Source organism: Frigoribacterium sp. R86507 (assembly GCF_044597695.1).
Taxonomy (GTDB): Bacteria; Actinomycetota; Actinomycetes; order Actinomycetales; family Microbacteriaceae; genus Frigoribacterium.
The window spans coordinates 169541-226930 of sequence record NZ_CP139002.1; the positions used below are offsets into that span (position 1 = coordinate 169541).

52 protein-coding genes (1 of these 52 running past the window's edge) are annotated in these 57390 nt (G+C 72.8%); 21 read left to right on the forward strand and 31 right to left on the reverse strand.

Annotation, left to right across the window (positions count from 1 at the left end; all coding sequences use genetic code 11):
• Nucleotides 1-85: 85 nt before the first annotated feature.
• Nucleotides 86-520, forward strand: a complete 435-nt coding sequence (locus tag SJY14_RS00805; protein WP_396599498.1) for a hypothetical protein — start codon at nt 86-88, stop codon at nt 518-520.
• Nucleotides 521-628: 108 nt separating this feature from the next.
• Nucleotides 629-1150: a hypothetical protein gene (locus SJY14_RS00810; protein WP_396599499.1), complete on the forward strand. Its 522-nt coding sequence runs from the start codon at nt 629-631 to the stop codon at nt 1148-1150.
• 459 nt (nt 1151-1609) lie between these two features.
• Here the strand turns inward: SJY14_RS00810 and SJY14_RS00815 are convergent, their stop codons facing one another.
• The 7 genes from SJY14_RS00815 to SJY14_RS00845 all read right to left on the reverse strand — a co-directional run bounded on the left by SJY14_RS00815 (nt 1610) and on the right by SJY14_RS00845 (nt 8753).
• A complete protein-coding gene (locus SJY14_RS00815; protein ID WP_396599500.1) occupies nt 1610-1882 on the reverse strand; it encodes a hypothetical protein in 273 nt (90 codons plus the stop codon).
• A 1522-nt stretch (nt 1883-3404) separates the two neighbouring features.
• Nucleotides 3405-3968: a recombinase family protein gene (locus SJY14_RS00820; RefSeq protein ID WP_396599501.1), complete on the reverse strand. Its 564-nt coding sequence runs from the start codon at nt 3966-3968 to the stop codon at nt 3405-3407.
• A gap of 299 nt (nt 3969-4267) precedes the next feature.
• The gene (locus SJY14_RS00825) at nt 4268-4792 is read right to left on the reverse strand and encodes a signal peptidase I (RefSeq protein ID WP_396599502.1); all 525 of its coding nucleotides are present in this window, start codon (nt 4790-4792) and stop codon (nt 4268-4270) included.
• 155 nt (nt 4793-4947) lie between these two features.
• The gene (locus SJY14_RS00830; RefSeq protein ID WP_396599503.1) at nt 4948-6216 is read right to left on the reverse strand and encodes a hypothetical protein; all 1269 of its coding nucleotides are present in this window, start codon (nt 6214-6216) and stop codon (nt 4948-4950) included.
• A 2-nt stretch (nt 6217-6218) separates the two neighbouring features.
• Nucleotides 6219-6782, reverse strand: coding sequence for a hypothetical protein (locus SJY14_RS00835; protein WP_396599504.1), 564 nt, complete (start codon nt 6780-6782; stop codon nt 6219-6221).
• Entirely contained in the window at nt 6782-7348 is a 567-nt protein-coding gene (locus SJY14_RS00840; protein ID WP_396599505.1) for an alternate-type signal peptide domain-containing protein, read from the reverse strand. Before SJY14_RS00840 ends, SJY14_RS00835 begins: the two co-directional genes overlap by 1 nt.
• Nucleotides 7349-7709: 361 nt before the next feature.
• Nucleotides 7710-8753: an NAD(P)-dependent alcohol dehydrogenase gene (locus SJY14_RS00845; RefSeq protein ID WP_396599506.1), complete on the reverse strand. Its 1044-nt coding sequence runs from the start codon at nt 8751-8753 to the stop codon at nt 7710-7712.
• A gap of 189 nt (nt 8754-8942) precedes the next feature.
• On the opposite strand from SJY14_RS00845, the gene SJY14_RS00850 reads away from it, so the two are divergent.
• On the forward strand, nt 8943-9629 hold the full coding sequence (locus SJY14_RS00850) for a hypothetical protein (RefSeq protein WP_396599507.1): 687 nt from the start codon (nt 8943-8945) through the stop codon (nt 9627-9629).
• Nucleotides 9630-9845: 216 nt separating this feature from the next.
• Complete coding sequence (locus SJY14_RS00855; protein ID WP_396599508.1) at nt 9846-10976, forward strand: adenosine deaminase; 1131 nt, start codon at nt 9846-9848, stop codon at nt 10974-10976.
• Between the two features lie 69 nt (nt 10977-11045).
• Here the strand turns inward: SJY14_RS00855 and SJY14_RS00860 are convergent, their stop codons facing one another.
• The gene (locus SJY14_RS00860; RefSeq protein WP_396599509.1) at nt 11046-11885 is read right to left on the reverse strand and encodes a M23 family metallopeptidase; all 840 of its coding nucleotides are present in this window, start codon (nt 11883-11885) and stop codon (nt 11046-11048) included.
• A gap of 858 nt (nt 11886-12743) precedes the next feature.
• Between SJY14_RS00860 and SJY14_RS00865 the strand changes: the two genes are divergently transcribed.
• A complete protein-coding gene (locus tag SJY14_RS00865; RefSeq protein ID WP_043596920.1) occupies nt 12744-13130 on the forward strand; it encodes a PLD nuclease N-terminal domain-containing protein in 387 nt (128 codons plus the stop codon).
• Between the two features lie 309 nt (nt 13131-13439).
• Here SJY14_RS00865 and SJY14_RS00870 read toward each other — a convergent pair whose 3' ends face one another.
• The 4 genes from SJY14_RS00870 to SJY14_RS00885 form a co-directional block, all read right to left on the reverse strand.
• On the reverse strand, nt 13440-15131 hold the full coding sequence (locus SJY14_RS00870; protein WP_396599510.1) for a glycoside hydrolase family 13 protein: 1692 nt from the start codon (nt 15129-15131) through the stop codon (nt 13440-13442).
• 73 nt (nt 15132-15204) lie between these two features.
• Entirely contained in the window at nt 15205-16131 is a 927-nt protein-coding gene (locus SJY14_RS00875; protein ID WP_054145132.1) for a carbohydrate ABC transporter permease, read from the reverse strand.
• Nucleotides 16131-17069: a carbohydrate ABC transporter permease gene (locus SJY14_RS00880; RefSeq protein WP_396599511.1), complete on the reverse strand. Its 939-nt coding sequence runs from the start codon at nt 17067-17069 to the stop codon at nt 16131-16133. Before SJY14_RS00880 ends, SJY14_RS00875 begins: the two co-directional genes overlap by 1 nt.
• Before the next feature lie 107 nt (nt 17070-17176).
• Nucleotides 17177-18463, reverse strand: a complete 1287-nt coding sequence (locus SJY14_RS00885; RefSeq protein ID WP_200925347.1) for an ABC transporter substrate-binding protein — start codon at nt 18461-18463, stop codon at nt 17177-17179.
• Between the two features lie 161 nt (nt 18464-18624).
• On the opposite strand from SJY14_RS00885, the gene SJY14_RS00890 reads away from it, so the two are divergent.
• Nucleotides 18625-19968, forward strand: a complete 1344-nt coding sequence (locus SJY14_RS00890) for an ROK family protein (RefSeq protein WP_396599512.1) — start codon at nt 18625-18627, stop codon at nt 19966-19968.
• A 233-nt stretch (nt 19969-20201) separates the two neighbouring features.
• Nucleotides 20202-20858 (forward strand): hypothetical protein, encoded by a 657-nt coding sequence (locus SJY14_RS00895; protein WP_143048750.1) that lies wholly within the window; start codon nt 20202-20204, stop codon nt 20856-20858.
• Between the two features lie 35 nt (nt 20859-20893).
• Here the strand turns inward: SJY14_RS00895 and SJY14_RS00900 are convergent, their stop codons facing one another.
• The gene (locus tag SJY14_RS00900) at nt 20894-21502 is read right to left on the reverse strand and encodes a TetR/AcrR family transcriptional regulator (protein WP_071257643.1); all 609 of its coding nucleotides are present in this window, start codon (nt 21500-21502) and stop codon (nt 20894-20896) included.
• 78 nt (nt 21503-21580) lie between these two features.
• Between SJY14_RS00900 and SJY14_RS00905 the strand changes: the two genes are divergently transcribed.
• Nucleotides 21581-22378: an SDR family NAD(P)-dependent oxidoreductase gene (locus SJY14_RS00905; protein ID WP_396599513.1), complete on the forward strand. Its 798-nt coding sequence runs from the start codon at nt 21581-21583 to the stop codon at nt 22376-22378.
• 138 nt (nt 22379-22516) lie between these two features.
• Here the strand turns inward: SJY14_RS00905 and SJY14_RS00910 are convergent, their stop codons facing one another.
• Both SJY14_RS00910 and SJY14_RS00915 read right to left on the reverse strand, forming a co-directional pair.
• Nucleotides 22517-23959, reverse strand: coding sequence for a nucleotide disphospho-sugar-binding domain-containing protein (locus SJY14_RS00910; protein WP_396599514.1), 1443 nt, complete (start codon nt 23957-23959; stop codon nt 22517-22519).
• Nucleotides 23956-26241 (reverse strand): glycosyltransferase, encoded by a 2286-nt coding sequence (locus SJY14_RS00915; RefSeq protein WP_396599515.1) that lies wholly within the window; start codon nt 26239-26241, stop codon nt 23956-23958. The genes SJY14_RS00910 and SJY14_RS00915 overlap by 4 nt, the downstream gene beginning before the upstream one ends.
• Nucleotides 26242-26459: 218 nt before the next feature.
• On the opposite strand from SJY14_RS00915, the gene SJY14_RS00920 reads away from it, so the two are divergent.
• Complete coding sequence (locus SJY14_RS00920; protein ID WP_396599516.1) at nt 26460-27770, forward strand: polysaccharide pyruvyl transferase family protein; 1311 nt, start codon at nt 26460-26462, stop codon at nt 27768-27770.
• Nucleotides 27771-28071: 301 nt separating this feature from the next.
• On the opposite strand, the gene SJY14_RS00925 is transcribed toward SJY14_RS00920, so the two are convergent.
• The 4 genes from SJY14_RS00925 to SJY14_RS00940 form a co-directional block, all read right to left on the reverse strand.
• Nucleotides 28072-29031, reverse strand: coding sequence for a helix-turn-helix transcriptional regulator (locus SJY14_RS00925; RefSeq protein WP_071257633.1), 960 nt, complete (start codon nt 29029-29031; stop codon nt 28072-28074).
• Between the two features lie 85 nt (nt 29032-29116).
• Complete coding sequence (locus SJY14_RS00930) at nt 29117-29575, reverse strand: hypothetical protein (protein WP_396599517.1); 459 nt, start codon at nt 29573-29575, stop codon at nt 29117-29119.
• A gap of 166 nt (nt 29576-29741) precedes the next feature.
• On the reverse strand, nt 29742-30296 hold the full coding sequence (locus SJY14_RS00935) for a TetR/AcrR family transcriptional regulator (protein WP_071257627.1): 555 nt from the start codon (nt 30294-30296) through the stop codon (nt 29742-29744).
• 2 nt (nt 30297-30298) lie between these two features.
• A complete protein-coding gene (locus tag SJY14_RS00940) occupies nt 30299-30883 on the reverse strand; it encodes a sugar O-acetyltransferase (RefSeq protein ID WP_396599518.1) in 585 nt (194 codons plus the stop codon).
• Between the two features lie 46 nt (nt 30884-30929).
• Here SJY14_RS00940 and SJY14_RS00945 point away from each other — a divergent pair, with 46 nt between their 5' ends.
• Together SJY14_RS00945 and SJY14_RS00950 are read left to right on the forward strand one after the other, a co-directional pair.
• On the forward strand, nt 30930-32147 hold the full coding sequence (locus SJY14_RS00945) for an MFS transporter (RefSeq protein WP_396599519.1): 1218 nt from the start codon (nt 30930-30932) through the stop codon (nt 32145-32147).
• A 16-nt stretch (nt 32148-32163) separates the two neighbouring features.
• Nucleotides 32164-33504 (forward strand): MFS transporter, encoded by a 1341-nt coding sequence (locus SJY14_RS00950; protein WP_071257620.1) that lies wholly within the window; start codon nt 32164-32166, stop codon nt 33502-33504.
• Between the two features lie 81 nt (nt 33505-33585).
• Here the strand turns inward: SJY14_RS00950 and SJY14_RS00955 are convergent, their stop codons facing one another.
• Together SJY14_RS00955 and SJY14_RS00960 are read right to left on the reverse strand one after the other, a co-directional pair.
• A complete protein-coding gene (locus tag SJY14_RS00955; protein WP_071257617.1) occupies nt 33586-33897 on the reverse strand; it encodes an AzlD domain-containing protein in 312 nt (103 codons plus the stop codon).
• A complete protein-coding gene (locus SJY14_RS00960) occupies nt 33894-34598 on the reverse strand; it encodes an AzlC family ABC transporter permease (RefSeq protein WP_396600236.1) in 705 nt (234 codons plus the stop codon). The genes SJY14_RS00955 and SJY14_RS00960 overlap by 4 nt, the downstream gene beginning before the upstream one ends.
• Nucleotides 34599-35288: 690 nt before the next feature.
• On the opposite strand from SJY14_RS00960, the gene SJY14_RS00965 reads away from it, so the two are divergent.
• Together SJY14_RS00965 and SJY14_RS00970 are read left to right on the forward strand one after the other, a co-directional pair.
• On the forward strand, nt 35289-35849 hold the full coding sequence (locus tag SJY14_RS00965) for a BLUF domain-containing protein (protein ID WP_396599520.1): 561 nt from the start codon (nt 35289-35291) through the stop codon (nt 35847-35849).
• 90 nt (nt 35850-35939) lie between these two features.
• The gene (locus SJY14_RS00970) at nt 35940-38282 is read left to right on the forward strand and encodes an alpha-galactosidase (RefSeq protein WP_396599521.1); all 2343 of its coding nucleotides are present in this window, start codon (nt 35940-35942) and stop codon (nt 38280-38282) included.
• A gap of 278 nt (nt 38283-38560) precedes the next feature.
• On the opposite strand, the gene SJY14_RS00975 is transcribed toward SJY14_RS00970, so the two are convergent.
• Nucleotides 38561-39862 carry an ROK family protein gene (locus SJY14_RS00975; protein WP_396599522.1) on the reverse strand — a complete coding sequence of 434 codons (1302 nt, stop codon included), beginning with the start codon at nt 39860-39862 and terminating at the stop codon, nt 38561-38563.
• 257 nt (nt 39863-40119) lie between these two features.
• Between SJY14_RS00975 and SJY14_RS00980 the strand changes: the two genes are divergently transcribed.
• Nucleotides 40120-40356 carry a hypothetical protein gene (locus SJY14_RS00980; RefSeq protein ID WP_143048697.1) on the forward strand — a complete coding sequence of 79 codons (237 nt, stop codon included), beginning with the start codon at nt 40120-40122 and terminating at the stop codon, nt 40354-40356.
• Between the two features lie 164 nt (nt 40357-40520).
• On the opposite strand, the gene SJY14_RS00985 is transcribed toward SJY14_RS00980, so the two are convergent.
• The 3 genes from SJY14_RS00985 to SJY14_RS00995 all read right to left on the reverse strand — a co-directional run bounded on the left by SJY14_RS00985 (nt 40521) and on the right by SJY14_RS00995 (nt 44037).
• Nucleotides 40521-40793, reverse strand: a complete 273-nt coding sequence (locus SJY14_RS00985) for a zinc-ribbon domain-containing protein (protein WP_396599523.1) — start codon at nt 40791-40793, stop codon at nt 40521-40523.
• A 557-nt stretch (nt 40794-41350) separates the two neighbouring features.
• Nucleotides 41351-43729, reverse strand: a complete 2379-nt coding sequence (locus tag SJY14_RS00990) for a heavy metal translocating P-type ATPase (RefSeq protein WP_396600237.1) — start codon at nt 43727-43729, stop codon at nt 41351-41353.
• Nucleotides 43730-43809: 80 nt separating this feature from the next.
• Nucleotides 43810-44037: a heavy-metal-associated domain-containing protein gene (locus SJY14_RS00995; RefSeq protein WP_054145925.1), complete on the reverse strand. Its 228-nt coding sequence runs from the start codon at nt 44035-44037 to the stop codon at nt 43810-43812.
• Between the two features lie 173 nt (nt 44038-44210).
• On the opposite strand from SJY14_RS00995, the gene SJY14_RS01000 reads away from it, so the two are divergent.
• Complete coding sequence (locus tag SJY14_RS01000; RefSeq protein ID WP_396599524.1) at nt 44211-45047, forward strand: alpha/beta fold hydrolase; 837 nt, start codon at nt 44211-44213, stop codon at nt 45045-45047.
• A 225-nt stretch (nt 45048-45272) separates the two neighbouring features.
• Nucleotides 45273-45977 carry a hypothetical protein gene (locus SJY14_RS01005; protein ID WP_396599525.1) on the forward strand — a complete coding sequence of 235 codons (705 nt, stop codon included), beginning with the start codon at nt 45273-45275 and terminating at the stop codon, nt 45975-45977.
• A gap of 270 nt (nt 45978-46247) precedes the next feature.
• Here the strand turns inward: SJY14_RS01005 and SJY14_RS01010 are convergent, their stop codons facing one another.
• The gene (locus SJY14_RS01010) at nt 46248-46628 is read right to left on the reverse strand and encodes a hypothetical protein (RefSeq protein ID WP_396599526.1); all 381 of its coding nucleotides are present in this window, start codon (nt 46626-46628) and stop codon (nt 46248-46250) included.
• Between the two features lie 135 nt (nt 46629-46763).
• On the opposite strand from SJY14_RS01010, the gene SJY14_RS01015 reads away from it, so the two are divergent.
• From SJY14_RS01015 to SJY14_RS01025, 3 genes are all read left to right on the forward strand, one after another.
• Nucleotides 46764-48941, forward strand: coding sequence for a serine hydrolase domain-containing protein (locus SJY14_RS01015; protein WP_396599527.1), 2178 nt, complete (start codon nt 46764-46766; stop codon nt 48939-48941).
• A gap of 92 nt (nt 48942-49033) precedes the next feature.
• Nucleotides 49034-50533, forward strand: a complete 1500-nt coding sequence (locus tag SJY14_RS01020) for a histidine kinase (RefSeq protein ID WP_396599528.1) — start codon at nt 49034-49036, stop codon at nt 50531-50533.
• The gene (locus SJY14_RS01025) at nt 50530-51252 is read left to right on the forward strand and encodes a response regulator transcription factor (protein ID WP_071255835.1); all 723 of its coding nucleotides are present in this window, start codon (nt 50530-50532) and stop codon (nt 51250-51252) included. The genes SJY14_RS01020 and SJY14_RS01025 overlap by 4 nt, the downstream gene beginning before the upstream one ends.
• Before the next feature lie 122 nt (nt 51253-51374).
• Here the strand turns inward: SJY14_RS01025 and SJY14_RS01030 are convergent, their stop codons facing one another.
• Entirely contained in the window at nt 51375-51686 is a 312-nt protein-coding gene (locus SJY14_RS01030; RefSeq protein WP_396599529.1) for a hypothetical protein, read from the reverse strand.
• Between the two features lie 208 nt (nt 51687-51894).
• On the opposite strand from SJY14_RS01030, the gene SJY14_RS01035 reads away from it, so the two are divergent.
• Together SJY14_RS01035 and rlmC are read left to right on the forward strand one after the other, a co-directional pair.
• The gene (locus tag SJY14_RS01035) at nt 51895-52620 is read left to right on the forward strand and encodes a TSUP family transporter (RefSeq protein ID WP_396599530.1); all 726 of its coding nucleotides are present in this window, start codon (nt 51895-51897) and stop codon (nt 52618-52620) included.
• A 61-nt stretch (nt 52621-52681) separates the two neighbouring features.
• Nucleotides 52682-53890, forward strand: a complete 1209-nt coding sequence (rlmC, locus tag SJY14_RS01040; RefSeq protein ID WP_396599531.1) for a 23S rRNA (uracil(747)-C(5))-methyltransferase RlmC — start codon at nt 52682-52684, stop codon at nt 53888-53890.
• A gap of 217 nt (nt 53891-54107) precedes the next feature.
• Here rlmC and SJY14_RS01045 read toward each other — a convergent pair whose 3' ends face one another.
• From SJY14_RS01045 to SJY14_RS01060, 4 genes are all read right to left on the reverse strand, one after another.
• Complete coding sequence (locus SJY14_RS01045; protein WP_396599532.1) at nt 54108-54929, reverse strand: hypothetical protein; 822 nt, start codon at nt 54927-54929, stop codon at nt 54108-54110.
• A 185-nt stretch (nt 54930-55114) separates the two neighbouring features.
• Nucleotides 55115-56467: an alpha-amylase family glycosyl hydrolase gene (locus SJY14_RS01050; protein ID WP_396599533.1), complete on the reverse strand. Its 1353-nt coding sequence runs from the start codon at nt 56465-56467 to the stop codon at nt 55115-55117.
• Nucleotides 56468-56523: 56 nt separating this feature from the next.
• Complete coding sequence (locus tag SJY14_RS01055; RefSeq protein ID WP_054145935.1) at nt 56524-56883, reverse strand: hypothetical protein; 360 nt, start codon at nt 56881-56883, stop codon at nt 56524-56526.
• Between the two features lie 155 nt (nt 56884-57038).
• Nucleotides 57039-57390 carry the end of an iron-siderophore ABC transporter substrate-binding protein gene (locus tag SJY14_RS01060; protein ID WP_396599534.1) on the reverse strand. 644 nt of this gene lie beyond the right edge of the window, so 352 of the gene's 996 nt are visible here — the last part of the coding sequence; its start codon lies off the right edge, out of view; it ends in the stop codon at nt 57039-57041.

The window sequence follows — 57390 nt, forward strand, 5'->3', positions numbered from 1 at the left end:
CGTGATCTTCCGCAGACGGCAACTGCAGCCGGGAAGCTCGCCCGCGTCAGGTGATGCAGGGCCGGTCATCGCGCGAAGTGCGGCCGTGCCACGTTTCGAGACATGGCCTGACGCCGGTATCGGCGGACGCATCAGGCGGGGAGACTACAAGGGTTGCTGGGTCATAGCGGAGTGCGACCAGGTCCCGTTTCTTCCGCCGTTCGAGTATCACCTAATGCTGCCGGCCAACGAGCTCCGCAAAGAAGACGGTTCCTTTCTCCTCGTCTCTGGATGCGAGGACGAACTGCATCCAGACGGCGGCGGTCTCATCGACCTCCTCACCGACGAGCTGGACGTGGCCTGGAGCACTGAACGCGCTGACTACCTCGCTGCCCTCGACGCCTGGTCCGAAGACCTCGAGCATCGCATCGACGAGGAGAGGGAGCAGCAGGGCCTCCGACCCTTCGACTGGGCCGCCCGCGAGGCGTCACACAGACAGGGCCGCTGGTGGCAGGGCTGGCTGAGCTCCCGACGACCGTAAGCTCGGCCCTATAAGCGATCCTCTACTGGGACTCCTAATTGCGGCCTTCTGCATCGAGGTGGAATCTGGCGTGCTGCAACCGGGAACGTAGCCGTGAGAAGGTGACGCATGAGCTCCGAGGAAGAGGCCAACGCCCCGGACTTCTCGGAACAGGCACGGGCGATGCAGGAACTACTGCCGTACCTGCACGACATCGTCGGCGACACCGCAGAGATCACGACCGAGGACTACTGGGGATCCGAGCCCGACGGCAGCGTGGACCACGACCAGGCACCGTCCATCCGCTCCGCCTACATCAGGCCCCACAACGCAGCAGCCCTGCCCATGGACGTTAGTTGTGAACAATGGATCGTCATCGAGCTAGGCCGGATCGGCGGTCGATGGGAACTCGGCTATGACAGCGGCGACCTTGCCCTCGCCAAGGCGCTCCTCGGTGCTGCTGCCGCCGGCAACGTCATCGAGACCACAGCACTTGGGCGGTCCAAGGTCGACGTGACGTTGACTGACGGGACCATCGTCACCGAGACCGGCTACGACGGTTGCCTGACGATCCTCATCCCACTTCCCGGGTGGAAGACGTGGGGGCGAACGACACGGTACGAGCCGTACCGCACGAACGCGTCCGAATAGCGAACGCCCGCATCAGGATCCCCTACCGGGCACCTGATTCAGGGACGAGCACCTCTAAGGAGCCGGATGACGCCCACCCCGATTGCACCGGCGCCGCTTATCCACAGAAGTCCGACAAGTGCCCAGCCCGGGAGTCCTACCCGGCCCATCGGCTCACCGAGGTCGTGACTCGTGAACCTCATGAAGAGGCCGATGCCGATGAAGAAAACGCCCAAGCAGATGGCGATGATCGCTTCCTCATACGGCGTCGCCTGCGGAGCCTTTGACACGCGTCCTCCTCGTTCGTGAGCCAGAGCCTAACCGGGCTCGTTTCCAGACGCGCGACTCCGAGGGGTGACGTGGGAACTGTAGATCGTCATAGAGCAGGCCTTGGACCGACTCTCACTCCGAGTCAGTAAGCGATCCCCTACCGGGCGCGATTACTGCGCCGGCAAGAACGGAACATCTAAACCTTCATCGTCAGGACTTGTCCGCCTTGCGCGCCTTCTTGGCCAAACGATCCCGTTCCCTGAGGAGCGAGTCGACGGTACCCGTGTCGAGAACGTCGATGAATGGGTTGACCTGCCCCGTCCGCTCCTCGACCACGGCGGTGTACGCCGCCGAGGCCGTGCGGAGCTCGACGGCGGCCCGTGCCACTTTCTTCGGCGGCACCGGCTTCAGGGCGGACAGCTGCGCGTGCTTCTCGATCGCCTGGATGAGGTCCTTCGCGACTGTGTCGATCTTCTTCGTCATGCGTTCTTGATACCCCCGCCACGTGAACAGGACAAGCACAGTGGCACTGGAACAATCCGCCGCCTGATAGCCAACTTTTATTGGGATGCGTGTACGACGACAGACACATGCGTATCTCCGTGAACGAGGACGGAGCCCGACCTGCCTTCGGCCCCCGCACCGTCGACCGCTGCCGGACAGATCACTCGGACGATGTACGGGCCGTTACGCACCTCGCCAAACGACCACTGCCCGTCGGTGCGCGAGAGCACACCGAACTCACGACCATGGAAAGTCGGACCCTCAGGTGCAACAGAACAAGACGGGACCGCTGCTCCTTGCTCGTCGACGACGGTGCCGGTCAGCTGACCACCACCGGTGGTCAGAACGATGCCGATGGTCACGAGCGAGGCCGCGAGCACGCCGGCGCCCGTTGCGATCGCGTGCCGTCTCCATTGCCTCATGAGTTCAGCCTAGGAGCGGCAATCCGAGTCGCATTGGCGGATCCCCTATCGGGCGCTTCAACAGGTGCTTCCGACGGGGATGCACCTTGATAGCTGCGTGGCACCCCGTCCGTCCGTTCCCGCCTATCTCGCACTTGCCGCCAGCGGCGGCCAAGAGGCTCATTTGGCATGAGCACCACGACATCTGTTCAGTTCGTAGCTCTTGTCTCTGCGTGTGGCAGAGTCATACGGTGCTTCATGTCTACGTCGATGAAAGCGCGCGAGATGACAACGGTCTCTGCGTGGTCGCCGCTGTCGTCTTAGACGATGACCAGGCGGCAGCAGCCCGAACTGAGCTCGCGACAATATTGCCCCCAGGGGCCAGGCGCTTGCATTGGAACTCCGACAGCCCGGTGGTCCGGAACCAGGTGTCACAAGTCATTCAGCGACAAGCCGATCACGTTTCCGCGTACGTGTCCTACTACGACTCAAACAAGAGGATGAACGACGCACGAGAGCGCTGCTTGACACACCTGATTGCGGACGTTGGCGGAGTGCCGTTCAAGACAGTCACCCTTGACCAACGCTCGCCCCACCAAGACACCCGAGACCGTGTTCTCTGGTCACAGCAATGCGTGCGCCTTAGGCTGCCCAATCCGCCGACACTTAGTCACGCCGGGTCGTTATCAGAGCCTCTACTCTGGCTAGCCGACGCGGCGGCGGGGGCAGTTGGCGAGCATCTCGCTCATAAGGATCCGACGTACGTTCGAGTGTTCGCGAGCACGCTTCGAATTGTCTAGGCACTTAAAGGCGTCAAGCCAGGTCCCCGTCGTCCGGCGGGAGGCCTGGCTTGCTTCTGCAACCTTGGGGGTTGCGGCACCCATAACGATAGACACCATCTTCGGCACGTGCAAGCTTGCACCAGCATTTCTCAGGGACAACAGGCGCCAGCCCCGAAATATCATTGACCGATTAGGCGTGGGCCGGTAGGCTCAGCGGGACCTCGTAGAGGCTGCGTCAGCAGCGCTGAGCCTACCGGCCCAGTAAGAAAATCCCTGATCAGAGGCACTTTTCTTCTAGCTCTAGCCAGTATTCCACAGCTACTCAGCGCGTTGGATGGATCTGTAAACCGTCGATCTCGCCACACCAAAGAGCTCGGCGATCTCGCTCGTGGTGTGGGCGCCCGTGCGGTGCAGCTGCACCAGGTGCTTCTCCTGCGAGGGAGTCAGCTTGGGCTTGCGGCCGCGGAGCTTGCCGGCAGCCTTCGCAATCGCCATGCCCTCTCGGGTGCGGGCACGGATCAGGTCGGCCTCGAACTCAGCCACCATCCCGAGGACGTTGAACAGGAGCCGGCCGACGGGGTCCGTGGGGTCGTAGACCGCTCCCCCGAGGTTCAGTGCGACGCCCTTTTTCGTCAGCTCGTCCGCGATGTCGGTCGCATCCCGAAGGGAGCGGGCGAGGCGGTCGAGCTTTGTAACGACCAGGACGTCGCCGGCCCGGCACGCGGCAAGCGCTTCACGGAGACCGGGCCGGGCTCGAGTCGTGCCTGACAAGCCGTGGTCAACATGGACGTGTTGATCATCAACACCCAGTGCTGCAAGACCGTCACGTTGCGCTGCGACGTCTTGCCCCGAGGTCGAGACGCGGGCGTATCCGATGAGCATCCGACAACTGTAGCGTTTAGACCCCCCTCACCGGGCATTTTTGCGGGACAGGCAAACGCGAATCCGCAGGCCAGGCGCCACTTGGCCTCGAACGACCGAGACGCGCTCGAGCAGGTGTCCCGATGAACGACCGCCTTCCGGGCGGGAACGACGCGGGGCTCGGGGATCGCGAGGTGCCCGGTGTCGGGAGCAGCGCCTCCTGCAGTTGTGACACCGGGAGCACGAAGGCCACCGACCCGAAGGCCGCGTCCCCGACGGCATCCCCGATCCCGCGTCGAGGGCGGCTAGCCCGCACGGGCCTAAGGCGCCGTCGGCTCGCCGGCTCGACCGCGGCGGCGGCGGAGCAGGCCGCGGCCGGTGAGGAACGCCGCGTAGCCGAGCAGGCCCACGCCCACGGCCGGCACGAGCCACGCGCGGGCTCCCGCCGAGACACCCGTGTTGAGGCGTCCCAGCCACGGCACCGAGTACCAGACCTCGCCCATGACCTGCCCCTCGACCACGGCGTCGCGGTCGGGCTCGGTATTGGCGTCACCCTTCAGCGTGAAGGTGCGCCCCTCGGCGCCGACCGTGATGCCCACCACACGGTGCGAGATGACCCCGGGCACGCCCGAGCGGATCTGGTAGGTGACGACGTCGCCGACCCGGATGTCGGCCGGGTCGACCGGACGCACCACGACGAGCGTGCCGGGCGGCAGCCCGGGCTCCATCGACCCGGTCAGGATCGTCAGGGGCACACCGCCCACCAACCGCGGCACGATGACGGCGAGCAGCCCGACGGCGACGACGGCGATCAGCACGACCACCGCGACGGCCTGCGCGAGCATGGACCCGAGGCCCCGTCCCTGCCGATCCGTCCTGCCACGCGATCGGGACGGTGATCCCGACCGTGACCGCAGCGACGCCCGCACCGGCGAACGAGACCCCGACGACGCCCGCGACCCCGACCGATAGCGCGACCCCGACGGCGGTGCAGCGTGCGTCACGACGACGCCCCCAGCGTGAACAGCTGAGCCTCGGACGTCGTGCACGCCGACACCTGCATCTGCGTCGTGACGCCCGACCCCGTGCTGGTCAGGCACATCGAGTTGCGGTCGCGGAACTGGAAGTGACCCGACCCGGGGACGACCGGCACGGCGGTCCACCGCTGGGCGCTGATCGCGTTGTCGCTGCGCAGCACGGAGCGGTGGTCGCTCGCGCTGTCCCAGTAGAGCCCGGGAACCACGGGCGACGTGATCTTGAGGTACTGCCCCTCGGCGACGAACTGCCACAGCTGCGTCGTGGTGCCCCGGCAGCCGCTCGACCACAGCGGCGAGCCGCTGGTCGAGCCCCCGACCGTGACGCATCGGTCCGACGCCAGGTCCCTGACGACGTAGAGCGAGCTGTTGTCGAGCCAGCTGGTGGAGTGCCTCACCGCGGGAGACGCCGGGGAGGTGCGGGCGGGGTTCGACGCGTCGAGCGCGCGGATCTCGTAGGCGTAGTACCGATAGACCCCGAGCCCGGTGTCGGTGAAGCTGCGCGTCGACGAGGGCACGGTGCCGACGAGCACGCCCTCGCGGTAGACGCCGTAACGCGACACCGCGGACGAGTCCGCCGGTGCGGCCCACGTCAGCGAGATGCTCGTGTCCGTCTCGGAGGTCTTGGTGGGAGCCCCGGGGGTGAGGGTGTCGGCGACGGTCTGCACGGACGTCGCCGTGGTGGCGCTGCTCCACGCACCGAGCCGGGCGGTGAGCGCGGCCGTGATCGTCACCGACCCGCCCGCCGCGTCGAACCGGTCGGCCTGGGTGAGGGACGTCTGGACGCACCAGGACGAGGAGGCGCCGGCCGGCAGGGTCCCGGAGGGCGCGTCGATCGTCGCCCACGTCCCCGACGAGACGCCGCCGGGTCGGGTGCCGCAGCGACCCGAGGTCGCAGGCCAGACGGCGACACGGGTCGTCGAGTCGAGGCCGACGCCGCTCGCAGCGGTGAGCCCGAGACTCCACGGTGCGGGCACCGTGCCGGTGTTGGCGACGGTGACGGTGGCCGTGTGCGAGAGGGCGGACGACGAGTACGTCGCCGCCAGCGCGTCGACGCCGGTCAGCGCGACGGCCAGACGTCCCGTCGAGGTCGTCGCCGAGGCGGTCTGCACGGGAGCCGTCCACGTGGCCTCGGCCGGCACGGCGACCGCCGTCAGGAGTGCCGCGACGGCGACGACGGCGCCCCACAGGGGGAGGCGACGCGACCGACGGCGGGAGTTGGCTCTGGTAGGCACGATCAGACCTGCGTTCCGGTGAGTCGCAAGGTGAGGCCGAGGTCGCCGAGGCCCTGCGAGGTGCTCCGGCCGTCGTCACCCATCGCGACGGAGACGCAGAGCGTGCGGGACTCCCCCGCGGTGAGGACGACGCTCGTCGGCGCCGCCACGGCCGGGGTCGGGTCCGACGCGGTGCCCGACCAGACGGGGACGGCACCTCCCGCGCGGCAGTCGGTCGCCGAGGACGCCGTGCCGAGCCCGAGCACGAGGGCGGGCACGGACCGGGTGTCGGCCTGGGCGCTCGTCACCGTCGCCGCGGCCACGCCGAGCGTGAGGGCGACCGTGCCGGTGTTCGTCGCGGTGACGGGACCGCTCAGGGTGAGGCCGGGGTAGAGCGGGTCGGTCGGCAGGGCGAGCGCGCCGAGCGTCAGCGACGCCGACCCCGACGTCACGACGACCGGTCCGTCCGACGTGCTCGCCGAGTCGCTTAGCCGGGCGGAGGAACCGCCGACCTCGCCGAGCGACACGACGGCCACCACGACGGTCGCGACGACCCCCACGACGAGCCACGTGCCGCGGGCACCCACTAGATCTGGGTGAGGGTCACGGCGACGGCCCCGAGGTCGACCGAGCCGAGCTGGGTGGCGTTCTCGAAACCGACGGTCGTGCTCTTCGGGAACTCGATCGTGACCGCGACGGTGACGTCCTCCTCGAGGCCGTCCCGACCGGTGACCGTCACGGCGGTGGGGGTCGTCGTGATGCCGTCACCCGTGGCGGTGAGCTGCGCGGTCGACGAGAGGTAGTCGGCGAGCGCGACGTCCGACGCCGAGCTCGAGCTGGGCTCGATCGACGAGGGGTCGAGGCTGAAGCTGGCGTTCAGGCCGTCTCCGTGGGCGGTGACGGTCATGTCGCGCGAGTAGACGACCACGTCGCCCGGCACGATCGGGTAGCCGGCGATCGATTCCTGCGGTGCGCCTCCGTTGACGCTCCAGGTCGCGGCCCGGGCGCTCGGTTCGACCTCGAGTCCACCCGAGACGATGGTGCCGCCGGCCGTCTCGGCGCTGGTGTTCCAGAGCGCGAACGTGCCCGCGCCTCCGAGGAGGAGGGTGACGCCGGCGGCGGTGGCGATGGTGCCCTTGACGATGGTCTTCATGACGCGGTCCTTCCGGGCGACCCGTGGGTCGTCGGCTGGTGTCCCGGCTCCTGGGCGCGAGGGCCGTCGACCCCGGCACGCATGCAAGGGGACGACCGTCGGGAGGAGGCACTTGAGATGCCGCGAGAGGCGGCACAGGCAGGGGACGGTATCTGCATGCAGGGCCGGTGGAGCCACCGGGATGTCTGCTTGTCTAAACCATCTCACCCTTCTCGCCTCCACGGGGGAATGCGGCGAAAGGGCAGGTCGATTGCCAGTTTGGCCCCTCCAGCGGGGCGTCGCATCGACGGGGTGCGTGTACCGGGGACCGCAGGAGGCGCGGTGCCGGAAGTCCGACACCGCGCCTCCTGGGGGTGGGTCGCTACGGGACGATGACGGCCCGGCCGCGGACGGTGCCCGCGGCGAGCGCCTCGTAGGCCTTCGGGCCGTCGTCGAGCGAGTAGCGCTGCGTGGCGACCTCGACCTGACCGGCACGGGCGAGGTCGAGGACCTCGATCAGCTCGCTGCGGCTGCCCCAGTAGGGGATGCGCACGGCGACGTCGTAACCGACCGTGCCGAAGCCGAGCTCGACGGTGCCGCCACCGATGCCGACGATGGTCACGTCGGCGTCCGCCGCGGCGACCGCGACCGCCGTGGCCATGGTCGGCTTCGCCCCGACGAAGTCGAAGACGGCCTGGACGCCGAGTCCGCCGGTGATCTGGCGGATCGCGTCGGCGGCGTGCTCGTCGCTGATCACCGTGTGGTGCGCACCGACGTGCTTCGCCAGTTCGAGCTTCTCGTCGGTCACGTCGAGCGCGATGATCTGCGCACCCGAGAGCGCCCGCAGGATCTGGATGCCGACGTGCCCGAGGCCTCCGGTGCCGATGACGACGGCGTAGGTGCCGGCGCCGAGCTTCGGCAGCGAGGTCTTGATCGCGTGGTACGGCGTGAGGCCGGCGTCGGTGAGCGACACGTTCTCGACCGGGTCGAGGTCGCCGAGCGGCACGAGGTGGCGGGGGTCGTCGACGATCATGTACTCGGCCATCGACCCGGGGGCGCCGAGTCCGGGAGGCTTGATGCCCTCGGCGGCGGCGTTGACGCAGTAGTTCTCCTTGCCCTGGGCGCACTGGTGGCAGCGGCCACAGCCCCACGGGCCGTAGACGGCGACGGCGTCACCGACCTGCAGGTGCTCGACCCCCTCGCCGAGCTCGGCCACGACGCCGGCTCCCTCGTGCCCGAGCGTGAGCGGCAGCGGATAGCCCTGTGCCGTGTAGTCCTCCTCGCTGAGGCTCATGACGTACTCGTCGGAGTGGCAGACGCCCGCCGCCGTGACCTTGAGCAGCACCTGCCCGGGGCCGGGCGACGGCTTCTCGATCTCGACGACTTCGGGGTGCTGACCGACCTGGGTGTACTGGAGTGCCTTCATGGCCGCAGGCTACGCCCGGGGGCTGGACGGTGGGCGACAGGTGTCGCCTGGCTGCCGTGGGCCCGCGCGTGGGGCGACGGTGGCGGTGGGCGGCGGCGGGCGGCGGCGAGACGGCGGCGGGACCGCGGCGAGCAGCGGTGACGGCGGCGAGCGGCGGCGGTGACGGCGGGCGGCCCTACGATCGACGGCATGGCACACCTGCACCGGGCCGGAATGAGCCCCTCCAAGATCGACCTGCTCGACGCCTGGGTGCCCACCCAGCCGTGGTTCGAGGGCCCGCCCCGGTCCGAGGGCACCGACGACGAGGGCCTGCGCAGCGTCGCCGCCTTCCGCTTCGACGACCCGGCGGGCGAGGTCGGTGTCGAGACGATCATCGTCGCGACGGCCGACGGCGTGCAGCTGCAGGTGCCCCTCACCTACCGCGACGCTCCCCTGGCCGGAGCGGAGGCGCACCTCGTCGGAACGACGGAGCACTCGGTGCTCGGCACGCGCTGGGTCTACGACGGCGCGGCCGACCCGGTCTGGGCCGCGGCCCTCGCGACCGCCGTGCTGACCGGCGGCACGCAGGCCGAGGCCTGGTTCGAGGTCGACGGCGAGCGGCAGGTCCGCGAGCCGAACTCGACCGTCGTCGGCAGCGGCAGCCCGGGCACCCCCGTGCCCGACGTCGACCGTCTCACCGTCGACCAGGTCGAGGGTCGGACGGTCGTCACCGGCGCGGCGGTCCGCATCGTCGTCGCCCGCGTGCTCGGTCGGCACGACGCCGGCGCCCTCGCCTCGACCGGCGGCCACACCGGCGACCACGGCGTCGAGGTGCTCACCGGCACGTGGACCGGGCACGACCAGCCCGAGACGCTCGCCGTCGTGCTCACGGCGTAGCGACCTGCAGGAGGCGCGGGGCGCGGTCGTCGCGCCCCGCGCCTCCTCGACGTCCGAGCAGGAGGCGCGGGTGGCGTCCTCGAGGAGCCTGCCCGCGCCTCCTCGTGTCGTCACCGAGCCTCGTCGTCTCGTCCCCAGGCGCTCGCCGGGTGACGGGACGGTGAACGATCGTGCACGGAGCTTCGTCGGGAGGCACGCTGCCGCTACGGTGGCCCGATGACGGCGATCGACACCTCCCCGACGACCGCGGCCCCCGCGCCCGGCACGCCCCTCTGGGGCACGACCCTGACGAGCAGCGACCTCTCGGGCTCGCCCCTCTCGGGTCCGCCCCTCTCGGCCACCGTGCTCGCGACGCCGCCGACGGCCGAGCTGCACCTGCACGTCGAGGGCACGCTCGAACCCGAGCTCGTCTTCGCCCTCGCCGACCGCAACGACGTCGACCTGCCGTTCGCCTCGGTCGACGAGCTGCGTGCCGCGTACTCGTTCGGCTCGCTGCAGGAGTTCCTCGACCTGTACTACGCGTGCACGGCCGTGCTGCAGACCGCCCAGGACTTCCGCGACCTCGCCTGGGCCTACCTCGAACGCGCCCACGCCCAGGGGCTGCGCCACGTCGAGATGTTCTTCGACCCCCAGGCGCACACCTCGCGCGACGTCGACGTCGACGAGGTGATCGACGGTCTCACGCAGGCGCTCGACGAGGCCCGCGAGCGGTTCGGCATCACGGGCGGGCTCATCCTCTGCTTCCTGCGACACCTGCCGGTGGGCGACGCGGCCGCGACGCTCGAGTCCGTCGCGCACCGCGCCTCCGACCTGATCGGGGTGGGGCTCGACTCGTCCGAGGTGGGGTTCCCGCCGGCCGCGTTCGCCCGCGTCTTTGACCGCGCCCGCGCGCTCGGGCTGCACGTCGTCGCCCACGCCGGCGAAGAGGGGCCGCCGTCGTACGTCACCGACGCCCTCGACCTGCTGCACGTCGAACGCGTCGACCACGGGGTGCGCAGCCTCGAGGACGACGCCCTCGTCGCACGACTGGTCGCCGACCGGGTGCCGCTCACGGTCTGCCCGCTGTCGAACCTGCGGCTCGCGGTCGTGTCCGACCTGGCCGAGCACCCGTTGCCGCGCATGCTCGAGGCCGGGCTGCTCGTCACGGTCAACAGCGACGACCCCGCCTACTTCGGCGGCTACGTGGGCGACAACTACCAGGCGCTGCGCGACGTGCTCGGGCTGGACGACGACGCGCTGGCCCTGCTGGCGACGAACTCGGTCGAGGCGTCGTTCGCCGACGCGGGCCGCAAGGCCGAGCTGACCGCCGAGGTGCGGGCCTGGCGCGAGGCGCGTCGCACGGCCTGAGGCCCGGGTGGCAGGTGCTGCCGCACGCGAAGGCCGGCGAGTTCGTGCCGGTCGGTCCGGCGCCGAGGGCTAGAGGGTGCGGCCGGCGTTCGCGTCGAGCCAGGCCTTGGGGTCGACCTGGGTCGAGCCGCCCAGCAGCACCTCGAAGTGCAGGTGCTCGCCGGTCGCGACTCCGCTGCGGCCGACCTTGCCGACCAGCTCGCCCACCTGGACCGTCTGACCGGCGACGAGCGGGCTCGACCCGATCTGCATGTGCGCGTACAGGGTGCTGACGCGCTGGCCGTCGATCACGTGGTCGATCACGGCGTACTGACCGAACTGGCCGTGCATGCCCGAGGTCCGCACCACACCCGACGCCGCGGCGCCGATCGGGGTCCCGCCTCCGGGCGTCATGTCGAGGCCCATGTGCATGCTCGAGCACGCGGCGCACGGTGCCGAGCGCGGTCCGAAGCCCGAGCTGAGCACGACCGAACCCGGGAACGGCCAGCGGATGTCGCCGGTGCCCGAGTTGACGATGGTGCCGGCCCCCGAGGAGGCGCGGTTCGAGTTCGTCGACCCCGTGAGGTTCTTCGAGGTGACGACGGGTTCGGGCTCGGGCGGCGGAGGCGGCGGCGGCGGTGCGTCGGTCACTCCGAAGGCGTCGCGGTCGGACACGGTCAGGACGACGAGCGACGCCGCGAGGGTCTGGGTCGGCATCGGGGCGGCACCGGCGGTCGGGATGTTCGACCCGCCCAGGTCGCTGGCCGAGGCCGGGGTGAGGTTCGAGGTGAAGAAGAGCATGACGGCGCAGACGCCGAGCACGGGCAAGGTCGCCGCGCGGACGCGCGACGAGACGGCGCGCAACCGCGACCGGCCGGACGTGCCCCGCGGGCTCTGGCTCGGGCGGCCGGCGTCGCGGGTCCGACGCACGAGAGCCGGCACAGCCGGCCGCGAACGACGCGCGACGCGCGTCGCGGGCTCGGCCGTCGCGGGCTCAGCCGCCACACCCTCAGACGCCGTTGCACCCACTTCCGAACCATGAACCCGGTTGCTCGTGGGTGCATCGTTCGAAACCGGGTTCATCGCCGAGTCAGCCGTCGCGGGGTCGGCCGCCACACCCTCGGGCGCCGTTGCACCCACTTCCGAACCATGAACCCGGTTGCTCGTGGGTGCATCGTTCGAAACCGGGTTCATCGCGGGGTCGGCCGTCGCGAGGTCAGCCGTCGCGAGGTCAGCCGTCGCGAGGTCAGCCGTCGCGGACTCAGCCGTCGCGGGGTCGGCCGCCACACCCTCGGGCGCCGTTGCACCCACTTCCGAACCATGAACCCGGTTGCTCGTGGGTGCATCGTTCGAAACCGGGTTCATCGCTGAGCCAGCGGCCGCGGCAGCCGCGCGCTCGAGGGCGCGGGCCTCGCGGCGCGTCAGCGGTAGGCCGGCGGGGGGCGTCTGCTCGGCCGGCATCGCGGGCTCGGGGGTGTTCGAGGGGTCGGTCATGAGCGCTTCCTGGGACGGACGGCGCATCGACTCACGGTTCTCCTCGTTCGGGCGGACCGATCCACCTTACGATCGGAGCCGCCCGCTGACCAGGGGTGGAGGCGAACTTTCAGGAGCTGTACCCTTCGTGGCCGACCGGCACCGCGCCTCCTGACCGGGGTCGCTCGCCGTGATGCCGGTGACGCCACCACCACCCGACGGGCCCGTCACACCCGGAACGGGGGACGGGCGGCCCCCGGTCACCCCACCTCGCGGGGGTTCCGTCCGGCGGGCGGCACCCCCTACCCTCGGGCCGTGACCTTCGTCCTGGCTGCCCTGCCCCTGCTGCTGATCGTGGGGGCGCTCGTCGACATCGTCACGCGCCCCGAAGGCGACGTGCGCCACCTGCCCAAGGGCCTGTGGATCATGATCGTGCTGTTCCTGCCGCTGATCGGCAGCATCGTCTGGTTCGCCGCCGGCCGCGAGTACGGCCGACGCGTCGAGCAGATCGGCCCGCGCGACCAGAGCCGGTACCACGAGGCCGCGGCCCGCACGCTCGACCACCGCGTCCGCAGCACCGAGCAGCAGCTCGCCGACCTCGACCGCGAGGCCGAGCACTACGAACGGCTGGCGCGCCTGGCGAAGCTCGAGGCCGAGGTCGAGCAGCGCCGGTCGACGGCCGGCGACGACGTCCCCGCCTGACCGGGACCGGACCTTCGGGTCGTCGAGTGGCTGATCCGGTACGTACCGGATCAGCGGGTGAGCACGACACCCCAGGAGGCGCGGGGCGGCCGGCGAGGACGGCCCGCGCCTTCCGGGCAGTCGCGACACACGAGAACGGGCGGGTCTGCGGCGGGCGGGCGCCCGCAGACACCCGCCGACCACGAACCCGCCAGCTCAGCACCCAGGAGGCGCGGGTCACCGCCCCGAGACGGCCGGCGCCAGCCCCGCAGCCAGACCGGCGTCGGCCGCCCCGGGGCGGCCGGCGTCAGCCGCGCAGCCAGGCCGACCTCAGCCGCGCAGCCAGGCCGCCGTCTCGCCCGGCAGCTGCCCGGCGTCGGTCAGCGGCCCGCTCGCGACCAGCACCTCGCCCGAGCCCAGCCCGAGCGCAGCCAGGTCGACGGGCTCGGTGCCGAACACGCACACGACGTGCCATCCGCCGGGACGGACGAAGTGCAGCACGTCGTCGCGACCCTCGACCGGCAGCCACTCGAGCGTCTCGTCGGTCTGCAGGTCGCGCCGCGCGGCGAGGGCCGCACGGTAGAGCGCCAGCGTCGAGGTCGCGTCGGCTTCCTCGGCCTCGACCGAGTACTCGCCGAACCAGCTCGGCTGCGGCAGGTGGGCCTCGCCCGGGCCGAAGCCGAACGACGATCCCGACCGGGTCCAGGGCAGCGGCACGCGGCAGCCGTCGCGGCCGATGTCGACGCCGGGGTTGCGGAAGAACGAGGGGTCCTGGCGCTCGTCGGCGGGGATGTCGGCGACCTCGGGCAACCCGAGCTCCTCGCCCTGGTAGACGTAGGCCGACCCGGGCAGGCCGAGCATGAACAGGGACGCCGCCCGGGCCCGACGCAGGCCGGTCTCGACGTCGACCTCGGGCGAGGTGCCGCCCGAGAGCAGCCACTCGGCACCCTGCTTGACGTCGCGACCGTCGAGGGCGGGCAGGCCGTAACGGGTCGCGTGGCGGACGACGTCGTGGTTCGAGAACACCCACGTCGTCGACGAGCCCGAGGCCTCGGCGGCGTCGAGGTTGTAGGTGATGATGTCGTGGAACTGCGTGGCGTCGAAGTCGGCCTCGAGCAGGTCGAAGTTGAACGCCTGGCCCAGCCCCTCGGCGCTGGCGTAGCGGGCACGACGCGACGGCTCGACCCAGGCCTCGGCCACGGCGATGCGCGGCGGGTCGTACTCGTCGAACACCTCACGCCACGTGGCGTAGATCTCGTGCACCTCGTCGCGGTCCCACAGCGGGTGGTCGCCGTCGGCCTTCGGCAGCGCCTCGAGCTCGGCCGTGGACGGCAGCACCTCGGGCAGGCTCTTCGCCAGCCCGTGCGCCACGTCGACGCGGAAGCCGTCGACGCCGCGGTCCGACCAGAAGCGCAACGTGGTCAGGAAGTCCTCGCGCACCTCCCGGTTGTCCCAGTCCCAGTCGGGCTGCTCGCTGGCGAACGAGTGCAGGTACCACTGGCCGTCGGCGACGCGCGTCCAGGCCGGGCCGCCGAAGATCGACGTCCAGTCCGAGGGCGGCAGCTCTCCGGACTCGCCGAGGCCGTCACGGAAGATGTAGCGCGCCCGGGCGGGCGATCCCGCGGGGGCGGCCAGCGCCTCCTGGAACCAGACGTGCCGGTCGGACGAGTGGTTCGGCACGAGGTCGGCGATCACACGGATGCCGGCGGTGTGCAGCGCGTCGATCATCTCGTCGAACTGCGCCAGAGTGCCGATCTTGGGGTCGACGTCGCGGTAGTCGTCGACGTCGTAGCCGCCGTCGGCGAGGGCCGACGGATAGAACGGGCTCAGCCAGACCGCGTCGACGCCCAACTGCTGCAGGTAGGGCACCGCCGCCGTGATGCCGGGCAGGTCACCGATGCCGTCGCCGTTCGAGTCGGCGAAGCTGCGGGGATAGATCTGGTAGACCGCCGCCTGGCGCCACCAGGTCGGGTCGTCGGTCAGCAGCTCGGTCGAGGGTGCGGTGCGGAGCGTCTCGGTCATCGTGGAGCGGGGTCCTCTCGGTGGTGGGTTGCCTGGAAGGTCAGGAGGCGCGGGTCGCGCCCCCGACGGACGCCTACTTGATCGCGCCCTGCGTCACGCCCGCCATCACCCAGCGCTGGGTGAAGAGGTAGACGACGATCGCGGGGGCCATCGCCATGAGGTACGAGGCGAAGGCGACGTTGTAGTTGTTGCTGAACTGCGTCTGGAAGATCTGTTGCAACACGGGCAGGGTCTGGAGCGACGGGTCGGCCGTGATCAGCGACGGCATGGCGAAGTCGTTCCACGAGGCCAGGAAGGCGAAGATGCCGACCGTGGCGCTCATCGGTGCGAGCAGCGGGAAGACCAGGCGCCAGAAGACCTGCCACGTGGTGGCGCCGTCGAGCCGCGCGCTCTCTTCGAGCTCTTCGGGCAACGACCTCAGGAACGCCGTGAACAGCAGGATCGAGAACGACAGCTGGAACATGACGTGCAGCAGGGCGACGCCGGCGGGGTTGTCGAGGCCGACGATGCCGGTCAGCTTGATCTGCGACAGCGCGACCACCGGGAACGGGAGGAACATCGCGGCGAGCAGGTAGAAGAACGAGAAGCGGAACAGCTTGCGGTCCCAGTTGCGCGAGATCGCGTACGACGCCATCGACGCGAGCACCACCGTGCCGACGACGGTCGCCGCCGTGACCAGGGTCGAGATGCCGAACGCCCGCGGGAAGTCGGTCAGCTGCCAGGCGGTCGCGAAGTTCGAGAAGTCGATCGGTGCCGGCAGGCTGAACGCGTTGCCGTCGACGGCCTGCGCCGTCGTCTTGAGCGACATCGTGATGGTGACGTAGATCGGGATCAGCACGGTGATCGTGCCGAGCACGAGCAGCGCGGTGACGAGACGGTTCGGACGTTCCCGACCGACGCGACCGCGTCGACGACGGGTGACGGCGTCGGCGTCGCGACCCGCGCCTCCTGGGGTGGGGGCCGGCGAAGCGGCAGGGGTGACGAGTGCGGTGTTCGCCATCAGACGGCCGCCTTTCCGCGGGTGATCCGGAGTTGGACGAGCGCGATCGCGACGGCGATCACGAAGAAGATGGTCGCGTTGGCCATCTGGTAGGCGTAGTCGCCACCGGTGAAGCCCGTGAAGATCGTCATCGCGATGCTGCGGGTCGACGTGCCGGGGCCGCCGTTCGTCAGGCCGACGATGATGTCGTACGAGTTCAGGAAGTTCTTGAAGCCGATGATCGTGTTGATCAGGACGTAGCCCGCGATGAGCGGCAGCGTGATCGACCGCAGCTGCTTCCAGCCCGAGGCGCCGTCGAGGCTGCTCGCCTCGTACACCTCGCCGGGGATGGCGAGCAGGCCCGCGATGTAGATCAGCAACGTGCTCGGGATCGCCTGCCACGCGGTCACGACGACGATGCCGATCCAGGCGGTGTCGGCGTTCGCGAGGATGCTGTCCTGCAGCCCCGGGATGCCGAGCGAGGCGCCGAGGGCGGGCAGCGAGTTCGAGAAGAGGAACTGGAAGACGAACGCGATGATGATGCCCGAGATGACCATCGGGATCACGAACACGGCCCGCAGCGCCGTCTTGGCCTTGATCTGCGAGGTGAGGCCGATCGCCAGCAGCAGCGCGACGACGTTGACGGCGACCACCGTGACCAGCGCGAAGCCCATCGTGAAGCCGTACGAGCCGAGGATCGCCGGGTCGGTCGCCATCGCGAGGTAGTTCGTGATGCCGACCATGTCGAACTCGCCGAAGCCGATCGAGTTCGTGAAGCTGTAGAACACGCCCATCACGGCCGGCAGCGTGATCGCCAGCGAGAACAGGACGAGCGTCGGCACGAGGAAGAAGTAGAAGACCGGGTCGACGCGCTTGCCGCGACGCCGGGGGTTGCCGGCCGTGCTGCCGCTCAGCGAGGCGCGGGCGCCTCGCGCGGCCGTGGGGGTGGTGGTGGCCATCGGGTCTCCTTCGACTCGGGCGGTGGTCGGGGTGGCGGAGCCCGCGGTGCGACCCGCGGTGCGGCCCGCGGTGCGGCCTACGGTGCGGCCCGCGCCGTCGAGCGCGCTCATGCGCGGAGCGCCAGACGGCGCCAGTCGGCGTCCATGGTGCGCAGGGTGCCCTCGACGCTGGCGCCCGTGACGATGCCCTGCACGTAGTTCTCGGCGGGGATCGTCAGCGGGATCGCCTTGGAGGCCCCCTGGTAGAACCGCGCGTCGTCGTAGTAGCTCTGCATGCCAACGATGCGCTCGTCGGTCACGGCGGGGGCCGACCTCGTGGTGCCGAACGCCAGGAAGTCCCGGTTGTAGGCGTCCTGGATCTCGGGCTGCATGAGATAGGTCAGGAACTCGCGGGCGGCGTCCTGCTTGCGCGACTGCTCGGGCACCCACAGGGCCAGGTCGAGGTTGACCCGCACCTTGCGGTCGGCCGGGTCGTCGGTCATCGGCAGGGGGAACGTGCCGACCTTCGCCTCGGGGTTCGCCTTCGTGATCTCACCGAGTGCCCACGGCCCCTGCATGAGCATCGCCGCCTCGCCCTGGGCCATGGCGAGGTTTCCGTCGCCGTAGCCGCGGCTGTTGCGGTTGTCGTTCGACAGCCGGCCGAGCTGCACCATGCGCTCGACGGGTTCGCGGAAGTCCTTCTCGAACGAGACCGAGCCGCCCTGGCCGACGCTCGTGCCCTCGGCGTTCATCTTCTCGTAGAAAGCCGCGACGTCGAGCGAGCCGCCGGTCGTGTAGTCGAACAGGCCCTGCGCGACGGTCCACGGTTCGCGGAAGGTGCTGTAGATCGGCGTGACGCCGGCCGCCGTGAAGGTGTCGCACGCGGCGAGGAACTCGTCCCACGTGGTCGGAACCTCGACGCCCAGGTCGGCGAAGATCTGCTGGTTGTAGATCACAGACGCCGCCGTGATCGAGTACGGCAGCACGCTCGTCCGGCCGGGGTAGGTCGCGTACTGGTCGACGAGGCTCTGCACCTCGGGGCGGATCGTGCCCGCCTCGGGCAGGTCGCCCAGGTCGCTCAGCGCCCCGCGCTCCATGAAGCGGGCCATCTCGAGGTTGTACGTGAAGGCCGCGACGTCGGGCGGGTTGCCCCGGACAAAGCCGGCCGAGATGCCCGAGGTCGAGTCGTGGATCACCCGGACCGCCGACTGGGACTCGTTGAACCGCGAGACCAGGTCGGAGAAGTACGGGATCGCCTCGGGCTTGGTCGCGTAGAAGGTGATCTCGGTGCGCCCGCGGCCCGAGCCGGACGGAGCGCAGCCGGCGAGGAGGAGCGCCGCCCCGGCGGCACCGATCCCGCCGAGGAGGGTGCGTCGGCTGAGGCCGGCACCGGAGGGCAGTGGGGGTGTGGGCACGTCGTCGTCTCCCGGGTCGCGACCCCGACGACAGCGTCGGGACCGAGTTGATCTGGTGTGTAGATTTAGACCCTAGATCAATTCGTGGCGTGGCACCATGGGTCGTCGTCGAAAAGTTCCGCCGTGTCGCGAGAGACCGGCCACAGCACGAGGAGGCGCGGGTGGCGCTGAGCACCGGGGTGTCGTCGCCGAGCCTGCTGCGCCGCATGAACGCGGCCGAGGTGTTGCGGCACGCGTGGTCCGTCGACGCCGTCACGGCGAGCGACCTGATCGCCCTCACCGGACTGACCCGGTCGACCGTGCTCGGGGTCTGCGACGACCTCATCGACCACGGCTGGATGGTGTCGCTCGCCGACGCCCGCTCGACCGGCGAGTACCGCAAGGGCCGCCCCGCGCGGCGCTACGCCCTGGCGCGTTCCGCCGGGCACGTCGTCGGGGTCGACGCCGGCCAGCACCAGCTCACCGCCGTCGTGGCCGACCTGCGGGGCGACGTGCTCGCGCGGGCCGTCCGCCGCATCGACCCCTGCGGCTCGGCCGACGATCGCCGACGCATCGTGTCGGCCCTGGTCGACGACGCCCTCGCCTCGGCCTCGCTCGCCGACGACGACGTGCTCGCCGTGACCGTCGGCGTCCCGGCCCCCACCGACGCCGAGGGCCGGTCACCGGTCGAGGCCGGCGCCGACTTCTGGGAGCTGATGAACCCGGACTACGTCGGCCTGTTCGCCCCGCGCGGCTGGGCCGTCGTCGTCGAGAACGACGCGAACCTCGCGGCGGTCGCCGAGGCCGCGGCGCGCGAGGTCGGCGGCGTGCGGCGCGCTGGCGACGCGGGCGCGGCGGGCGACGCTGGCGCGGTTGGCGACGTGGGCGACGCTGGCGCCGTCGCCCGCGACGCTGTGCGCGGCGACGGCGGGGCGGGGCCATCGTTCGTGACCCTGCTGGCCGGCGAGCGATTCGGCGCCGGGTTCGTGCTCGACGGAGCCCTCGTGCGGGGCAACCGCGGTGCCGCGGGCGAGATGCGCCTCCTCGACCTGGTCGACGGCGTCGGTTCGGCGGACGGCATCGGCGCCGTGCTGCGGGACTGGGCCCGCGCCGCCCGGGCACTCGGCACGGTGCCCGAGTCGTCTCCGTTGTGGGCGGTGCCGATCGACCGGCTCGACGCGGCGGCCGTGCTCGCCGCCGCCGACGCGGGCGACCCGGCCGCACTGCGCCTGGTCGAGCGCATGGCCGAACGGTTCGGACGCGTCTGCGCCGTGCTCAGCGGCATGCTCGACGTCGACCGCATCGTCGTCGCCGGGGCCGTGGCACCCTCGATCGGCCTGCTGCTCGAGCGGACGACGCCGTGGCTCAGCAGGTTCACGCACCGGGCCGCGCCCGAGGTCGTCGCCTCGACGCTGGGCGACGCGGTCGTGACCACCGGCGCCGTGGAGCGTGCCCTGGCGCACGTGCGCGGCCACGCACTCGAGCTGACGCTGCCGGGTGCGGCGGACGCGACCCGCGCCTCCTGAGGCCTGCTCGGCTCGGACTCGGGCTCGGGCTCGGGCTCGGACGGCGATGAACCCGGTTTCGAACGATGCACCCGGTTGCTTCCGGGTTCATCGTTCGAAACCGGGTTCATCGCGCGTCGGGACGGGAGGCGCGAGGCGGGACGGGAAGCGCGGGGCGGGAGGCGCGGGGCGGGGCGGGGCGGCCCGGTGCGGGAGGCGCGGGGCGGGCCGGCGCACGCCGCTAGGCTCGCGGGATGGTCACCGTCGTGCTCCCCTGGCGTCCGCAACCCAGTCGCGTCGCGGCGTTCGAGGTCGTGCGCGACTGGTACGCCGACGCCCTGCCCGAGGCCGAGATCCGCACGATCGACTCCCCCGACCCGGTGTTCAACCTCGCCCAGTGCCGCAACCTCGGCGTGGCCGGCCTGGCCGACGACGAGGTCGCCGTGATCGGCGACGCCGACACCCTGCCGCAACGCGAGCCCCTGCTCGCGGCGATCGAGGCGGCGCGCACGAGCGGCCGGGTGCACCTCCCCTACACCGAGTACCGCTGGCTGGGACGCGACGGCACCGCGCAGGCGGCCGCGGGCACCCCCCTCGAGCGGTGCGACTTCGAGCTCGTCCGCGGGGCCTGCTCGGGGGTCTACGTGACCCGCGCCTCCTCGTGGCGCAGTCACGGCGGGCAGGACGAACGCTTCCGGGGCTGGGGCTTCGAGGACGCCGCCTGGTACCTCGCCCACACCACCCTGCTCGGCGAGGCCCCGCGCCGACACGAGGGCATGGTCTTCGCCCTCCACCACCAGGCCGAGGTGCGCGAAGGGCCGCAGTACGACGCCAACGCCGCGCTGATGCAGCGGTACCGCGACGCGTCGGTCGGTGCCGACGCGATGCGCGCGGTCGTCTTCGGCGGCTAGGCCGGGCCCGATCCGGCCCGGCCACCCGTCCCGCGTCAGTCGCGACGGACCGTGTGCAACGGGCCGAGCGCGTGGTCGAGTGCGGCCTCGAGCGGCCACCCCGCCCGCTCGGACTGGCTGAGCAGCAGTCCGCCCTGGATCGCGGCGATGATCGCCGTCGCCACGCGCACCGGATCGGCCGAGGCATCGACCGACCCCGCCGCCTGCAGCCGTCGGATGCCCGTGGCCAGCTGCTCGCGCCAGGCGTCCCATGCCTCCTTGACGGTGCGCTCGACCTCGGCATCGGTGGCGGCGACCTGGGCCGCGAGCGTGCCGATCGGGCAGGCCCAGCGGCCGAGGCTGATGTAGTACTCGACCAGGGCGGCGCGCCAGCGCTCCCATGACTCCCAGGTGCCGAGGTCGTGGATCTCGGGCTCCTGCGCCTCGAGCAGCTGCCGCCCCTCCCACTGGGCGACCTCGTGGATCAGCTCGGTCTTGCCCCCGGGGAAGTAGTGGAACAGCTGGCTCTTGCTGGTCAGCGTCGCGGCCCGCACGGTGTCGAGCGTCGTCCCGCCGATGCCCGCGGCGAGGATCTGCCGACCGGTCTCGTCGATGATCCGCTGGCGGGTGAGCCGCCCGCGCTCGGTGATCTTCGTGTCGTCCACGAGGAAAGCCTAGCCCGGCTGGACCCTCTGGTCCAGAAAGACTGGACTCGACGGTCCATTCCGTGCTAGCAATGGACCATGCAGTCCAATCAAGAAGTCCTCGACTCCCTGCCCACCGACGACCGCCTGGCCGGTCGCACCGCCGTCGTGACCGGCTCGACCAGCGGCATCGGCGAGGCGATCGCCCACGTGCTCGCCGCCTCCGGCGCCACCGTCGTCGTCAGCGGCCGCGACGCCGCCCGTGCCCGGCGCGTGGTCGACGCGATCGCCGCCCGAGGTGGCTCGGCCCACGCCGTGCCCGCCGACCTCGCCGGCCCGTACGCCGATCTCCGCACGTTCGCCGCCACGGCGACCGAGGTCCTCGGCGGCCGTGTCGACATCCTGGTCAACAACGCCGGCGTCTATCCGACGATGCCGACCGACGCCCTCGACGACGCCGACCTCGATGCGATCCTGGCGACGAACGTCCGCGCGCCGCACGTGCTCGTCGGCTCCCTCGCCCCGGCGATGGCCGAACGAGGCTCGGGGTCGATCGTCAACATCGGTTCGTGGATGACCCGGGTCGGGGTGCCGTTCGGCGCCATGTACACCGCGTCGAAGGCCGCGATCGAACAGATGACCCGCACCTGGGCGGCCGAGTTCGGCCCTCGCGGCGTGCGCGTCAACAGCGTCGCGCCCGGTGCGACGTCGACGCCGGGCAACGCCGAGTCGGCGGCCGTCCTCGACGCCCTGACCGCGGCCACTCCGGCCGGCCGTCCCGTGCGTCCCGTCGACATCGCGTACGCGGTGCGCTACCTGGCGTCGGACGAGGCGACCTTCGTGCACGGGGCCCTGCTCGACGTCGACGGCGGCATCCTGAACACCCGGACGATGTAGGCCGACCCGCGCCTCCTGCCGTCCGGGCCTCGGACGGACCGTCGGGACGTCACGACGTGCCGCTCACCTCCGAGGTGAGCGGCACGTCGTGGCACGACGACAGGACGGGGCGGGACGAGGAGGCGCGGGCCGGGTCGGTCAGCCGCGCCCGGTCAGTGCCGCGTGGGCTCGTGCCCGTCCGGGCGTCTCGCGCAGGGACGCCGCCAGACCGGCCAGGCGTCCGGCCGCACCGGGGTCGCGCGTCGGCAGGTCGAGCACGTGCCGCAGCGCCTCCGCCAGTTCGTCGACGGTCGCCGTGTTCGGGGCGAGCGCGACGCCCACCCCGGTGCGCTCGAGGGCCGCGGCCCCGGCGAACTGGTCGGTCGAGAACGGCAGGACGACGACGGGCACGCCCGCGGTCATCGCCTCGGTCACGCTGTTGTTGCCGCCGTGCGTGACGGCCGCGGTCGCCGCGTCGAGCAGGGTCACCTGCGGCAGGAACTCCCGCACCAGCCAGTCGGCCGGCACCTCGCCGAGGTCGGCCCGGTCGCCCGAGCCGAGCGCGATCGCGGCCCGCACCCCGACGCGCCGCAGGGCCTCGGCCACGCGCCCGAGCACGTCCGACCGCACCGACAGGAAGCTGCCGAAGCTGACGTAGACGAACGGGGCGGCGGGTGCGGGTGCGGGCGCGGCCTGGTCGCCGGCGGCCAGCCAAGCGGCGACCTCGGCGTCCACGGGCTCGGCCCGAACCGCCGAGCCGAGCCAGACGTGCGGCGGCAGCAGGGCCTCGCGCGCGGGATCGGCGAGCTCGCCGGGGTAGTTGTAGAGCAGCAGGTCGCCGTGCTCGCCGAACGCGCTCGTCGACGGCGGCAGGTGCGGAGCGAGCTCGGCCAGCGCGGCGTTCCACTCGGCGGTGAACGAGGCGTCGACCCGCTCGCACAACTCGCGCAGCCCCGCGATGCCCTCGGGCTCGGACCCGGGTCGCACCACCGATGTGCCGTCGAACCACGCATGTGGGTGGTTCGACACCACATCGGCGGTGCGTCCTGCATCGCCGACGGGCCGTGCAGCACCCGCGCCGAACGCCGGGGGCCACTCGGGCGGGCACCCGTAGACCTCGTCGCCCACGGGCAGCGCGGTCGGGTGCCCCAGCACGACGTCGGCGAACGGCACGCCGCCGGCCACGAGCGCGAGCCGGGCGCTGAACGCGAGGTGGTCCACGACGATCTGGTCGGGCCGGACCGCGGCGACCACGTCGAGCACGGCGCGGGCCGTCGCGACCGGCTGCCACATGAGGTCGGTGAGGCGTTCGCGCGCCTGGTACGAGAGCGTCTCGACCATGCCGAGCCGGGTGGCGTCGAAGAAGCCGCGCAGCGAGGCGTCCTCTTCGGCCACCTGCTCCTCGGCACGGATCACCCCGGGGTTCGAGCCGCGCCCGAGTTGCAGCTGCACGCGCTCGAAGCCGAACGACTCGACGATGGCGGCGGTGGCCGGGCCGGTCGCGACGACGACGCGCTCGCCCCGGTCGCGCCACTCGGTGGCCAGGGTCGCGAGCGGCAGCAGGTGCGACGCGTAGTCCGGGCTGATGACGAGCAGGGTCATCGTGCGCTCACGCTCCACTCGCGCTGTTCGAGTTCGTCGTGGTGCACCGTGTCGTAGACGCCCGACAGCGACCGCGCCATGGCCTGGATCGTGAAGGAGCGCTCGACGGTGTCGCGCGACCGGGCCGCGCGCGCCTCCGTCGTCTCGATCGAGGCCGCGGTGAGCGCCTCGCCCATCGCCTGGCGCAGGGCCTCGACGTCCCAGGTGCGGGTGAGCCAGCCGGTGTCCCCCTGGCGGACGTAGGTCGAGGGCCCGCCGCCCTGCGGCGCGACGACGAGCAGACCCGAGCCCATCGCCTCGAGGAGGGCGATGCCGAACTCCTCTTTCAGGCTGCCGCAGACGTAGACGCCGCGCGGCGCCGCGAGCCCGGGCAGGCCGAAGCGGGCCGCGGCGACCCAGCGGGCGACCGTGTCGTTCGGCCGGTGGCCGGGCAGCAGCAGTCCGGAGGCGCGGTGCCGGTCCGCGGGGACGATCGCGTCGATCAGGTCGAGCTGTTCGCGCTCGTCGGCGCTCGGGTGCTCGAGGTCGCCGCCGATCAGCAGCAGGTTCGCACGGTCGCGCAGCGGCACCGCGTCGGCACCGGCCGCGTCGGCGTCGGCCGCGTCGGCCCCGGCCCACGCCTCGACGATCGTCGCCATGCCCTTCACCCGGTGCAGTCGTCCGACGCTGACCAGCAGCGGCAAGCCCCGGCGCTCGGGCGGCAGGGTCTCGAGCAGCGCGCGCAGCTCGGCGAGCGGCGGGGTCGCGGGCAGGCCCGCGGCGTGCTCGGCGGCCTCGGCGACCGAGCGGTCGACCACGTCGAGGTCGATGCCCTCGGGCACGATCGTGTGGCGCTCGGGGTGCGAGGTGACGTCGATGCCGACCAGCTCGCGCATGTCGCGCTCGAGCTCGGGCCGGGGGAACAGCACGGTGTGCGACGCGTTCGAGGCGAGCTGCTGCACGAGCCGCGTGCGGAACCAGAAGTGCTCGACCTCGTCGACGTCGCCGAACGTCTCGCGGGTCAGCGCACCCGACAGGTCGAGCGACTGGATGACGGCGTGCGGGTCGGGGGCGACCGTGAACACGACGGGGATGTCGAGCTCGCGGGCGACGTCGGCCGCCGCGAGGCTGCCCACGTCGGCCATCCGCAGGTGCAGCAGGTCGACGCCGCCCGCGGCGCGCAGCACCCGCCGGATGCCGCGCCGGGCCGCGACCCGCAGCGGCCACGCGGTCGCCGACGAGACGGGGTCGCTGAGCAGCGGCACACGCCCGTAGACGTGTCCGGAGGCGCGGGTCGCCAGGTCGTGGACGCTCGCGACCGCCGCGTCCGCCGACCCGCGCGAGAGGGTGACGACGCGGGCGACGCGGGGGTCGTCGAGGACGTGCGCCGCGCCTCCTGCAGGGAGCACGCCGCCTGCGGCGAGCGCGTCGCCGAGCCGGACGAGGAGCGTCGCGATGCCTCCGTTGTCGCCGCTGCCGGCGTGCGTGAGGCCGGCGTCGATGTCGGCGTGCAGGAAGAGCTGAGCGATCGTGAGGCCGTCGCGCCCGGCCGGGTGGTCGCCGTCGGGTCCGTCGTCGACCCCGCGGTCGCGCACCCGGTCGCCGTCGGGCACCTCGTCGGGGGCCGAGAGGTCGATCGCCGAGAGACGCGCGACGTCGCCGAGGTAGCCGTCGTGGCGGGCGAGCTCGTGCACGACGGAGGCGACGGCCTGGTCGCCACGACGCTGGCCGAGGGCCGAGACGGCGGCGACGCGGACGTGCTCGTCCTCGCCCCGGTCGCGGGCGATCGTGAGCAGCGGGCGCGAGGCGATCCGGGCCCGCACGAGGCCGAGCGTCTCGACCAGGCGGTACCGGGCGTCGGGCTCGTGCACGCCGATCAGGGCGCCTTCGAGGGCGACCCCGACCACGGCGGGAGCGGCCGACGACCACTGCTCGAGCGTGCGCTGGGCCACCATGCCGGTGAAACCTCCGGCGACGACGAGCCCGATCAGCCGACCGACCGTGTCGTAGCGGGGCAGCCGCTGGCTGAGCGCCGAGGCGGCGTGCTCACGCAGGAAGGTGCGGTCGCTCGACAGCAGGTCGCTCAGCACGACGTCGGCCTGCTCGTCGAAGACCTGCGCGAGGGCGTTCGTCGCCGCGATGGCGACGAGTTGGTCGTCGCTGCCGAGGGCACCGCGCAGCACGCGGATCGTCCGGGCCCCGCCGGTGCGCGCGGCGTCGAGCGCGAGGTCGTCGGCGAGGCGCATCGAGTCGACCAGGCGGTCGGCCTCGTGGATCGCGTCGAGCGAGGTCTGGATGCCCATGGGGGTACCTCTCGGGTGTGGCGGGGTGGCGGTGCGGTGCCCGGCGCGCGGCGCCCCGGGGCGGCCCGGGAGCCCCGGGCCTGGTGGAGCCTATCGCCGCCCGGTGACCGGCCGGTGCGGGGCCGGTGCGGGCCGGTGTGCTCGGTGCCGCGGGGGTCCGGTACCGTCGTGGGCGGCATCGATCCCGCTGCCGAGTCCCGCAGCGAGAGGTCCCACCCGTGCGAATCGTCACCATCGGAGACGTCGGCGTGCTCGACGGCATGGTCCACGTCGGCGACGAGGCGATGTTCCACGAGGCGACCGTGCAGCTCCGCGCCCGCGGTGCCACGATCACCGGCGTCTCGTCGAACCCGGCCGAGACCGCCGAGCGGTACGGCGTCGACGCCGTGTCCGCGATCGGCTTCCACCCCGCGACCACCGGCGGCCGGCTCGGCCAGCGCGAGCGTCGCGCCCGCGTGCTGTCCGCGATCGACGGAGGCGCGGATCACCTCCCGCAGGACGACCCGGCCTGGCAGGTCGTCGAGGCCGTCCGCGAGGCCGACGGCGTGCTCGTCGCCGGCGGCGGCAACATGGCCTCGCTCTGGCCGTTGCACGTCTACGAGCGGAACACCCTCGGGCTCATCGCCCGACGGTTCGGCAAGCCGCTCGTCGTCAGCGGACAGACCATCGGACCGGTGCTCGAAGGCGAGGACCGCGAACTCGTCACCGAGCTGCTCGACGCCGCCGCGCTCGTCGGGCTGCGCGAGGGCGCGTCGCTCGAGCTGGTGCGGACGCTCGGCGTCGACCCCGCGAAGACCGTGGGGACGGTGGACGACGCGAGCTTCCTCGGGTTCGACGCCGCGCCTCCTGCCGGGGGTGCCGTCGACGCCTCGGGTGCGGGCGGCGCACCGGGTGCGGCCGGCGCACCGGGTGCGGCAGGCGCCTCGGGTGCGGCAGGCGCCTCGGGTGCGGGTGGGGCGCAGGCGCCGTACCTCGCGGTCAGCCTGTCCGCGCACGTGGGCGACGCCGACCGCGCGGCCTTCGCCACCGCCGTCGCCCGACTGCTCGACCGGGTGGCGGGCGAGGCGGGACTCGAGGTCGTCTTCCTCGCGCACTGGGCGTCGCTCGACCCGACGGAAGAGCGCGGCGACTCGCTGCTGCACCGGGCCGTGCTCGACCAGCTGACCGTGCCCGCGCGGGTCGAACCCACGACCGACTCCCCCGCGGCCGCCCGCTTCGCCCGCGGGGCGGCCCTGCACCTGACCAGCCGCTACCACCCGGCCGTGTTCGCCGTCGCGGGCGGCGTGCCGACGATCGGGCTCGCGGTCGACGACTACACGACGATCAAGCTGACCGGGGCGCTCGGCAACTTCGGACAGACGAGCGTCGTCTCGGCCGCGCAGCTGCTCGCGGGCGAGGCCGACGCGGTCGCGCTGGCGGCGTGGGCCGAGCGCGACGCGGTGCGTGCGGCGTGGGCCGATCGTCTCGACGGGACCCGCGCGGCGTCGGCCGCGTGGTGGGACCGGGTCGCCGGCGCGCTGCAGGGCTGACGCGCCCGGCGTCGGGTGGCGACCCGCGCCTCCTGGGGGCTGCCCCGTGTCGCGCGCACGCCGCCGGGTGACGGGCACCGCGCCAGGACGTGGTCACAGCGCCAGGCTTTCCCGTGGCGCGGTGTCCACCTCCTGGCGTGGTGGCTGGCGGACTGGTCGCGCCACGCCCCATCCCGCCATGAAGTAAACAGTCCGCCACACAAAGACGTGGCGGACTGTTTACCTCGTGGCGGCGTGCCCACCTCGGGGAGGCGCAGCCGGGAAAGCCGAGACGAGGAGGCGCGGCTCCGCCCGCGCGGGCTCAGCCCTGCAGCGTCGCGCTGGGGTACTCGCCGAAGCGCTTGACGTACGACGCCGTGAAGCGGCTCAGGTGCGTGAAGCCCCAGCGCTGCGCGACGGTGCCGACGGTGGCCTCGCCCGGAGAGAGCTCTTTCAGCTCGGCCTGCACGTGGTCGAGGCGGATCGTGCGGAGGTACTCGGTGGGCGTCACGCCGAGCTGACGACTGAAGGCCTGCTGCAGTCCGCGCGGCGTGAGGTGCACGGCCTCGGCCAGCTGGGTCATGTTGACCGGCAGGTGCGAGTGGGTGTGCAGGTACTCGACGGCCTCGCGGAGGCGGGCGTTGCGCGGCACGAGCAGGGCGGGCGGCAGGTCGATCGACCGGTGCGAGAACGTGTCGAGCAGGGCGAACGCCGACTCGCGCTTGAGCTCGGAGCGCAGCAGCTCGGTCGACTCGCCCCCGAGGATGGTCTTGGCCGCGTTGGTGATGGTGGCCTGCCAGCGACGCAGGTTCGCCAGGTCGGGCACGGCCGTGTGGTCGAACTGCAGCGGCCCGGCGAGGGCACCCTCGTGCTCGGCGGCCATGCGCTCGAGGTAGGCGGCGTCGAAGTGCACGAGGTTCTGGCGGTACTCGCGGACCTCGAACTCGAAGGCCTTGCCCGTCGGGAACATCAGCGGCCGGCCGATCTCGAACGCGGCCTCTTCGGCCCCGACGTCGACCCGGCCCTCGCCCGCGGTGATCCAGGCGACGACGTACTCACGCTCGGGCTGGATCGCCCCGCGGATGTCGCCGAGGAACATCGCCGACCGCAGCGTCATGTCCTCGTCGCCGGCCGTCGTGTAGCGGTAGGCGAACGTCTCTTGTCGGGTGTCGGTGCGGAACCCGGCGCCGTTGTAGGTGTCCTCGAACAGCGCGCGCGCCTGATCCATGTCGCGGCCGCCCATCTCGGAGCGCACCGGGGGCAGGGTCTGTTCGGGTTCCATCAGAGTGATCCTGCCATGCCGCGGGCGCTGAAAGAACGCCCTGACCGGGCGGAACCCCCGAAACGGGGGCGGCGGCGCTCGGGGCTCACGCGCCGGTCGGGCTCGTCGCGGGACCGAAGGCCTTCGTGAACGCCGCCTTGAGCACGGCCTTGAAGCCGGAGGGCAGGCGCGTGCGGTGCAGCACGTCGGCCTCGACGACGAGTGCGAAGAACGTCTCGCCCTCGACCAGCCACCAGGCCCGCACCGTGTCGGACGGGAAAACGGCCTCGCCGTCGGGCTCGTCGAGGCTCTCCACGATGATGCGGTCCTCGTAGAGGGCCACTGCACCGTGCTCGCCGTTCATCGACGCCGAGCACTCGAAGATCAGGTCGGGGTCGAGCGGGGGCGCGAAGTCACCGAAGAACAGGTCGGCCGCCGGCGTGCGGGCCGCGTCGCCGATCTCGCCGAAGTCGCTGGCGACGTTGAAGTCGCCGAACGCCGTGTCGGGGGCCGTCGAGGTGTCCCGTCCGGGTACGCGGCGCGACATGTCGCTCTCTGCGTCCACTGGTTTCTCGACTCTCGTCCTGATCCGGTGCGTACCTTCTCACCGCCGTGCAGATTCTGCACCTGTTCCATTAGAGCGCCTAGCAATGCAAGCCGCACCTCGACGGGACCTCAGTTCGGTTTGTGGCCATGACGATCGGCAACGCAGGAGGCGCGGGTCACGACGGTCAGGACACTCGCGTGATGCGCTCCACGGCCTCGCGGGTCAGGGCGCGACTCGGCGGAGTCGGGTCGAGGGCGCGGTGGATCGAGAGCCCCTCGATCAGGGCGTCGACCTGACGGGCGGTGTCCGGGTCGAAGTGCCGTTCGAGCTCGACCCGGCTGCGCCGCATCCACTCCCGGGTGATCTCGCGGAACCGCGGCTCCCGTGCGGCCAGCGTGTAGAGCTCGTAGCTGAGCACCTGGTCGCGGACCGCGGCCGGGCCGGTCAGGTCGTCGTGGACCAGGGCGACCACCGCCTCCTTGGCCTCGTCGCGGGTGGTCGCGGCGCCGAGCCGCCCCTCGAAGCGCACGATGATCGTCTCGGCGAAGCGCGAGAACGCCTCGCGCAGCAGCTCGTCCATGCCGTCGAAGTGGTAGGTCATCGAACCGAGGGGCACGTCGGCACGCGCCGCGATCTTGCGGTGCGAGGCGCCGGCGACGCCGACCTCGGCCACGACGTCGAGCGTCACGTCGATGAGGCGGTCACGACGGTCGGGCTCGGTGCGGCGGACGGTCCCCACGGCTAGATGCTCCTCACCACGCGGGCCGGGTTGCCGACCGCGACGACGTTCGCAGGGACGTCCTTCGTGACGACCGCCCCGGCACCGATCACGCTGTTGTCGCCGATCGTCACCCCGGGCAGCACGATCGCGCCGCCGCCGAGCCAGACGTTGTCGCCGATCGTGATCGGCTTCGCGGCCTCGAGCTTGTCGCGACGGGGTCGCGGCTCGACCGGATGCGTCGGCGTCAGCAACTGCACGTTCGGGCCGATCTGGCAGTCGGCCCCGATCGTGATCGGGGCCACGTCGAGCGCGGTCAGGCCGTAGTTGACGAAGGTGCCGGCCCCGATCGTGATGAACGTGCCGTAGTCGACGTACACGGGCGGCCGCACGTGCGCCGTCTCGTGCAGGCTGCCGAACAGCTCGCGGGCGACGGCCTGTGCGGCGTCGACGTCGTCGGCGAAGGCCGAGGCGAACCGGGCCTGCAGCGTGACGGCGTGCTGTTGCTGCTGCGCGATCTCGGGATCGTCCGAGACGTAGAGGTCGCCCGCGAGCATGCGCTCGTGGTTCGTCCGCGGATCGCCGGCGAAGTGGTCGATGGTCGTCATGACCGCCACCCTAGACGACGAGCGTACGAACGTACACACTGGACGCATGACGAACCGACCGCCGTTCAGCCCCGAGCTCGCCCGACGCCGGGCGGCGGTGTTCGTGTTCATGGCGGTCGTCGGCGTCTCGCTCGCCTCGTGGGTCGTGCGGACCCCGGCCATCCGCGACCTGCTGCAGGCGAGCACGGGCGAGATGGGCCTCGTCATCTTCGGCCTGTCGATCGGGTCGATGGGCGGCATCCTGTCGTCCGCCCCGATCGTGCGACGCCACGGAGCCCACCGCGCCGTCGCGATCGGCGGCAGCTCGCTGGTCGCCGGCGTGGCCCTCGTCGGCCTGGCCGCGTCGCTCTCGATCACCCCCGGCGTCTTCGTCGGCCTCGCCTTGGTCGGCGCGGGAGTCGGCCTGGCCGAGATCGCCGTCAACATCGAGGGCGCCGCGATCGAGACCGCCTCGGGCCGGTCGGTGCTGCCCGTGCTCCACGGCTGCTTCAGCCTCGGCACGGTCGCGGGGGCCGGCCTCGGCATCCTGCTCACGGCGACGCACGTGCCCGTCCAGTGGCACCTGCTCGGAGTCGCGCTCGCGGGCGGCGCCGCACTGGTCTGGGCGGTGCCGATCGTGCCGCGGACGACCGGACGCTCCGACGAGCGGGCCGAGCGCGCCTCCGGGGTGCGGGCCCGACTCGCCGGGTCGCTGGCGGTCTGGCGCGACCGCCGGCTCGTGCTGATCGGCCTGATCGTGCTGGCACTCGCCCTGGCCGAGGGGTCGGCCAACGACTGGCTGCCGTTGCTCTTCGTCGACGGCCACGGGGTCTCGGCGACCACCGGGACGGTCGTCTTCACGGCGTTCGCGGCGGCGATGACGGTCGGGCGCTTCCTCGGCGAACCGTTGCTCGCCCGCTTCGGCCACGCGACCGTGTTGCGCGCCAGCGCCCTCGTCTCGGCGGTCGGCATCGCTCTCGTCGTCTTCTCGGACTCGGTCGTCGTCGCGGGCGTCGCCGTCGTGCTCTGGGGACTGGGCGCCGCCCTGGGCTTCCCGGTGACCGTCTCGGCGGCAGCCGACAGCGACGACCCCACGACGGCGGTCGGAGCCGTCGCGACGATGGCCTACGTCGCGTTCCTGGTGGGGCCGCCGCTGCTCGGTTTCGTCGGCGAGCACGTGGGCCTGCGCAGCGCGATGATCGTCGTGCTGGTCGTGGTGGCGGGCGCCTCGCTGATCACCTCGGCGGCGCGTCCCCGCGAGCGGTCCGCCGCCGCCCGGCCTTAGTGTACGTTCGTACACCATGACGTCACCGACGACCTCTCCCGCCGCACCGGCCCGCACCGTGCCGACGCGCGAGGACCGCCGAGCCCGACTCGGCGTCGCCCTCCTCTTCTTCACCAACGGCGCGCTGTTCGCGAACATCCTGCCGCGCTACCCCGCCATCAAGGACGGCCTCGACCTGTCGAACGCCGACTTCGGCCTGGCGGTCGCGGCGTTCCCGGTCGGCGCGCTCGTCGCGGGACTCGGCGCCGGGTGGCTGATCCGTCGCTTCCGGTCGTCACGGGTGGCCGTGATCGGCACGGTGATCACCGGGGTCGCCGTGCTGCTGGCGGGCATCGCCCCGGTCGGCGGACTGCTGGCGGCGGGCTTCCTGCTCGCCGGCGCCCTGGACGCCATCGTCGACGTCTCGCAGAACTCGCACGGACTGCGCGTGCAGTACCGCTACCGCCGCTCGATCCTCAACTCGTTCCACGCCGTGTGGAGCGTCGGTGCCGTCCTCGGCGGCCTGATGGGCGGCGCGGCGGCCGGACTCGACATCCCGATCGTCTGGCACCTCGGGGCGTCGGCGCTGGTCTTCGCCGTCGTGGCGCTCGTCGCGTACCCGCTCCTGCTCGCCGGGCCCGAACCGGCCGAGGGCACCCCCGAGACGTCCGACGCGGTGGTCGAGCCCGGCGCCGACGTGGCGGCGGGCGCGGGACCGGGCGTCGCACCCGCGGCGGGCGGTCCCGACGACTCGGCCCGCGCCTCCTCGGCTCGCGACGGCCGCCAGGTCTCTCCCGGGTTCGTCGCGAAGTGGGGCGTGCTGCTGGCCCTGGTCGTCATCGCGTCGTCGGGCGCCGTGGTCGAGGACGCGGGCAGCACGTGGGCCGCCCTCTACCTGGGGTCGCTCGGGGCCGGCGTGACGGTCGCCGCCCTCGGGTTCGTCTCGCTGCAGGGGGCCCAGTTCGTCGGACGCCTGCTCGGCGACGGCATGGTCGACCGCTTCGGCCAGAAGGCCGTCGCCCGGGCCGGCGGCGTGTTCGTCGCGGTGGGCATGGGCGTCGCGCTGGCGTTCCCCTCGGTGATCGGCACGATCGTCGGCTTCGCGGCGGCGGGGTTCGGCGTCGCGACCCTGATCCCGGCGGCGATGCACGCGGCGGACAACCTGCCCGGGTTCCGGGCCGGCACGGGGCTGACGCTGGTGAGCTGGCTGCTGCGGCTGGGGTTCCTGGCGTCGCCGCCCGTCGTCGGGTTCGTCGCGGACTCGGTCGGACTGCGGTACGGACTGCTGCTCGTGCCCGTGGTGGGCGTCGCCGTGGTGCTGCTCGGCGGGGTGCTCGAGGGGCGCCGGGCCCGGGGGTCGGCACCGCGCGGCAGCTGATCCGGTACGAACCGGATCGAGGTCGCACCACCGTCGCGTCGTCGAACCGTGTTCCGGGGTGGGTCGACGCAGCGCGGCCGGTCAGGGCAGGCCGAGCAGGCGCAGACCCGCGGCGGCGGCGGCCCCGGCGATCACCACGACGAGGAACGGCGCCCGCAGCAGCAGGGCCACCGCCGCCGCGACCAGCGCCCCGAGCCGGGCGTCGACCACGAGCTGCTGCCCGGTGGCGACGGCGTTCGCGACGGTCAGCGACGCCAGCAACCCGATCGTGAGGGTGCCCGCGACCCGCGCCACGCGCGGGTTCGTCAGCCAGCGGCGGGGCACGAGGTACCCGAGCAGCTTGGTGGCGTAGGCGACCACGCAGGCGACGGCGATCCAGACCCAGGTGCTCACGCCGCGCCTCCTCGGCTCGTGGGGTCGGCGCCCGGGGCGGCGGCCGGCGCCGGGTCGGGACGCTCGCGCGCACCCCGCCAACCCAGGGCCGCGGCGACGACGGCCGCCACCAGGATCGGCACCCCCGGAGGCACGAACGGCACCGCGACGACGGTCACCACGGCGCACGCGACGGCGACCGCGGCCGCGTCACGAGAACGGAGGCGCGGCCACAGCAACGCGAGGAACGCCGCGACGGCCGCCCCGTCGAGTCCCCAGTCGCGAGGGTCGCCCATCGCGTCCCCGGCGAGCGCTCCGACCAGGGTGAAGAGGTTCCAGAGCACGAAGACGCCGACCCCTGCGACCCAGAAGCCGCGGCGCTGCTCGTCGGGGTCGGTCTGACCGGTGCTCGTGGCGAGCGACTCGTCGATCGTGACGTGAGCGGCGACCAGGCGACGCCAGCCGCGCGGGTGCAGCAGGGCGTTGAGCTGCATGCCGTAGACCGCGTTGCGGATGCCGAGCAGGGCCGCGGCGGACGCGGCTGCCGAACCCGCGCCTCCTCCGGCGACGACGCCGACGAAGGCGAACTGCGAACCGCCGGAGAACAGCAGCAGGCTCAGGACGCAGGTCTGCGCGGTGGTCAGACCCGAGGCCACGGCGAGCGCCCCGAACGAGACGCCGTAGAGGCCGGTCGCGACGGCGATCGAGACCCCGACGCGGATGCCGGGCGAGCGGCGCCACGGGGTCGGGGTCGGGGGCGGGGTCGGGGTCGGGGTGGCGGCCGGGGTCGGGGCGGCGGCCGAGGTTGGCGTCGGGGTGGCGGGCGGGGTGGCCGGGGTCGAGGTCGGAGTCGGGCTGGCCGGGGTGGCGAGCTCAGCTGGGGTCGCGGGCTCGGCTGGTTGCCGGTCCCCGGGGAGCGGTTCGGGCGCGGGGGTGGACGGCACGGCTCCAGCGTAGGGCGGTCGAACGGGGCCCCGGGGCGGGTCGCACCACCCATGCGTCGTCGAACCACGCACGGGTGTGGTTCGACGACGCATCGGTGGTGCGATCCGGCGGAAGCGAGCCCAGGAGACTCCGCTCCGAAGCTGATCCGGTACGTACCGGATCAGGTTCCCCGAGGACCCGACCCGCGCCTCCCGCCTGCCGAACCGGGCCTGACCCGCGCCTCCCCGCGTACCGAACCCGACCCGACCCGCACCTCCCCGCGTGCCGAACCCGACCCGACCCGCGCCTCCCCGCGTACCGAACCAGGGCAGGGCCGGGCCGGGCAGGGCCGGGCAGGGCAGGGCGGGCAGGGCAGGGCAGGGCGGAGCGGGGCGGGGCGGAGTGTGTCAGCGCCCAGAACTGGGGAGGGCGGCAGGGCCGGACGGCGTGCAGACTCGGTCGAGCCCTGAACCCGAGGAGGCCCACCCGTGCTGTCCACCGTGTACGTCAGCCGATCGTCGTACCCCTTCACCGATGACGACCTGGCCAACCTGCTGATGACCAGCCGGTCGAACAACGCCCGCCTGGGCATCACCGGCATGCTGCTGCACCGCGAGGGGCGGTTCATCCAGGTACTCGAGGGGCCCGACGAGGCCGTCCGCGAGCGCCTCGCGGTCATCGCCCGTGACCCCCGACACACGGCCGTCCACACCATCGTCGACGAGCGCGTCGAGGACCGGCTGTTCCCCGCCTGGACCATGGGGTACCGCGCCGTCACGGACGACCTCGCCTCGGTGATCCCGGGCTACGCCGACGTGTTCGACACCGGCACCGGCACGGGCACGGGCACGGGCACCGGCACCGGCACCGGCACCGGCACCGGCACCGGCACCGGCACGGGCACCGGCACCGACGGGAAGGCCGACGGCCGCGACGGCTTCAGCAACCTGTCGCCGTCGTCGTCGCACAAGGTCCGCACCCTGCTGCGCTGGTTCCGCGACCAGCCGACCGACGTGACCGACGAGCTGTTCTCGCCCCGCGCCTCCTGACCCTGCAGCCGACCTCGACGGGGTTGTCACGCCCACCCGACGTCGGAGATACTTTTCAGACGAAAGTATCTGCCGCCGTCTGGAGCACCCGTGTCGTACCCCACCCCGTCGCCCACCGTCGTCGCGCCGCCCGAGGCACCCGACGCCTTCGTCCACCTGAGCGCTGCCGGCGTCAGCCTGCTGCTCGACGTGACCGACGCTCGCCTGCCGGCGGTCGTGCACTGGGGCGCCGCGCTCGGACGGCCCACGCTCGACGACGTGCGGTCACTCGCCGCCGCCGCGGTGCCGCCGTACGTCAACAACCTCATGGACGAGCCGGTGCGACTGGCGATCCTGCCCGAACACCACGCGGGCTGGTCGGGCAAGCCCGGGGTCGGCGGTCACCGGTCGGACGGCGCCGACTGGTCGCCGCTGTTCACGGTCGACACGCTCGACGTGACGGGCGAGGCGGAGGCGACCCGCGCCTCCTCGGGTCCCGGGCTTGTCGACGCGGGTGCCGCCGTCGTCACGGTCGAGGCGCACGACGACGTGGCCGGGCTCGCGATCGTGCTCGAGATCGAGCTGACGGCGAGCGGACTCGTCCGAACCCGGGCCGAGCTGACGAACGTCGCCGGGCGACGCGAGGGCGGGCGACGCGAGGGCCGGGGTGCCACCGGCGACGACCGGACGACGAGCACCGCCGCCGGAGCCGCGAGCACCGCCGCCGACGTCTACACGCTGACCGACCTGCACCTGGCCCTGCCGGTGCCGCCGCGGGCTCGCGAGATCCTCGACTTCGCCGGCCGCTGGGGCAAGGAGCGCACGCCGCAGCGCCGCGAGCTCGTCGTCGGCGTGCACGAGCGCGAGGGACGCAAGGGTCGCACCGGCCCCGACGCCGCCACCGTGCTGAGCGTCGGCGTGCCCGGCTTCGGCTTCGGCGCGGGCTCGGGCGAGGTCTGGGGCCTGCACGTCGGGTTCAGCGGCAACCACCGGCACTACGCCGAACGCCTGTCGACCGGTGCGCAGGTGCTGGGCGGCGGCGAGCTGCTGCTGCCGGGCGAGCTGCGGCTCGAGGTGGGCGAGTCGTACCGCAGCCCGTGGGTCTTCGGCTCGTACGGCGACGGCCTCGACGACCAGGCCCGACGGTTCCACCGGTGGCTGCGCTCCCGCGAGCAGCACCCGACCCGCCCGCGCCCCATGACGATCAACGTCTGGGAGGCCGTCTACTTCGACCACGATCTCGCCCGCCTCCGTGACCTGGCCGACCGGGCCGCCGCCCTCGGCGTCGAACGGTACGTGCTCGACGACGGGTGGTTCCGGGGACGACGGGACGACCACGCCGGCCTCGGAGACTGGGTGGTCGACGCCGACGTCTGGCCCGACGGCCTGTCACCGCTGATCGACCACGTCACGGGCCTCGGCATGGAGTTCGGCCTCTGGTTCGAGCCCGAGATGGTCAACGAGGACAGCGACCTCGCCCGGGAGCACCCCGAGTGGCTCCTGCAGACCGGCGACCGCCTGCCCCCGCGGTCGCGCGACCAGCAGGTGCTGAACCTCGGCGTCCCCGGGGCGTACGAGCACGTGCTCGGCCAGATGACGGCGGTCCTCACCGAGTACGACATCGCCTACCTGAAGTGGGACCACAACCGCGACCTCGTCGACGCCGGCACCTGGCCGACCGGCGCCGCGGGAGTCCACGAGCAGACCCTCGCGGCGTACCGGCTGATGGACGAGCTCAAGGCGAGGTTCCCCGGACTCGAGATCGAGTCGTGCTCGTCCGGCGGCGCCCGCGTCGACCTGGGCGTGCTCGAGCGCACCGACCGCGTCTGGGTCAGCGACTGCATCGACCCGCTCGACCGGCAGCAGATGAACCGCTGGACGATGCAGTTGCTGCCCCCCGAGCTGCTCGGCTCGCACATCGCCTCGGGCGTCAGCCACTCGACCGGCCGCTGGCACGAGCTCTCGTTCCGGGCCGGCACCGCCCTGTTCGGCCACCTCGGCATCGAGTGGGACCTCGCCCGGGCGACCGACGCCGAGAACCGCGACCTCGCCGCGTGGATCGCCCTCTACAAGGAGCACCGCCACCTGATGCACACGGGCGACGTCGTGCGGGTCGACGGGGCCGACCCGTCGCTGCTGGTCTACGGCTCGGTCGCCGCCGATGCGAGCGAGGCCCTGTTCTTCCTCGCCTACGTCGGACGATCGGACGTCGCACCGCTCGGCCGCGTGCTGCTGCCCGGGCTCGACCCCGAGCGGCGGTACCGGGTGGCCCCCGTGACCGTCGGATCGCCGGACCACGGCTTGACGCCGCCACCGTGGTGGGGCGCGGCGGACGACGGCGGCGCCTACCCGGGGATCGTGCTCGACGGGCGGGCGTTGGCGATCGCCGGGCTGCAGGCGCCGTCGTCGTTCCCCGAGCGCGTCGTACTGCTGCGGGTCACCGCCGAAGGCTGAGGGCGGGCGGCACTCGGTGCCGACGAACCCGGTTCCGTGCGATGAACCACGAAGATGCGTGGTTCATCGCACGGAACGGGGTTCTCGACGGGTCGGCGGTGCGGGGGCGCGCAGGAGGCGCGGGTCGCGGGTCGGGCAGGAGGCGCGGGGCGGCCATGAACCCGGTTTCGAACGATGAACCCGAAAGCTTCGGGGTTCATCGTTCGAAACCGGGTTCATCGAGGGTCGGACTCAAGGGCGAGGAGGCGCGGGTCGCGTCTCGAGGAGGGCGCGCGGCGTCAGCGTCCGAGCGCGTGCATCTGGATCGCGACGGCGGCGGCGCCTCGGGCCCACTCGTCGAACCGGAACTCCTGGACGAGCAGTCGCGGCGGCGGAACCGCCCGGTGGGTGCCGCGCTCGATCGCCGCGGCGACCGCGGCGCCGCCGACGGTCGCGAGCCGCACGCCCTCGCCCGACAGCAGGACCACCTCGGGGTCGAGCACGTTCAGCACGCCCGCGATCAGCTGCCCCAGGACGTCGGCGGCGGTGTCGACGACGACCCGCGCCTCCTCGTGTCCGTCGGCGGCGAGCGCGAGCAGGTCGTCGTAGGCGACCGGGCGGCCGAGGGCGCGGGCGGCGGCAGCCTCGACCGCGGCGACCGTGAGGAACGCCCCGGCGCAGTCGTGGTGGCCGAGGTCGCACGTCGGGGTCGACGCGTCGGCGGGGGCTGCGTCGGCGGTGGGCACCGGCACCGGCACCGCTTCGGCTACGGCTACGGGCACAGGCACCGGCACGGCTAGAGGCACCGGCACCGGCACCGGCACCGGCACCGGCACCGGCACCACGATCCGCTGGTGTCCGATGCTGCCCGCCGACGAGTGCGCCCCGCCGAGCACCTCGCCCGCGGCGACGAGGCCGAGCCCCACGCCCGCGCCGATCGTGACGAGGGCGAACGACCGCAGCCCGCGTCCCTCGCCGAACCAGTGCTCGGCCTGGGTCAGCGCGCGGACGTCGTTCTCGACCCAGGTCGGCAGGCCGATCGGGGCGGTCAGCAGGTCGGCGAGGGGCACGTCGTCCCAGCCGAGGAACGGTGCGTGCCGCACGTGCGCACGGTCGACGACCTGTCCGCCGACCGTGACTCCGACCGCGCGGATGCGGTCGTCCCGGGCTCGGGCCGCGGTCACGACCGCCGCGACCTGACCCACGACCGCACCGGGCGACGGATCGGGCAGGGGTTCGTCGTGCTCGCCCAGCACCCTGCCCCGCTGGTCGGTCACGACGACGAAGAGGCGGTCACGGGTCAGCTTGACGCCGACGAAATGGTGCGCGTCCGGGTCGAGGTCGAGCGGGACCGAGGGCCGACCCGAGCCGGACGGCGCGAAGGAGGGTCGTTCGACCAGCAGTCCGCTCTCGAGCAAGGGCTTGGTGATGCGCGTGAGGCTCGGGCCCGACAGGCCGAGCCGGGTGGCGAGCTCGGTCCGCGGGCGGGCCCCGTGCACGAGGATGTCGAGCACCACGGCCTGGGCGCTCCCGGCCAGCGGCGACCAACCGCCGCCGGCGTGCCCGAGGGCCCCGTGCCCGAGATCGTGGGAGTCCGTCACGCGACGATCCTATGCAGCCGACCCGCGCCTCCCGGTCGTGACCCCGGGGGCCGGTCGGGCCGGTCGGGCCGGTCGGGCCGGTCGGGCCGGTCGGGCCGAGTCGGGCCGGTCGGGCCGAGTCGAGGCCGCGCCGGGGCCGAGTCGGGTCCGCGTCGTGCGGGTCGAGCCCGGCCCGGACGCGGCTGCGTACCCCGCCACCCGAATTGGGGGACAACCGACCGCCCTCTCGTGGCCGAACATGAGTCGTGGTGACCCTCATGGACGAAACGCGCGAACTGCCCCTCTGCACGTTGTGCGCCGCGCCGACCCGTCGCGAGCCCAACCCGTTCTTCGGCACGGCCCTCTCGGTGCACCGCCACGTGCTCGTCTGCACCTCGTGCTCGACCGTCGGCTTCGCCCCGGTCGTCGCCGACGCCCCCGAGGAGGCGCGGCGCCGGTCCCACCCCCTCGGCCTCCGTGCCCGCGTGGCCGGCTGGTACCGCGCGCTGCCCTGACCGCGCGCCGCGCCTCCTGCGCAGCCCGCGCCTCCCGCGCAGCCCGCGCCTCCCGCCCCGGAACACCGCTGACGGGACAGTGCACCCCGGAACGCCGCGGCGTTCTGTCCCGTCAGGGATGTTCGGCTGTGTGCTGCCCAGCGGTCGGTCGGCCCTGTGGTCGGTCAGTCCTGAGGTCGCCCGCCGCGGGATGCCGCCGCGTGCTCGGCGTCGGCCCGGAACCGGTCGGCCGCCTCGGCGTCGAGCTCGGTGCCCGCGCCGCAGTAGGCGCAGGTGTAGACGTGTTTCGTCGAGTACGGGATCACCGGGATGAAGAACAGCGTGAACCACCGACGGTGCTTGACCAGACGCTGCGCGGCCTCGTTGCCACAGACGCGGCAGACGAAGAAGAGGACGCCCAGCAGGGCGCTCGTGCCCTTGGTGCCGAAGATGATCATGCGCTCACCCTAGGCGGCACCGGGGCAGTCGGCGGGAGCGGGCCCCGGGGCCTGATGACCCCGGGACCCTGTTCCTAGCCCTTGCGCACCAGGTCGACCGCGAACCGGGCGACGGTCACGACGAGAGTCGCGATCTGCCACCACGGCACGGTCTTCCTGGGCGGGCGGCGGTCGTCCTCGGACATCCGCTCCCTCCTCTCGGTGTTCGCGCCGGCGAGCACCGCGAGAGAGCCAGGGACCCACCCCGTGACCCCGACGTTTGCACGTCGATCGTCATGGGATTACACTTCCGATCAGATGAAGCGGGATCTCTGGTTGGGTCCCTGGTTCTCTTCACGGAGAGCACATCGAAGCCCGAGATCGGTTGGACGGTCTCGGGCTTCGCCATGCCCGGGGGTGGTTCCGGTGATGACGACGCCCGACGACCATTTTACATATCGGTCGTCCCTGGCAGTGGCCCAGGCCGCGCGTGGGTGGTCGCACCACGGAATGAACATCGCACCGCCGAAACAGGCGGTGCGACGTTCAGCAGGCGGTGCGACACGTGAACGCACAGCTCACCCGGCGCGGAACCGCCGCAGGCGCAGGCTGTTCGTCACGACGAACACCGACGACGCCGCCATCGCCGCACCGGCCAGCACGGGGTTGAGCAGTCCGAGCATCGCGACCGGGATCGCCGCGACGTTGTAGGCGAAGGCCCAGAACAGGTTGCCCTTGATCGTGCCGAGGGTCGCCCGAGCCAGGCGGATGGCGTCGGCCACCCCGGCGAGCTCACCGCTGACGACGGTCAGGTCTCCGGCCGCGATCGCCGCGTCCGTGCCGGTCCCGAGGGCGATGCCGAGGTCGGCCGTGGCGAGGGCCGCCGCGTCGTTGACGCCGTCGCCGACCATGGCGACGACGCGACCCTCCGCCTGCAACCGGGCCACCGCCTCCACCTTCTGCTGCGGGGTCGCCTGCGCGATCACGTCCGCCGCGGCGATGCCGACCTGCGCCGCGACGTGCCGGGCCGCGCCCGCGTTGTCACCGGTCAGCAACACGGGCGTCAGGCCCAGCCCGCGGAACCGCTCGACGGCCTCACGCGCACCGGGCTTCACGGTGTCGGCGACGGTGACGACACCCCGCACCCGACCGTCCCAGGCGACGGCGACGGGGGTCGCACCGGTCGCCTCGGCCGCGGCGAACGCGGTCTCGAGTTCGGGAGGCGCGGTGACCGACCACTCGTCGGCCAGCCACCCGGGGCGGCCGACCAGCACGAGCGTGCCGTCGACGAGGGCCTGCACGCCGGCCCCGGTGTGGGCGACGAACCCGTCGACGGCCGGGACGACGACCCCGCGTCGGGCGGCCTCGGCCTCGATCGCCCGGGCGACCGGGTGCTCCGAGCCGGACTCGACGGCGGCGGCCCGGGCCAGGACGTCGTCGACCTCGACGGCGTCGGCATCGGCATCGGCATCGGCATCGGCATCGAGGGCATCGCCCACGACCACCTCGCGCACGCTCATCCGCCCGGTCGTGACCGTCCCGGTCTTGTCGAGGACGATCGTGTCGACCGTGCGGGTGCGCTCGAGCACCTGCGGCCCGCGGATCACGATGCCGAGCTGCGAGCCGCGGCCCGTGCCGACGAGCAGAGCGGTCGGCGTCGCGAGCCCCAGCGCGCACGGGCAGGCGATGATCAGGGTGGCGACGGCGGCGGTGAACGCGGTCTGCAGCGAACCGGTGAAGAAGCCGCCGGAACCGCCGACACCGGCACCCTCGACCAGCCCGCCGAACGCGAGCCAGCCGACGAAGGTCAGCACGGCCAGCCCGATCACGACCGGCACGAACACGGCCGACACCCGGTCGGCGAGGCGCTGCACCTCGGCCTTGCCGCTCTGCGCCTCCTCGACGAGACGTCCGAGGCGGGCGAGCTCGGTGTCGGCCCCGACGCGGGTGATCTCGACGAGCAGGCGCCCGCCGACGTTGAGGGTCGCGCCGACCACGCGGTCGCCCGGCCCCACCTCAACCGGCACCGACTCGCCGGTCAGCATGCTCAGGTCGACCGCCGAGGTGCCCTCGCGCACGAGGGCGTCGCTGGCGATCGCCTCGCCCGGACGGACGACCACGAGGTCGCCGGGCACCAGACCCGCGGTGGCGACCCGCGCCTCCTGACCGTCGCGCAGCACGGTGGCTTCCTTGGCGCCGAGCTCGAGCAGGGCACGCAGGGCCTCGCCCGAGCTGCGCTTGGCCCGGGCCTCGAGCCAGCGGCCGAGCAGGATGAACACCGTCACCGCCGCGGCGACCTCGAGGTAGAGCTCGGTCGGGCCGCCGTGGGTCGCCACCAGGCTGAACGACATGTGCATGCCGGGTCGCCCGGCGTCGCCGAAGAAGAGCGCCCAGAGCGACCAGGCGAAGGCGGCGATCACGCCGACGCTGACCAGGGTGTCCATGGTCGCGGCACCGTGGCGGGCGTTCACCGCGGCGGCGCGGTGGAAGGGCCAGGCACCCCAGACGGCGACCGGTGCCGCGAGGGTCAGCGCGAGCCACTGCCAGTTCGTGAACTGCAGGGCCGGCACCATCGAGAGCACGACGACGGGCAGGGCGAGGGCGGCGCTGACGAGGGTGCGGTGACGCAGGGCGTCGACCTCGGCGGCCCGGGCGTCCGCGGCGGCGTCGGCCGAGCCGTCGGCCGTGGCGGTCGAGGACGCAGGAGGCGCGGGCACGGTGGCCCCGTACCCCGCGGCGGCCACCGTGGCGATGAGCGCGTCGACGTCGGGCACGACGGGGTCGCCGTCGCGGGCGTCACCGGCCGCACCGGCCACGACCCGCACGTGCGCCTTCTCGGTCGCGTAGTTGACCGACGCCTCGACGCCGGGGAGCTTGTTGAGCTTGCGCTCGATGCGGTTCGCGCAGGAGGCGCAGGTCATGCCGGTGATGTCCAGCTGCACCGCGTCGAGCTGCACGGCGTCCAGCTGCACGGCGGCAGGCGGGACGGTACCCCGCGGGACGCTCCCGCCTGCCCGGCCCGCGCCTCCTGCGGTGGTCATCGTGCGGAGAGCTGGTAGCCGGCCTCTTCGACGGCGGCCCGCAGCTGGTCGTGCTCGACGGTGGCGTCGGCCTGGACCGAGACGGTGGACGCGCCCCCCGGGTTGAGGTCGACCTCGACCGAGTCGACGCCGTCGACCTCGGAGAGCTCTTCGGTGACGCTCGCGACGCAGTGCTCGCAGGTCATGCCGTCGACCTGCAGGGTGGTGATGGTGGTGTCGGTCATGCTCTGTCCTCTCGATCGGCCCTCAGGTTATACCCCCTAGGGGTATCGATGCCAGGGTGTCCGTTCTTGTCCCCCACCTCCGAGATGCCTCCGCGTCGAGACGGCGCCCGGGGTGCCGGACTAGGAACGGAGACGGACCCGCCAGGACGGCGGGAGAGAGAAGGCACCCGACCATGACCGAGATCACCGCACACCACGGCCTCTTCAAGGACACGAACCTCCACGTCGACGACACCGGCGGCACGGGCCGCACCGTCGTCCTGATCCACGGCTGGCCCCTCTCGGGCGAGTCCTGGAGCAAGCAGGTCCCCGCGTTCGCCGACGCCGGCTACCGCGTCGTCACCTACGACCGCCGCGGCTTCGGACGCAGCGACAAGCCCAAGACGGGCTACGACTACGACCACCTGACCGAGGACCTGCACACCGTCCTCACCGAGCTCGACCTGCAGGACGTCACGCTCGTCGGCTTCTCGATGGGTGGCGGCGAGGTCGCCCGCTACTTCAGCAAGTACGGCACCGAGCGCCTGCACAGCGTCGTCTTCGCCTCGGCCGTGCCGCCGTACCTGATGAAGACCGACGACAACCCCGACGGCCCCCTCACGAAGGAGGCCGCCGCCGACATGACGGCCGGCCTGACCAAGGACGAGGACTCGTTCTACGAGGACTTCACGACCGGCTTCTTCTCGGTCGACGGCGTGCTCAAGGTGTCCGAGGCCGACCGCCAGGACGCCCTCCGTCTCGCCAAGCAGGCGGACAAGACGGCCGCGCTCGAAGCGATGGCCTCGTTCGCGAACACCGACTTCCGTGACGACCTGACCAAGGTCACCGTGCCGACGCTGGTCATCCACGGCGACGGCGACGCGACCGTGCCCTACGAGGGCTCGGGTGCACGGACGCACGCGGCCATCGCCGGGTCCGAGCTGCACGTGATCGCGGGCGCGCCGCACGGCGCCAACGTCAGCGACGCCGACGAGTTCAACCGCGTCGTGCTGGAGTTCCTGAAGAAGTAGGCACCACCCCGGGCGGCTGCGGCCGTTCGTGACGCGACCCCAGGAGGCGCGGTGCCGGTCCTCGAGACCGGCACCGCGCCTCCTGCGCGTCCGACTCGTTGCGTGGCCCCCGTCCGGGGGTGAAGGTCACGGCGGGGTAACGAAGTCGATGCGTTCCAATCCTTTTCGGGGACGGTGGCGAACCCTGTACATCCCCACCGGGACCAACAGACAAGGAGCTTCACCATGAACGCCTTCACTCGCAAGCGCATCACGAAAGCCGCCTTCGGCATCGCCGCCTCCGGCGCCCTGATCTTCTCCCTCGCCGCCTGCTCGTCCAACTCGGGCACCGCGACGGACACCTCCTCGACGTCGTCGTCGTCCGCCGAGCCCAGCGCCGCGTCGACGCCCGCCGCGTCGATCGCCGACCTCAGCAACGGTGTCGACACCCAGGTCGCCGTCGACCAGTCCTTCGTCGACGCCATCACCTCGCTCGGCCTGACCCCCGGCGTCGTGGGCACCGCGACCTTCACCGACGGAACGTTCTCGTTCCCGATCACCGGCGGCAACGTCGACTACTACGGTCCCGACAGCGACGTCCGCCCCTACGTCCAGGGCGAGATCGACCACGACGGCTCCGGCCTGTCGCTGACCTCGGCCGACGGCACCGTCGTCGAACTCACCGACTTCCGCATCGACCCGGGCGAGAGCAAGCTCTACGGCACCGTCACCGCCAACGGCGCCGTCGCCGCCGAGGACGCCTACCTCTTCAACCTCTGGGGCGGCACCCTGAAGCCCATCCAGATGGAAGGCTCCAACGCCGTCCTCGAGGGCACCACCGTCCACATCAGCCCCGACGCCGCCTCGCTGCTGAACCAGACCTTCAAGACCGACGCCGTCCAGGACGAGATGCTCGTCGGCGTCGCGAAGATCACCGCCGCCACGGAGTAACACTCGAGGTCGCACCCCGCTTCGCGAGGTGTGGCCTGGAACCCGGGTCGTCTCCGTGACGACGCACCGGCCCCGCCCTGCTCGACGGGGTCGGCGATCCCGGTGGACCCCGTCTCGTGCTCAGGCGCGGGGCGGGGTTTTTCCGTTCCCGCCCTGCGCCCCGCGCCGCGCTCCCCGACCAGCCGTGAACCCGGTTTCGAACCATGCACCCCGTTTCTTCTGGGTTCATCGTTCGAAACCGGGTTTTTCGCGTGCAGTCGGACCTCGCGCTCAGGGGGTGCGGCGGCGGCGACCGGCGGCAGGCTCGGGAGGCGCGGTGGGCGGCCACGGGTCGGGCTCGGCCGTGCTGCGGGCGATGAGCGCGCGGACGTCGGCGTCGTGCTGCAGCGTCCACGCGACGGCCGAGTTCAGCGACGACGCCGTGTGCAGCCACGGGCGACGCCCGCCCTCGTCGCGGCAGTGGGCGTAGACGTCGAACGCGAAGCCGCCCGTGACCGGCCGCTGGCGCACGAAGCCGAGCGGAGCCGCCTCGCCCTGCCGGATCAGCCACAGCCCCTGCCCGCCCGGGATCGGCGGGATCGCGCACGGGTGCTCGGCCGGTGGTTTGCGCAGTGCCGCCCGCGCGTTCTCGAACTTCGTCTGCACGCCCATGTCGGCGACCGTAGGCGCGACCACCGACGCCCGGCCCGGCGGGGGCTGGGCGGGGACGGCGTACGACGAAAGTCGTACGCGAGGTCCCGACTCCTGCACCCGGTGTCGCGGCGGCGCAGCCGCGAGCGTAGAGACATGATCACGACACCGACCCGAGAAGCCTCTCCGTCCCGACGGCGCCACCCGCGCCTCCTCGTCCGAAAGACCCTCGCCGCCGCGGCCGTCGTCGCCCTGGGCGTGACCCTCGCCGGGTGCGCGTCCGGCGCGACGGGCGCGACCGCCGACCCCGCGCCTCCGGCACCGCCGCGACACCAGCCCGGCGGACACTCCCTGACGCAGGACGACGTCGACTCGTGGCTCGACGGTGCCGTCGGCTCGGCGCTGCAGACCACCGGCATCCCGGGGGCGACCGTCTCGGTCGTCGCCGACGGAAAGCTGCTGACCGCCCGCGGCTACGGCATGGCCGACACCGGCACCGGCGAGACGCCCGCCGAGGCCGTCGACCCCGAGCGCACGCTGTTCCGCGTCGGCTCGGTGTCGAAGGTGGTGTCGGCCACCGCGATCATGCAGCTCGTCGAGAGGGGTGACCTCGACCTCGACGCCGACGTGCAGCAGTACCTCGACTTCGACCTCGACACCCCGAAGGGCGCCGTCACCCTGCGGCACCTGCTCACCCACACGGCCGGCTTCGAGGAGGTCATCTCGGGGCTGATCGGCACGCCCGGCAGCGAGAAGACGCTAAGCAAGGCCGTCAGCGAGGCGCCCCCTGCCCAGGTCTTCGTGCCCGGCACGACCCCGGCGTACTCCAACTACGGAGCCACCTTGGCCGGTTACGTCGCCGAGCGTGTCAGCGGCGTCCCGTTCGCCGAGTTGCTGCAGCAGGACGTCTTCGACCGGGCCGGCATGACCTCGTCGTCGTTCGCCCAGCCGCTGCCCGCCGACCTCGACGCCCGCCTCGCGCACGGCTACCCCGACGACTCGAAGCCCGCCGTCGCGACCGAGGTCGTCAACGCGGCACCGGCCGGTGCGATGTCCGCCACCGCGACCGACATGGCCCGCTTCATGCTCGCGCAGCTCGGTGATCTGCCCGACGACCAGGCGCTGCTGAAGCCCGACACGCTCGCCGAGATGCACCGCCCCGCCCTCGACGCCGACGACCTCGGCACGCTCGTCGCCGGTCAGCGCATGGACCTCGCGTTCTTCGACGACAGCACGCCCGGCCTGGCCGCCTTCGGTCACGACGGCGACACGCAGGTCTTCCACTCGGCGATGCGGATGTTCCCCGAGCACGACACCGGCATCTTCCTCAGCATGAACGGCAGCGGTCGATCGGCCACGGCCTCCCTCGACCTGCGCACCACGGTGCTGCAGGGGTTCGCCGACCGGTACCTGCGTGGCGCGGCGACCGCGGACGCGTCCGACTCGTCCGACGCGTCCGACGCGGACAGCCGAGGAGGCGCGGGCACGGTCGACGACGGTGCGCCGGCCACCGAGACGGTCGCCTCGGGCACCGGCTCCGGTGACACCGCCGACGGGCCCGTGGCCGCCGACCTGGCCGGCACGTACCTCTCGTCGCGCTCCCCCGTCACCAACCCCGGCGCCCTGCTCGCCCTGAGCGGTCAGACCACGGTCGTGCCCCGCTCGGACGGCACGGTCGCCGTCACCCCGAAGCCGCTCGGCGTCACCACCGGCGTCTACGAGAAGGTCGGGACCGACCTGTGGCGCGAGGTCGGCGGAGACGCCCTGCTCGCGACGCGGACCGCCGACACCGACGGGGACTCGACGGTCCAGGCGATCTCGTGGGGCGCCTCCTTCACCATGCTGCGGGCGCAGCCCTGGCAGGCGGCGTCGGCCGTGCTGCCGAGCGTGGTCCTGGCGGTCGTGGTGCTGCTCGCGTCGGTGATCGTCTGGCCGGCCACCGCCCTCGCCGGCGTCGGACGCCGACGTCGAGACCTCCGCGCCGGCCTGTCGACCGGGTCGGTCGCCACCACCCCGCGTCGCCGTGACCGCACCCTGCTGCTCTCCCGCCTGGGGCAGGCGTCGACGCTGCTGGCCCTCGTCGGCTGGGCGGTCGTCGCGGTGCAGGCCATGTCGTTCGCCGAGGTGTCGGTCGTGACCCTCCGCGTGCTGCAGGGGCTGCAGCTGCTCGGCGTCGTCGCGATCGTGCCGGCCGCCCTGGTCGCCTGGCGGGCCGTGCGCGACCGTCGCGGCTGGGCCGTGGTGACCGGACGCGTGCTCGTCCTCGTGTCGCTCGTGGTGCTCGCCGGCTTCGCCTTCGGCTTCCGCCTCATCGCCCCGAGCGTGAGCTTCTGATGCCCCGCCCCCAGCGCGACACCCGGGCCGACGGTGCACAGCCGTCGTCGGCCCGGGGTCGGGAGGGCCGCGGCACCTGGCATGCTCGGACCGTGACCACGAGCCCTGACACCCCGACCGCCGCGGGCGCCGACCGGGCCCCGGCCGGCTCGCGCGGGTCTGGCGGCTCTGGCGGGTCTGGCGGCTCGGCCGGGCCCGGCGTCGCGACGGTGCGCCGTGCCCTCGACCGACTGGGCGTGCACACGATGCTCGGCCGCGACGTCGTGCTCGCCGGTGTCTGGGCGCTCGTCACGATCGCCTTCCTCGCGACGCTGCTCGCGGCGGGCGAGTTCTACGGCGCGAACCGCAGCATCCCGACCGCCCAGATCGTCGCCGTGATCGCGCTGGCACTCGTCCAGCACGTGCCCCTGGCTCTTCGGCGCGTCCGCCCCGTCACGGCCCTGCTCTCGGTCGCCGTCCTGCAGGCCGCCCTGCTCGCGGTGCTGCCGACCGGCCTCGCCCTGTGGACGGCCGCCCCCGTCGTCACGGCGTACACGGTCGCCACCCTGCGGCCGACCCGGGCCGTCGTCGGGGTGGTGCTCGCCGCCGTCGGCATCGAAGCCGTCGGGGCCGCCGTGGGGGCCTCGGCCCTCGTGAAGGACCAGCTCGGCGCCACCCCCGGACAACTCGGGGCCGCGCCCGGGCTCGGCGCGGTCGTCGAGGCGCTCGCCCTCGTGGCCAGCGCCGTGCTGATCAACGGTGTGAGCGCCGCCGTCGGCTCGTGGGTGGCCCTGCGCCGCGCCCACGACCGTGACGCCCGGGCCCGCGCGGCCGAGAGCGTCGAACACCAGGCGACGCTCACCCGGGCCGCGGTCGCCGCCGAGCGCACGCGCATGGCCCGTGAACTGCACGACGTCGCCGCCCACCACCTCACCGGGCTCGTCGTGCAGGCGGGTGCCGCCGAACGCCTCGTCGACGGCGACCCCGAACGCGCCAAGGAGTCCCTGCGCAGCGTACGAGCCCAAGGCCGCGAGACCCTCGACGCGCTGCGGTCGATCGTGGGCATCCTCCGCGAGACCGGCGACGGACCGAGCGGCACCGTGCCGGTTCCCGGTCTCGGTGACGTGGCCGACCTCGTCGACCAGGCCCGCGCCTCCGGGGCCGTCGTCGAGTCGCACGTCGACGGCACGCTGCCGTCGCTGGCCCCGCTCGCCGACGTGACGGCCTACCGCACGGTCCAGGAGGCCCTCGTCAACGCCCGTCGGCACGCGCCGGGGGCGACGGTCGAGCTGCGCCTGCGCGCCACGGCCGGGTCGCTCGTGATCGTCGTCGAGAACGACCTGCCCGTCGCTCGCGACACGTCGGGGGGCGGCGGCTTCGGGTTGGTCGGCATGCGCGAGCGGGCCGATCTGGTCGGCGGACGGCTCGACACCGGGGCGACCGCCGAGGGGCAGTGGCGGGTGCGGCTCGAGCTGCCGGTCGAGGCCGAGACCGACGCCGGGCCGTCGGCGCCTGGCGCGACGTCCGCCGTGACGTCCGCCGTGACCCCCACGGCGACGCCCGCTGCGACGCCCGGACCCGGCGCGGGGCTCGCCGGCGGGGGTGCGGAGTGATCCGGGTCGTGCTGGTCGACGACCAGGCGATCGTGCGCACCGGCTTCCGGGTCGTGCTCGAGACGGCGGGCGGCATCGAGGTCGTCGGTGAGGCGTCCGGCGGGCGCGAGGCGGTCGAGGTCGTGCGACGCACCCGCCCCGACGTCGTCGTGATGGACGTGCGCATGCCCGGCGGAGACGGCATCGAGGCGACGCGGGCGATCGTCGACGCCCGGGTCGGGTCCGGTGCTGCCGGTGCAGCCACGGCCGGGGTGGCCTCCGTCGACGGGCAGGAGGCGCGGGTCGGGTCGGCGAGCGCCCCCGCGGTCCTCGTCGCCACGACCTTCGACCTCGACGAGTACGTGTTCGGTGCCCTCGAGGCGGGGGCGAGCGGGTTCGTGCTCAAGGACGTCGAGCCCGACGAGTTCGTCGGTGCCGTCCGGGCCCTGGCCTCGGGTCGCGCGGCGATCGACGGCGCCACCACGCGGCGGGTGATCGCCGAGTTCACGCGGCGCCGGCGGACGTCGGCGGTCGAACCGTCACCCGACGTCCTGACGGAGCGCGAACGCGAGCTCGTCCGCCTGCTCGGCGAGGGGCTGTCGAACGACGAGATCGGCGAGCGCCTGGTGGTCGAGACGAGCACGGTCAAGTCGCACCTCACGCGCATCACGACCAAGCTCGGCACCCGCGACCGACTGCAGACCGTCGTCTGGGCCTACCGCTCGGGCCTGCTGCCCTAGGCCCTCCCGTCATCGGCCCGGGTCGCACCGCGGACTGAACGTCGCACCGCCCATTTCGGCGGTGCGACGCTCAGTCCGCGGTGCGATGCTCGGCCCCTCCGGGGCGCCGTGCAGGGGGCGAGCTAGGCGACCGCCTCGACGAGCGTGACGTGCTGCGTCGCCACCCGCACGGGCTGGCCGGCAAATGCCGCGGCGCGCGCCTCGGACTGCAGGTAGGCGGCCTCGACCTCGGCGAACCGCGCGGCGTCCCCCGGGGTGCTGACGGCCCAGACGAACTGGTTCGCGTCGCGGTCGGCGTAGGCGAACTCGATCTCGAAGCCCTCCGACAGCCGGGCCGGGATCAGCGTCGACGTGAACCACGCGACGAAGTCGTCGAGCACCCCCTCGACGAGCTCGTAGCGGCGCAACTGGACGGTCTTCGACGAGTCGGTCATGCCGCCACCCTACTGACGCCGCACGGCACCACGAGATGGACACCGCACCACGACTGGTCCTGGCGCCGTGCCCATCGCCTGGCGCCGTGCCCATCACCTGGCGTCGTGCCCATCACCTGGCGTCGTGCCCGTCGGTCGCACACGGCGGCGCTGCCCCGCCACGCCCGCCCGCCCGCCTGCCCGCCACGCCGCCCGGTAGCGTGGCGGCGTGACCCCGCTGACGCTCGCCCTCGCCGCCGCGGCCATCGTGGTCGGCGCCCTGACGCAGCGCATGGCGGGCATCGGCTTCGCGCTCACCGCCGCGCCCCTCCTCGTGGTGGTGCTCGGCCCCGAGGCCGGCGTCTCGGTCGGCAACGCCCTCGCCGCCGTGCTCGCGCTGGTCGTGCTGGCGAGCACTTGGCGCACGGTGCGGTGGCGGACGGCGGCCCTCCTCGTCCTGCCCGCGCTCGTGACGATCCCGATCGGCGCGTGGGTCGTGCAGACCGCCCCGACCGGTCCGCTGACCATCGCGGTGGGCGCCCTGGCCCTGGTCGGAGTGCTGGTGATGGCGTTCTCGAGCCGCGCGCGCCTCCTGCCCGGCCGGGTCGGCGCCGTCGCCGCCGGGGCGCTGGGCGGCTTCATGAACGTGACGGCCGGCGTCGGCGGCCCGGCGCTCACGGTGCACGCGACGAGCGACCGCTGGCCGCGCGAGGTGTTCGTCGGCACCGGCCAGGTGTTCCTGCTGGCGGTCAACCTGACCTCGGTGCTGACGAAGGGCATCCCCTCCGAGCCGATCCCCGTGTGGGCGGGAGCCCTCGGCCTGCTGTTCGTCGGCGCGTTCGTCGGGCACCACCTCAGCAAGGTCGTGCCGGCCCGGGTCGGCCGCGTCCTCGTCCTGACGCTCGCCGCCGTCGGCAGCGCCCTGGCGCTCGTGCGCGGCATCACCCAGCTCTGACCCACCCGGCCGAGGAGGCGCGGGTCGCCACCCGGCGCCCCTCGCCTAGACTCGGCCCGCCATGCAGTGCGACTACTTCGACGCGGGACTGTGCCGTTCGTGCACGCTCCTCGACCGCCCCTACCCGGTGCAGGTCGCCGAGAAAGAGGTGCGCGTCCGCGACCTCCTCGGCGAGCGCCACGCCCCCGCGGCCTGGCTGCCGACGCTGACCAGCCCCGAGTCGGGGTTCCGCAACAAGGCGAAGATGGTCGTCGGCGGCACGATCGACGAGCCGACGCTCGGCATCCTCGATGGGCGCGGGCAGGGCGTCGACCTGCGCGGGTGCGGGCTGCACACGGCGGGCATCCAGGAGGCGCTGCCGACGCTGGCGGCGTTCGTGACCCGCGCGCGCCTCCTGCCCTACGACGTGCCGAAGCGCCGCGGCGAGGCGAAGTACGTGCACGTGACCGAGTCGCCCTCGGGCGAGCTGATGGTGCGCTTCGTGCTGCGCAGCGAGCAGGCCCTGCCGCGGCTGCGGGCCGAGCTGCCCTGGCTGCTCGAGGCCCTGCCTCAGGTGGCGGTCGTGTCGGTCAACCTGCTGCCCGAGCACAAGGCCGTGCTCGAGGGCGCCGACGAGATCGTGCTGACCGACCGCGAGACGCTCACCATGCAGCTCGGCGGGGTCGACCTCGAGCTGCGCCCGCAGAGCTTCTTCCAGACGAACACGGCGATCGCGGCCGGGCTCTACGCGCAGGCCGCCGAGTGGGTCGACGCGATCGACCCGGCCACCGTGTGGGACCTCTATTGCGGCGTCGGAGGGTTCGCCCTGCACGTCGCGCGCCCGGGCGCCGGCCGGACGAGTCGGCACGGGCACCGCGAGGTCGTGGGCATCGAGACCAGCGAGGAGGCGGTGGCCAGCGCCCGGGGCAGCGCACGTCGCGCAGGCCTCGAGCACGTGCGCTTCGCGGCGGACGACGCGACCCGGTTCGCGACGACCGCGTCGGCGACCGCGTCCGCGTCCGCGTCCGCGGAGCCGGGGTCCCCGGGGACCGGCACCGCGCCTCCCGAGCTGGTCATCGTCAACCCGCCGCGACGCGGCATCGGCGCCACACTGGCCGGCTGGCTCGAGGAGTCGGACGTCGAGCACGTCGTCTACTCGAGCTGCAACCCCGTCACCCTGGCGAGCGACCTCGACGCCATGCCGTCGTTCGACGTGGTCGCCACGCGCGTGTTCGACATGTTCCCGCAGACACCGCACCTCGAGGCGATGGCGCTGCTGCACCGCCGCTGAGCCGGGCACGGCCGCCGCACGCCCATGAACCCGGTTTCGAACGATGAACCCACAAGCTTCTGGGTTCATCGTTGGAAACCGGGTTCATGGGGCGGCGAGGACGAAGTGCGGCCAGCCGTCGCGAGGCACGATGCACGATGCACGATGCACGAGCACGGAACTCGGACCTCAGACCTCAGACCTCAGACCTCAGACCTCGGGCCTCAGAGCTCAGACCTCAGAGCAGGACGGTGCTGCTGCGCCAGCCGAGTGAGTCGGCACCCGTCTGCCACACGACGGTGAGGCCGCGGCCGGGTCCGCTCGACTCGCCGACCTCGGTCGTGAAGCGCTTGCCCGAACCCGCCGAGACGGCCTCGATCGACGGCAGCTGCTGCCCGTCGAGGAACACCCAGAGCGTGTCGGGGTAGCCGACGACGCTCGGCTCGGTCTGGTCCTGGCTCAGCGGGCTGGCGAACGAGATCGACGCGGGGGCCGTGGTGTCGTACGCCGCGCCTCCTGCGGTCTGGTCCTCGGCGCCTGTCGCCGGGTTGGTCCACTCGTAGAGGGAGTCGCCGGTCGGCGGCACGCCCGCGTCGTCGACGCGGAGGCCGTCGGAGGTCTCGCGCACGACCCAGGCGTCGGCGAGGTCGTCGGTCGTGGCGCTCACCAGAGTGAAGGCGCCCTCAGGGCCCTCGGCGGAGGCGAGGTCGGCGTCGGCCAGGACGGCCGCCTCGTCGGGCGTGACCGTCCCGTCGCTCGGCGAGGACGACGCGAACGTCTGCTCGGTGCCGTAGAACTGCTGCGCCTCGGGGCTGAGCAGAGCCCAGGCGGCGGCCGTGTCGTCGTCCGCGATCGCGTCGAGGTAGCGGACGACGATCGCCTGCTCGGCCGAGGCCTGCTGCGCGTCGGCCGGGACGGTGGCGGTCGCGCTGGCACTCGGCGAGCCCGGGCCCGCTGCAGTCGGGGCCGTGACGGCGGGGTCGGAGGTGCACCCGGTGGCGGCGACCAGCGCACCGACGGCGAGGGTCGAGGTCATGAGTAGCTCTCGTGTCTTTGCCATGCGTGGCACGGTAGCGAGGCCCGGGGCGGGCTCGTCGCGACTCCCAGGGGATGCCCACGAGCGCCGGGCGTCCGCGAGCGGGCAGGAGATGCTGCTCGCCTCGGAACGACGAGCACCTTCTGCCCACTCGCATTCGCACTCGAGCACCGGGCCACGAGCAGCGCCCCCGGGAGGCGCGGGCCGGGTCAGGCGCGCGCGACGACCGCCCAGCCGTGCGGCCCCACCGACAGCACGTCGCCGTCGAGGCCGGCGTCCCGACCGGCCAGCCACTCGCCCGGGGCGGGGTCCGCCACGCGCAGCTCGTCGTCGCCGAGGTTGAGCGCGACCACGAGCGCCTGGTCGGGCGAGGCCCCCCGCACCTCGAGCACGAGCGACTCGTTCGCGACCGACACGGTGCGGCTGCGGGCGGTGTGCAACCACGGGTGCCGACGTCGCACGCCGATCAGTTCCTGGTGCAGGGCGAGGACCTCGGGGAGGGCGTCGGGGACGCCGGCACCCGGGGCCTCGGCAGGCGTCGAGGGGAACGCGGGACGCACGGCGTCGTCGCCGCCGACCCGCGCCTCCTTGACGGCCCGCAGGCCGAACTCGTCGCCGTAGTAGACCGAGGGGGTGCCGCCGAGGGTGAAGAGCAGCACGATCGCGTGGTCGCGGTGGCGCTCGTCGTCGATCTGGCTGGCGATGCGCGTGACGTCGTGGTTGCCGACGAAGGTCAGCGGCACGAAGTCGTCGAGGAACCCGTCGTGACGCTGCAGCGCCCACTCGAGCTCGAACAGGTTGACCTCGGCCAGGGCGTGCCAGACGCCCTGCCACAGTTCGTACTGGGTGACCGAGTCGAGGCCTCCGTCACGGACGGCCGCGGCGTAGTCGCCGTGCAGCACCTCGCCGACGACGTACACGTCGGGGTGCCGCTCGCGCAGCGGGGGCAGCACGGTCGCCCAGAACTCCGACGGCACCGAGTAGGCGGCGTCGAGGCGCCAGGCGTCGGCTCCGCGGTCGGCCCAGTGGATCAGGACGTCGGTCACCGTGCGGGCCACCTCGGGTGACGAGTGGTCGAGGGCGATCAGCCCGCCGTGCCCCTCGAAGGTGCCCAGGCTGCCGTCGGCCTCGCGTCGGAACAGCGAGGCCTCGCGGGAGTCGGGGTCACGACGAGCCTCGACCAGCGCAGGGAACTCGGGGCCGACGTGGTTGAAGACGCCGTCGAGCATGACCTTGACGCCCTTCGCGTGGGCGGCCTCGATCAGGGTGACGAGGTCGGCCTCGGTGCCGAGGCGCGGGTCGACCGTGAACCAGTCGATCGTGTCGTACCCGTGGGTCGACGACGCGAAGACCGGCCCGAGGGCGAGCCCGTTGGCGCCGAGCGCCAGCAGGTGGTCGAGCCACGGCACGAGATCGAGGAGGCGCGGTGCCGGCGAGCGGTCCGCTCCCGTCGTGTCCGCCCCGACGAATCCCAGGGGGTACACGTGCCACCACACGACGTGCTCGGTCCAGTCGGGGCCCGGCACGGCGGTGGCCGTCGTCGTGGGCTCGTGTTCGCTCATTCGCGCCACCCTAGTGACGGGCGTTCGTGAGGTGTCCCCCGCTCGGCTCGCGGGGCTCAGCTCGCGGGGCCGAGCAGGACGGCGAGCAGCGCGGCGGCACCGCCGACGATGAAGAGCATCGTGCCGGCCTGCATCGTGCGGGTCTTGTTGCGGTCGGCCGTGGGGACGTCGACCTCGAGGATCGGGCAGCCCGACCAGCCGATCAGGCCGACGCTCAGGGCGACGAGCGCGGCACCGACCCAGAACAGGGTGGCCACACCGGCCGAGAGCACCGCCGGACGCCAGCCGGACGAGAGCAGCAGCCCCAGGGCCACCGCCACGCTGCCGACCGCGGCGACGAACCAGATCGTGCCGGTCCACATGATGCGTTGGACGTTCTTCTCGGGGGTCATCAGGTCGTGCAGCTCGTGGGTCACCAGAACATCTTTCACCCTCTGCAGCGATCCGGCACACCCGGGCGCAGGGGAACACGCAGAAACGGGCGAGTGCGTCCGATGCGAGCGTCCGACGACGCCCCATCGGACGGCCCCGCCCGTCCTGCTTCCCGCGATGCCGACCGCGGGCGCGGCGACTACTTCGTGGCGCCCTCGAGCAGCGGCACCAGCTTGTCTAGCGCGTACTGCCGCGACAGGGCCGAGCCGAGCGAGTACGCGGCGGCGACGTCACCGTCGATGACGACGGCGTGGCCGTCCTGCACGGCCGACAGGGCCTTCCACTGCGGGTCGTCGGTGATCTCGGTCGTGTCGATGTAGATCGGGAACGCCACGATGACGTCGGCGTCGATCTGGTCGAGCTGCTCGCTCGAGATCGACACCGAGAAGCCGCCGGCGTTCGGCGTCAGCGCCGAGATGGCGGGGTTCTGCTCGAAGCCGAGCGCCTCGAGCTGGTCGACCCGCTCGCTGTCCTCGACGTAGGCGCCCCAG

Bases quoted from the DNA above. Each gene is read 5' to 3' on its own strand.
- rlmC (WP_396599531.1), top strand. From the start codon at position 52,682: ATGCAGTGCGACTACTTCGACGCGGGACTGTGCCGTTCGTGCACGCTC.
- SJY14_RS00850 (WP_396599507.1), top strand. From the start codon at position 8,943: ATGGCACACCTGCACCGGGCCGGAATGAGCCCCTCCAAGATCGACCTG.
- SJY14_RS00910 (WP_396599514.1), bottom strand. From the start codon at position 23,959: ATGACCCTGCTCGTCATCAGCCCGGACTACGCGTCGCACCTGCTGCCG.
- SJY14_RS00845 (WP_396599506.1), bottom strand. From the start codon at position 8,753: ATGAAGGCACTCCAGTACACCCAGGTCGGTCAGCACCCCGAAGTCGTC.
- SJY14_RS01005 (WP_396599525.1), top strand. From the start codon at position 45,273: ATGAACGCCTTCACTCGCAAGCGCATCACGAAAGCCGCCTTCGGCATC.
- SJY14_RS00810 (WP_396599499.1), top strand. From the start codon at position 629: ATGAGCTCCGAGGAAGAGGCCAACGCCCCGGACTTCTCGGAACAGGCA.
- SJY14_RS00815 (WP_396599500.1), bottom strand. From the start codon at position 1,882: ATGACGAAGAAGATCGACACAGTCGCGAAGGACCTCATCCAGGCGATC.
- SJY14_RS00940 (WP_396599518.1), bottom strand. From the start codon at position 30,883: ATGACGACCATCGACCACTTCGCCGGCGATCCGCGGACGAACCACGAG.
- SJY14_RS00915 (WP_396599515.1), bottom strand. From the start codon at position 26,241: ATGGGCATCCAGACCTCGCTCGACGCGATCCACGAGGCCGACCGCCTG.
- SJY14_RS00880 (WP_396599511.1), bottom strand. From the start codon at position 17,069: ATGGCCACCACCACCCCCACGGCCGCGCGAGGCGCCCGCGCCTCGCTG.
- SJY14_RS00825 (WP_396599502.1), bottom strand. From the start codon at position 4,792: ATGCTCGCGCAGGCCGTCGCGGTGGTCGTGCTGATCGCCGTCGTCGCC.
- SJY14_RS01030 (WP_396599529.1), bottom strand. From the start codon at position 51,686: ATGACCGACTCGTCGAAGACCGTCCAGTTGCGCCGCTACGAGCTCGTC.
- SJY14_RS00905 (WP_396599513.1), top strand. From the start codon at position 21,581: ATGCAGTCCAATCAAGAAGTCCTCGACTCCCTGCCCACCGACGACCGC.
- SJY14_RS00945 (WP_396599519.1), top strand. From the start codon at position 30,930: ATGACGAACCGACCGCCGTTCAGCCCCGAGCTCGCCCGACGCCGGGCG.
- SJY14_RS01045 (WP_396599532.1), bottom strand. From the start codon at position 54,929: ATGGCAAAGACACGAGAGCTACTCATGACCTCGACCCTCGCCGTCGGT.
- SJY14_RS00875 (WP_054145132.1), bottom strand. From the start codon at position 16,131: ATGGCGAACACCGCACTCGTCACCCCTGCCGCTTCGCCGGCCCCCACC.
- SJY14_RS00985 (WP_396599523.1), bottom strand. From the start codon at position 40,793: ATGATCATCTTCGGCACCAAGGGCACGAGCGCCCTGCTGGGCGTCCTC.
- SJY14_RS00950 (WP_071257620.1), top strand. From the start codon at position 32,164: ATGACGTCACCGACGACCTCTCCCGCCGCACCGGCCCGCACCGTGCCG.
- SJY14_RS01015 (WP_396599527.1), top strand. From the start codon at position 46,764: ATGATCACGACACCGACCCGAGAAGCCTCTCCGTCCCGACGGCGCCAC.
- SJY14_RS01000 (WP_396599524.1), top strand. From the start codon at position 44,211: ATGACCGAGATCACCGCACACCACGGCCTCTTCAAGGACACGAACCTC.
- SJY14_RS00925 (WP_071257633.1), bottom strand. From the start codon at position 29,031: ATGGAACCCGAACAGACCCTGCCCCCGGTGCGCTCCGAGATGGGCGGC.
- SJY14_RS00980 (WP_143048697.1), top strand. From the start codon at position 40,120: ATGGACGAAACGCGCGAACTGCCCCTCTGCACGTTGTGCGCCGCGCCG.
- SJY14_RS00840 (WP_396599505.1), bottom strand. From the start codon at position 7,348: ATGAAGACCATCGTCAAGGGCACCATCGCCACCGCCGCCGGCGTCACC.
- SJY14_RS00855 (WP_396599508.1), top strand. From the start codon at position 9,846: ATGACGGCGATCGACACCTCCCCGACGACCGCGGCCCCCGCGCCCGGC.
- SJY14_RS00870 (WP_396599510.1), bottom strand. From the start codon at position 15,131: ATGACCGAGACGCTCCGCACCGCACCCTCGACCGAGCTGCTGACCGAC.
- SJY14_RS01050 (WP_396599533.1), bottom strand. From the start codon at position 56,467: ATGAGCGAACACGAGCCCACGACGACGGCCACCGCCGTGCCGGGCCCC.
- SJY14_RS00995 (WP_054145925.1), bottom strand. From the start codon at position 44,037: ATGACCGACACCACCATCACCACCCTGCAGGTCGACGGCATGACCTGC.
- SJY14_RS00820 (WP_396599501.1), bottom strand. From the start codon at position 3,968: ATGCTCATCGGATACGCCCGCGTCTCGACCTCGGGGCAAGACGTCGCA.
- SJY14_RS00895 (WP_143048750.1), top strand. From the start codon at position 20,202: ATGGTCACCGTCGTGCTCCCCTGGCGTCCGCAACCCAGTCGCGTCGCG.
- SJY14_RS01010 (WP_396599526.1), bottom strand. From the start codon at position 46,628: ATGGGCGTGCAGACGAAGTTCGAGAACGCGCGGGCGGCACTGCGCAAA.